The sequence below is a fragment of the Paenibacillus ihuae genome, from assembly GCF_001368795.1.
Classification (GTDB): Bacteria; Bacillota; Bacilli; order Paenibacillales; family Paenibacillaceae; genus Paenibacillus_AQ; species Paenibacillus_AQ ihuae.
Window position 1 is genome coordinate 238,515 of record NZ_LN831198.1, and the last position, 56,745, is coordinate 295,259.

At 52.6% G+C, this 56,745-nt stretch carries 57 protein-coding genes, 2 pseudogenes and 1 other annotated feature (1 of these 60 cut by a window edge); of the genes and pseudogenes, 47 read left to right on the forward strand and 12 right to left on the reverse strand.

The window, feature by feature from the left end; genetic code table 11:
- Window positions 1-511: methyl-accepting chemotaxis protein (locus tag AQR02_RS01020; RefSeq protein ID WP_245237024.1), on the forward strand; the 511-nt coding region annotated here is incomplete at its 5' end.
- Window positions 512-583: 72 nt separating this feature from the next.
- Here the strand turns inward: AQR02_RS01020 and AQR02_RS01025 are convergent.
- Window positions 584-1,540 carry a D-2-hydroxyacid dehydrogenase gene (locus tag AQR02_RS01025; protein ID WP_054939001.1) on the reverse strand — a complete coding sequence of 319 codons (957 nt, stop codon included), beginning with the start codon at window positions 1,538-1,540 and terminating at the stop codon, window positions 584-586.
- 90 nt (window positions 1,541-1,630) lie between these two features.
- Between AQR02_RS01025 and thpR the strand changes: the two genes are divergently transcribed.
- Both thpR and AQR02_RS01035 read left to right on the forward strand, forming a co-directional pair.
- A complete protein-coding gene (gene thpR / locus AQR02_RS01030) occupies window positions 1,631-2,230 on the forward strand; it encodes an RNA 2',3'-cyclic phosphodiesterase (protein WP_054939002.1) in 600 nt (199 codons plus the stop codon).
- Window positions 2,231-2,312: 82 nt separating this feature from the next.
- Window positions 2,313-3,200 (forward strand): cell wall hydrolase, encoded by an 888-nt coding sequence (locus tag AQR02_RS01035; RefSeq protein ID WP_054939003.1) that lies wholly within the window; start codon window positions 2,313-2,315, stop codon window positions 3,198-3,200.
- 68 nt (window positions 3,201-3,268) lie between these two features.
- Here the strand turns inward: AQR02_RS01035 and AQR02_RS01040 are convergent, their stop codons facing one another.
- Complete coding sequence (locus tag AQR02_RS01040; RefSeq protein ID WP_054939004.1) at window positions 3,269-4,459, reverse strand: MGDG synthase family glycosyltransferase; 1,191 nt, start codon at window positions 4,457-4,459, stop codon at window positions 3,269-3,271.
- A gap of 304 nt (window positions 4,460-4,763) precedes the next feature.
- Here AQR02_RS01040 and AQR02_RS01045 point away from each other — a divergent pair, with 304 nt between their 5' ends.
- The 5 genes and pseudogenes from AQR02_RS01045 to AQR02_RS01065 all read left to right on the forward strand — a co-directional run bounded on the left by AQR02_RS01045 (window position 4,764) and on the right by AQR02_RS01065 (window position 15,084).
- Window positions 4,764-5,354 (forward strand): TetR/AcrR family transcriptional regulator, encoded by a 591-nt coding sequence (locus AQR02_RS01045; protein WP_054939005.1) that lies wholly within the window; start codon window positions 4,764-4,766, stop codon window positions 5,352-5,354.
- 206 nt (window positions 5,355-5,560) lie between these two features.
- Window positions 5,561-7,915, forward strand: coding sequence for a YhgE/Pip family protein (locus AQR02_RS01050; protein ID WP_054939006.1), 2,355 nt, complete (start codon window positions 5,561-5,563; stop codon window positions 7,913-7,915).
- Window positions 7,916-8,390: 475 nt separating this feature from the next.
- Window positions 8,391-12,985: pseudogene (gene gltB / locus AQR02_RS01055) on the forward strand (glutamate synthase large subunit).
- A gap of 388 nt (window positions 12,986-13,373) precedes the next feature.
- Window positions 13,374-14,303, forward strand: coding sequence for an ABC transporter ATP-binding protein (locus AQR02_RS01060; RefSeq protein ID WP_054939007.1), 930 nt, complete (start codon window positions 13,374-13,376; stop codon window positions 14,301-14,303).
- Window positions 14,296-15,084, forward strand: a complete 789-nt coding sequence (locus tag AQR02_RS01065) for an ABC transporter permease (protein WP_054939008.1) — start codon at window positions 14,296-14,298, stop codon at window positions 15,082-15,084. Before AQR02_RS01060 ends, AQR02_RS01065 begins: the two co-directional genes overlap by 8 nt.
- A 74-nt stretch (window positions 15,085-15,158) precedes the next feature.
- Here AQR02_RS01065 and AQR02_RS01070 read toward each other — a convergent pair whose 3' ends face one another.
- From AQR02_RS01070 to AQR02_RS31755, 3 genes are read right to left on the reverse strand one after another with little or no spacing between them, the layout of a single operon-like run.
- Window positions 15,159-15,608 carry a bactofilin family protein gene (locus AQR02_RS01070; RefSeq protein ID WP_054939009.1) on the reverse strand — a complete coding sequence of 150 codons (450 nt, stop codon included), beginning with the start codon at window positions 15,606-15,608 and terminating at the stop codon, window positions 15,159-15,161.
- Window positions 15,609-15,659: 51 nt separating this feature from the next.
- Complete coding sequence (locus tag AQR02_RS31750) at window positions 15,660-16,019, reverse strand: M23 family metallopeptidase (RefSeq protein WP_054939010.1); 360 nt, start codon at window positions 16,017-16,019, stop codon at window positions 15,660-15,662.
- Window positions 16,016-16,861: a hypothetical protein gene (locus AQR02_RS31755; protein WP_054939011.1), complete on the reverse strand. Its 846-nt coding sequence runs from the start codon at window positions 16,859-16,861 to the stop codon at window positions 16,016-16,018. The genes AQR02_RS31750 and AQR02_RS31755 overlap by 4 nt, the downstream gene beginning before the upstream one ends.
- 250 nt (window positions 16,862-17,111) lie before the next feature.
- Between AQR02_RS31755 and cls the strand changes: the two genes are divergently transcribed.
- A complete protein-coding gene (gene cls, locus AQR02_RS01085) occupies window positions 17,112-18,539 on the forward strand; it encodes a cardiolipin synthase (RefSeq protein WP_054941942.1) in 1,428 nt (475 codons plus the stop codon).
- A gap of 251 nt (window positions 18,540-18,790) precedes the next feature.
- Window positions 18,791-19,621 (forward strand): YitT family protein, encoded by an 831-nt coding sequence (locus tag AQR02_RS01090; RefSeq protein ID WP_232381153.1) that lies wholly within the window; start codon window positions 18,791-18,793, stop codon window positions 19,619-19,621.
- A gap of 204 nt (window positions 19,622-19,825) precedes the next feature.
- Here the strand turns inward: AQR02_RS01090 and ligD are convergent, their stop codons facing one another.
- From ligD to ku, 3 genes are all read right to left on the reverse strand, one after another.
- Window positions 19,826-20,710, reverse strand: coding sequence for a non-homologous end-joining DNA ligase (gene ligD / locus AQR02_RS01095; protein ID WP_054939013.1), 885 nt, complete (start codon window positions 20,708-20,710; stop codon window positions 19,826-19,828).
- Window positions 20,711-20,781: 71 nt separating this feature from the next.
- Window positions 20,782-21,729, reverse strand: coding sequence for an ATP-dependent DNA ligase (locus AQR02_RS01100; protein WP_054939014.1), 948 nt, complete (start codon window positions 21,727-21,729; stop codon window positions 20,782-20,784).
- 35 nt (window positions 21,730-21,764) lie between these two features.
- Complete coding sequence (ku, locus tag AQR02_RS01105; RefSeq protein ID WP_054939015.1) at window positions 21,765-22,736, reverse strand: non-homologous end joining protein Ku; 972 nt, start codon at window positions 22,734-22,736, stop codon at window positions 21,765-21,767.
- A gap of 164 nt (window positions 22,737-22,900) precedes the next feature.
- Here ku and AQR02_RS32190 point away from each other — a divergent pair, with 164 nt between their 5' ends.
- The 8 genes from AQR02_RS32190 to AQR02_RS01145 all read left to right on the forward strand — a co-directional run bounded on the left by AQR02_RS32190 (window position 22,901) and on the right by AQR02_RS01145 (window position 30,137).
- On the forward strand, window positions 22,901-23,074 hold the full coding sequence (locus AQR02_RS32190) for a hypothetical protein (RefSeq protein ID WP_159067656.1): 174 nt from the start codon (window positions 22,901-22,903) through the stop codon (window positions 23,072-23,074).
- A gap of 253 nt (window positions 23,075-23,327) precedes the next feature.
- Entirely contained in the window at window positions 23,328-23,513 is a 186-nt protein-coding gene (locus AQR02_RS01110) for an H-type small acid-soluble spore protein (RefSeq protein ID WP_054939016.1), read from the forward strand.
- A gap of 204 nt (window positions 23,514-23,717) precedes the next feature.
- On the forward strand, window positions 23,718-24,731 hold the full coding sequence (locus AQR02_RS01115) for a DMT family transporter (protein ID WP_425339951.1): 1,014 nt from the start codon (window positions 23,718-23,720) through the stop codon (window positions 24,729-24,731).
- A gap of 82 nt (window positions 24,732-24,813) precedes the next feature.
- The gene (tsaE, locus tag AQR02_RS01120; protein ID WP_054939018.1) at window positions 24,814-25,305 is read left to right on the forward strand and encodes a tRNA (adenosine(37)-N6)-threonylcarbamoyltransferase complex ATPase subunit type 1 TsaE; all 492 of its coding nucleotides are present in this window, start codon (window positions 24,814-24,816) and stop codon (window positions 25,303-25,305) included.
- The gene (gene tsaB, locus AQR02_RS01125) at window positions 25,302-26,132 is read left to right on the forward strand and encodes a tRNA (adenosine(37)-N6)-threonylcarbamoyltransferase complex dimerization subunit type 1 TsaB (RefSeq protein WP_054939019.1); all 831 of its coding nucleotides are present in this window, start codon (window positions 25,302-25,304) and stop codon (window positions 26,130-26,132) included. Before tsaE ends, tsaB begins: the two co-directional genes overlap by 4 nt.
- Window positions 26,129-26,653, forward strand: a complete 525-nt coding sequence (gene rimI, locus AQR02_RS01130; protein WP_054939020.1) for a ribosomal protein S18-alanine N-acetyltransferase — start codon at window positions 26,129-26,131, stop codon at window positions 26,651-26,653. The genes tsaB and rimI overlap by 4 nt, the downstream gene beginning before the upstream one ends.
- Window positions 26,650-27,699 carry a tRNA (adenosine(37)-N6)-threonylcarbamoyltransferase complex transferase subunit TsaD gene (gene tsaD / locus AQR02_RS01135; protein WP_054939021.1) on the forward strand — a complete coding sequence of 350 codons (1,050 nt, stop codon included), beginning with the start codon at window positions 26,650-26,652 and terminating at the stop codon, window positions 27,697-27,699. Before rimI ends, tsaD begins: the two co-directional genes overlap by 4 nt.
- Window positions 27,700-28,123: 424 nt before the next feature.
- Window positions 28,124-28,421, forward strand: a binding site (T-box leader).
- 147 nt (window positions 28,422-28,568) lie between these two features.
- Window positions 28,569-30,137 carry a 2-isopropylmalate synthase gene (locus AQR02_RS01145; protein WP_054939023.1) on the forward strand — a complete coding sequence of 523 codons (1,569 nt, stop codon included), beginning with the start codon at window positions 28,569-28,571 and terminating at the stop codon, window positions 30,135-30,137.
- Between the two features lie 449 nt (window positions 30,138-30,586).
- Here AQR02_RS01145 and AQR02_RS01150 read toward each other — a convergent pair whose 3' ends face one another.
- Window positions 30,587-32,539, reverse strand: coding sequence for an ABC-F family ATP-binding cassette domain-containing protein (locus AQR02_RS01150; protein WP_054939024.1), 1,953 nt, complete (start codon window positions 32,537-32,539; stop codon window positions 30,587-30,589).
- Between the two features lie 310 nt (window positions 32,540-32,849).
- Between AQR02_RS01150 and AQR02_RS01155 the strand changes: the two genes are divergently transcribed.
- From AQR02_RS01155 to groL, 7 genes are all read left to right on the forward strand, one after another.
- On the forward strand, window positions 32,850-33,500 hold the full coding sequence (locus AQR02_RS01155; RefSeq protein WP_054939025.1) for a 5-formyltetrahydrofolate cyclo-ligase: 651 nt from the start codon (window positions 32,850-32,852) through the stop codon (window positions 33,498-33,500).
- A complete protein-coding gene (moaC, locus tag AQR02_RS01160) occupies window positions 33,481-33,954 on the forward strand; it encodes a cyclic pyranopterin monophosphate synthase MoaC (protein ID WP_054939026.1) in 474 nt (157 codons plus the stop codon). Before AQR02_RS01155 ends, moaC begins: the two co-directional genes overlap by 20 nt.
- 71 nt (window positions 33,955-34,025) lie before the next feature.
- Window positions 34,026-34,511, forward strand: a complete 486-nt coding sequence (locus AQR02_RS01165) for a MogA/MoaB family molybdenum cofactor biosynthesis protein (RefSeq protein WP_054939027.1) — start codon at window positions 34,026-34,028, stop codon at window positions 34,509-34,511.
- Window positions 34,512-34,643: 132 nt separating this feature from the next.
- Window positions 34,644-34,883, forward strand: a complete 240-nt coding sequence (gene tatA / locus AQR02_RS01170) for a twin-arginine translocase TatA/TatE family subunit (protein WP_082451926.1) — start codon at window positions 34,644-34,646, stop codon at window positions 34,881-34,883.
- Between the two features lie 108 nt (window positions 34,884-34,991).
- Complete coding sequence (gene tatC / locus AQR02_RS01175) at window positions 34,992-35,762, forward strand: twin-arginine translocase subunit TatC (protein ID WP_054939029.1); 771 nt, start codon at window positions 34,992-34,994, stop codon at window positions 35,760-35,762.
- 360 nt (window positions 35,763-36,122) lie between these two features.
- Complete coding sequence (groES, locus tag AQR02_RS01180; protein WP_054939030.1) at window positions 36,123-36,404, forward strand: co-chaperone GroES; 282 nt, start codon at window positions 36,123-36,125, stop codon at window positions 36,402-36,404.
- A 141-nt stretch (window positions 36,405-36,545) separates the two neighbouring features.
- Window positions 36,546-38,177, forward strand: coding sequence for a chaperonin GroEL (groL, locus tag AQR02_RS01185; protein WP_054939031.1), 1,632 nt, complete (start codon window positions 36,546-36,548; stop codon window positions 38,175-38,177).
- A gap of 79 nt (window positions 38,178-38,256) precedes the next feature.
- On the opposite strand, the gene AQR02_RS01190 is transcribed toward groL, so the two are convergent.
- From AQR02_RS01190 to AQR02_RS35395, 3 genes are all read right to left on the reverse strand, one after another.
- The gene (locus tag AQR02_RS01190; RefSeq protein ID WP_054939032.1) at window positions 38,257-39,474 is read right to left on the reverse strand and encodes a site-specific integrase; all 1,218 of its coding nucleotides are present in this window, start codon (window positions 39,472-39,474) and stop codon (window positions 38,257-38,259) included.
- A gap of 78 nt (window positions 39,475-39,552) precedes the next feature.
- Entirely contained in the window at window positions 39,553-40,011 is a 459-nt protein-coding gene (locus tag AQR02_RS01195) for an ImmA/IrrE family metallo-endopeptidase (protein WP_054939033.1), read from the reverse strand.
- Window positions 40,012-40,018: 7 nt separating this feature from the next.
- Entirely contained in the window at window positions 40,019-40,702 is a 684-nt protein-coding gene (locus AQR02_RS35395; RefSeq protein ID WP_054939034.1) for a helix-turn-helix domain-containing protein, read from the reverse strand.
- Window positions 40,703-40,971: 269 nt separating this feature from the next.
- Between AQR02_RS35395 and AQR02_RS01205 the strand changes: the two genes are divergently transcribed.
- The 22 genes and pseudogenes from AQR02_RS01205 to AQR02_RS01310 all read left to right on the forward strand — a co-directional run.
- Entirely contained in the window at window positions 40,972-41,163 is a 192-nt protein-coding gene (locus AQR02_RS01205) for a helix-turn-helix domain-containing protein (protein WP_054939035.1), read from the forward strand.
- Between the two features lie 238 nt (window positions 41,164-41,401).
- Entirely contained in the window at window positions 41,402-41,593 is a 192-nt protein-coding gene (locus AQR02_RS01215; protein WP_054939037.1) for a hypothetical protein, read from the forward strand.
- Between the two features lie 129 nt (window positions 41,594-41,722).
- On the forward strand, window positions 41,723-41,944 hold the full coding sequence (locus AQR02_RS01220) for a hypothetical protein (RefSeq protein ID WP_054939038.1): 222 nt from the start codon (window positions 41,723-41,725) through the stop codon (window positions 41,942-41,944).
- Between the two features lie 70 nt (window positions 41,945-42,014).
- Window positions 42,015-42,269 (forward strand): AbrB/MazE/SpoVT family DNA-binding domain-containing protein, encoded by a 255-nt coding sequence (locus AQR02_RS01225; protein WP_054939039.1) that lies wholly within the window; start codon window positions 42,015-42,017, stop codon window positions 42,267-42,269.
- Window positions 42,269-42,508 carry a DUF7667 family protein gene (locus AQR02_RS01230; RefSeq protein WP_054939040.1) on the forward strand — a complete coding sequence of 80 codons (240 nt, stop codon included), beginning with the start codon at window positions 42,269-42,271 and terminating at the stop codon, window positions 42,506-42,508. The genes AQR02_RS01225 and AQR02_RS01230 overlap by 1 nt, the downstream gene beginning before the upstream one ends.
- Window positions 42,509-42,646: 138 nt before the next feature.
- Entirely contained in the window at window positions 42,647-43,162 is a 516-nt protein-coding gene (locus tag AQR02_RS32950; RefSeq protein WP_054939041.1) for a hypothetical protein, read from the forward strand.
- Window positions 43,162-44,358, forward strand: coding sequence for a DUF2800 domain-containing protein (locus AQR02_RS01240; RefSeq protein ID WP_054939042.1), 1,197 nt, complete (start codon window positions 43,162-43,164; stop codon window positions 44,356-44,358). Before AQR02_RS32950 ends, AQR02_RS01240 begins: the two co-directional genes overlap by 1 nt.
- 25 nt (window positions 44,359-44,383) lie before the next feature.
- Window positions 44,384-45,214, forward strand: a complete 831-nt coding sequence (locus AQR02_RS01245) for a DUF2815 family protein (protein ID WP_054939043.1) — start codon at window positions 44,384-44,386, stop codon at window positions 45,212-45,214.
- Entirely contained in the window at window positions 45,202-47,169 is a 1,968-nt protein-coding gene (locus tag AQR02_RS01250; protein WP_054939044.1) for a DNA polymerase, read from the forward strand. The genes AQR02_RS01245 and AQR02_RS01250 overlap by 13 nt, the downstream gene beginning before the upstream one ends.
- A gap of 12 nt (window positions 47,170-47,181) precedes the next feature.
- Complete coding sequence (locus tag AQR02_RS01255) at window positions 47,182-47,487, forward strand: hypothetical protein (protein ID WP_054939045.1); 306 nt, start codon at window positions 47,182-47,184, stop codon at window positions 47,485-47,487.
- A 2-nt stretch (window positions 47,488-47,489) separates the two neighbouring features.
- On the forward strand, window positions 47,490-47,867 hold the full coding sequence (locus tag AQR02_RS01260) for a hypothetical protein (RefSeq protein ID WP_054939046.1): 378 nt from the start codon (window positions 47,490-47,492) through the stop codon (window positions 47,865-47,867).
- Between the two features lie 118 nt (window positions 47,868-47,985).
- Entirely contained in the window at window positions 47,986-48,516 is a 531-nt protein-coding gene (locus tag AQR02_RS01265) for a hypothetical protein (RefSeq protein ID WP_054939047.1), read from the forward strand.
- Window positions 48,517-48,542: 26 nt separating this feature from the next.
- A complete protein-coding gene (locus tag AQR02_RS01270; protein WP_054939048.1) occupies window positions 48,543-48,743 on the forward strand; it encodes a hypothetical protein in 201 nt (66 codons plus the stop codon).
- 50 nt (window positions 48,744-48,793) lie between these two features.
- The gene (locus AQR02_RS01275; protein ID WP_054939049.1) at window positions 48,794-51,217 is read left to right on the forward strand and encodes a virulence-associated E family protein; all 2,424 of its coding nucleotides are present in this window, start codon (window positions 48,794-48,796) and stop codon (window positions 51,215-51,217) included.
- Window positions 51,218-51,452: 235 nt separating this feature from the next.
- The gene (locus AQR02_RS01280; protein ID WP_054939050.1) at window positions 51,453-51,731 is read left to right on the forward strand and encodes a PDDEXK family nuclease; all 279 of its coding nucleotides are present in this window, start codon (window positions 51,453-51,455) and stop codon (window positions 51,729-51,731) included.
- Window positions 51,728-53,092, forward strand: coding sequence for a DEAD/DEAH box helicase (locus AQR02_RS01285; RefSeq protein WP_054939051.1), 1,365 nt, complete (start codon window positions 51,728-51,730; stop codon window positions 53,090-53,092). The genes AQR02_RS01280 and AQR02_RS01285 overlap by 4 nt, the downstream gene beginning before the upstream one ends.
- Window positions 53,093-53,266: pseudogene (locus AQR02_RS35400) on the forward strand (zinc-finger domain-containing protein); the annotation flags it as partial.
- A 60-nt stretch (window positions 53,267-53,326) separates the two neighbouring features.
- On the forward strand, window positions 53,327-53,962 hold the full coding sequence (locus tag AQR02_RS01290) for a helix-turn-helix domain-containing protein (protein WP_245237029.1): 636 nt from the start codon (window positions 53,327-53,329) through the stop codon (window positions 53,960-53,962).
- Window positions 53,963-53,983: 21 nt separating this feature from the next.
- Window positions 53,984-54,445: a sigma-70 family RNA polymerase sigma factor gene (locus AQR02_RS01295; RefSeq protein ID WP_159067657.1), complete on the forward strand. Its 462-nt coding sequence runs from the start codon at window positions 53,984-53,986 to the stop codon at window positions 54,443-54,445.
- Between the two features lie 128 nt (window positions 54,446-54,573).
- Window positions 54,574-54,780 carry an Acb2/Tad1 domain-containing protein gene (locus tag AQR02_RS01300; protein ID WP_425339952.1) on the forward strand — a complete coding sequence of 69 codons (207 nt, stop codon included), beginning with the start codon at window positions 54,574-54,576 and terminating at the stop codon, window positions 54,778-54,780.
- A gap of 76 nt (window positions 54,781-54,856) precedes the next feature.
- Window positions 54,857-55,582 (forward strand): phage terminase small subunit, encoded by a 726-nt coding sequence (terS, locus tag AQR02_RS01305; protein ID WP_054939055.1) that lies wholly within the window; start codon window positions 54,857-54,859, stop codon window positions 55,580-55,582.
- A protein-coding gene (locus AQR02_RS01310) for a phage terminase large subunit (RefSeq protein WP_245237031.1) crosses the window boundary here: on the forward strand, window positions 55,575-56,745 show its 5' portion. Its footprint extends 164 nt past the window's final position; only the first 1,171 of its 1,335 coding nucleotides appear in the window; its start codon is at window positions 55,575-55,577; the stop codon falls past the right edge of the window. Before terS ends, AQR02_RS01310 begins: the two co-directional genes overlap by 8 nt.

Sequence of the window (56,745 nt, forward strand, 5' to 3'; positions counted from 1 at the left end):
TTTGCTGGCCATCAATGCTGCGATTGAAGCCGCCAGGGCCGGAGACAGCGGACGCGGCTTTGCGGTAGTGGCGCAGGAGGTGCGCAAGCTCTCGGAGGATGTGCAGCAGACGGTAGCGGAAATTACCGGCATTACGCAGGGGATTCAGCTGGATTCGAGGGATATGGTAGAGAATTTACGCAAAGGTGTCCTGAAGACAGAGGAAGGCAGCCGGCAGATCGTAGAGACAGGCAACGCCCTGGCCGAGATCAATAGCTCGGTAAATGTTATGGCTGGAACCATTGAGAATATGGGCCATGATATTATGCATATGACTGGTGCCAGCGAAAAGATGAACGAATTCAGCCAGCATATCTCAGCCCTGGCGCAGGAATCGGCAGCCGGTGTAGAAGAAACCTCGGCTTCTGCCTATGAGCAGGTGAATGCAACCAGTGAGGTTGCGGCAGGAATCGGGCAGCTGAAAAGCCGCCTGATTGAGCTTGAGGAATCTGTAAAACGGTTTGTAGTATAAGGGAACAGCCCCCTTGGGGACATATACTCACAGAGAGTACATGTCTTTACAGGGGGCTGTTTTCGTCTGTAATCAGTATTGGCGATTATAATCAACAACGTTACGTGAAGGGGCGCCAGTCTTCAGATAAGCCTCCATATTGGCTGTGAAAATTTCGACCACCCGGTCGGCGTAGCGGTCCGTCGAACCCGCGCAGTGCGGGGTAATGACAACCTGCTCCATACCCCAGAGAGGGTGCTCCGAAGGCAGCGGCTCTGCCTCAAATACATCCAGACCGGCACCGGCAAGCCGGCCGCTGTTCAGCGCTGTCATCAGGTCTTCTGTATTTGTTGTAGCTCCGCGCCCGATGTTGATATAATAAGCGCCTGATTTGCAGGCGCCAAATACGTCTGCATTAAACAGATCCTGCGTTTCATCAGTAAGCGGGAGCGTGTTTATGATGAAATCAGCCTGGCTGGCAGCTTCTGTGAGCTGGCCGGTTGTGTAGACCTGGTCAAAGCTGGGAGCAGGCTCACCTGAACGGCTGATTCCGATCGTGTTCATCCTGAAGGCCTTGGCGATTCTTGCCGTTTCGCTGCCAATAGAGCCCGTACCGGCAATAACGGCTGTCTTGCCGGTCAGCTCACTCTCTGTACCGTCCGAATGCCAGTTGCGCTCGTGCTGATTGCGGATAGCGGTATGCAAATTCCTGGTGAAGATCAGCATGAAACCGAAGATAACGGCTGTAATCGGTTCTGCATGGACACCGCTGGCATTTGTCAGTATAATTCCCCGCTGCTCCAGGCGTTCCAGCGGCAGTTTTTCAACACCGGCTGACCAGGTCTGCAGCCACCGAAACGGAGAGTCTGGACGCAGCAGTGTGTCGCTGATGCCTTTGCCCCAGCCGATTACGATTTCCGCCTGGGCGAGCACCTCCAGATCCGGTTTTTTGGCATCTCCCAGTGTAAGGGTATAACCTGGGGCGGCGGCGAGGATGGATTCCTGCTGCCGGGATGTAAGGGGCTGTAAACAAACGATTGATTTAGTCATGAAGGTTCCCTCCCGGTATGCTTTTTAGTAAAAATGGCTGATCTTGTATAGAATAAGGATAACAAATCTGCCTGGAAAGGTGAAACGGATATGAAATCTGCTGCGAAAGAAACGGAGCGACTGTTTATAGCTGTGAAACTGCCTGCGGAAATAGGCAGAGTATTAGGGCAAGAATGCGCTGAGCTGTCTGAAAGGCTGAAGTTTGCCAAATGGACACATCCGCTAGACTATCATATTACCCTCCAATTTCTGGGTGACACACCAAAGGAACAGATTCCGGAGCTGCTTGAAGCACTGAAGGAACTTTCTGGCAAGCATGCTCCGTTTAAACTGCAGCTGAAGGAATGGGGAACCTTTGGTCCGGGAAGTGCGCCAAGAGTACTTTGGGCCGGGGTGTCAGGCGAGCTCGAGAAGCTTCAGGGGCTTCAGCGCGGTGTGGTTTCTGCAACGGCTCCCCTGGGTTTCAGGGCAGAGGAAAGACCGTATGCCCCCCATCTTACGCTGGCCCGCAAATACCGGGATGAGCTGCCTTTCAGCCTGTCACGGCTTGGGAATTTACGGGTCCAAAAGCCGGCCGGTGAGAACAATTGTTCGGAAAATGACTGGACGGTAGAAGGTTTTGTGGTGTATGCTACTAGGATGCATGCCATTCCTATGTATGAAATCATCGAAAATTTGACATTTTTCTAATGATAAATCGACAAGAAAGTTTTCAAAGCTTCCATTTTCGGTTACATACAATAGGAATGTGCCGTAAAATAGGAGGTAAAAAATGGAAATTTTTAAACAAAACCGCTATATTGCGCTGCTTGTTGGCGTTATTCTAGTGTGTTTCTCTGCTATAAGCTTGCTGAGCCCCGGTAGAATTAATGAGGGGCAAAATACATTGAAGATGGATAAATTTGGAGGGTCCGGTCATGCATCTGCAGCAGCCCTGTTACCTCGGACGGCGGTATCCCCTGAGAGGGTAAAAGGAACGGTTAAACCCATGCTCTACACCACAGCGGCAATTCCGGGCCATGTCTGGAACGGCAAACAAACGGTGGACTGGTTCACTCCCGCTAAGCTGAAGCTTAAGCCAACAGCCGGGACGCAGCCCGCCAAGCCGAAGACCGTTGTGGTGAAGGTGTCGCCGGAAGCGCAGCAAGCGCTGAAACAGGCGACAGCCAAGGGGAGTCATAGCGTAAACAAAGTAAAAACGGCATCTCAGCAACATCCCCCCACAAAATTGTTCTTCTCCCGGACCAAGCTACTAAGCCAGGAACAGCAAGCACAAGCAACCTGGAGCTACGCGGTATCCGAAGAAGACCTGCTACTGCTGCAAAAAATCGTTATGGCAGAAGCGGAAGGTGAACCGTACCAGGGCAAGGTGGCAGTCGCCAACGTTGTTCTGAACCGGCTGCGGTCAGCCAATTTTCCCGACACTATACATGAGGTAATCTATCAGAAAAGCCAGTTCAGTCCTGTGGCGAACGGGCGTCTTCAGCGCGTAAAGCCGAATGAAGACAGTATTAAAGCGGTCAATGCCGCGCTCTCCGGGGTGAAAGAGGTAGCTGATGATACTTATTTTTTCCTGTCTCTGAAGCTGGCACAGGATCTTACCGTGCATCATTCACGGACCTACGCCAAGACTATCGGCAATCATACATTTTATAAATAGTTACGAAACCTGAAAAAGCCTCCATATCCGTATTACTCCGGATTGGAGGCTTTTTTTGGGGTTCTTCATTAAGGTGTAACATAGACAGGCTCTTCCGTCCGGGCTTGTTGCGCCCGTGCAATCCGTGGTTCAGCTGATTCGTCTGCACTCTTGCCCAAGAGCTGCAGTACAGTGGAGGCGCAATTATGCGGCTGCTGCCGTTCCAGGGCCAGCCGGCGTTTCCGCTGCTCCTCAAGACCGGCATATTCCCGCAGCAACAGGGAGAACCATCTGTCCACTACATCCGAATTGAGCACCTCGGCGAGTCCTAACTCTACGAAATATTGGGCATTCTTCTCTTCCTGTCCCGGAATGGCACTGTAGAAGAGCATCGGTATGCCTTTGGCCTGACCTTCCGTACAGGTCATTCCGCCAGGCTTCGTAATCAGCAGATCAGATGCATCCATCAGCTTATTGATTTCGCTGCTGTATCCCAGGATCTTCACATTGGGATGATTCAGCAGGGGAGTGGCGCGCATTTTGGCCACAAGCTTATCGTTGCTGCCCATGCAGAAGACCAATTGAATGTCGTCCATCCGGGCGGTCAGGGAATCCATGACATCTTTGCCGAACATCAGACCCCATCCACCACCCATAATCAGTACGGTAGGGATATCGGCAAGCCCGAGCTCCTTGCGGAGCTGCTGCTTGCTGGAACGCTCCCAGAATTTCGGATGCACCGGAATACCAGTGACCGTCACCAGCTCAGGAGGAACGCCCCGTCCGGTCAGAATCGATTTGACCCTTGAGGTTGAGACCAAGTAGCGGTCTGCCTCTGGATTAACCCAGCTGCCGTGAGCATCATAATCGGTTATGAGTGTATACAGCGGTACGTCCAGCCCCTGCTGCTTCAGCCTGGAAATGACTGCAGCAGGAATCGGATGGGAGCAGATAATGAGATCAGGTTTCAGCTGCTCAATCACCTTTTGGGCATGTGTATAAAAAATCCGGTGAAGTGCCGCTCGGGTCAGCCGGTTCAGTGATTTATGATATTGGGTTTTATACATCATGCCGACCAGCTTAGGCTGGCTGCTGACTGTTTTGCGGTAAGCGGAAAGAATCCAAGGAGCAACCGTAGGATTCAGGAATCTCCCTAGCTCAATGACCCGGCACTGGACGTCCGGGTTAAGCAGTCTGATTCCTTCGGCCAGAGCATAGGCTGCTCCTGTATGGCCCGTGCCGAAGCCTTCCGAAAACAGCAGTACTCTTTTCTTTCGCATAAGTTCACCTGCTACTTTCCTTCATGGGTAGAATTGCGGGTTCTCTTCTTAGGGCGAATTGGAGATACCTCTTCAGTAAAACATTCTCTTATATTATACAAGGGAATTAGCTTCTTTTCTCACATTATACAAATAAGACGTAAATAGAAAGTTAAAACCCTGCAAAAAAATAAAAAAATATGGAGAGCTCAGGTGTTGCAAACAGATATAGAAAGTGATAAAGTGGTTAATGACCGAATGACCGGATTAGTAAAATGGTCAAAATGCGGTGGCAACGATTTTTCGAAGGAAAGGGTGTGTACGGGTGGCTGTGGTAGATCGAAGGCAGCTGGTGCTTCAGGCCGCGACGAAATGTTTTTCATTATTCGGATATAAGGCAACGACAATGGATCAGGTCGCAAAGATTGCGAATGTCGGAAAAGGAACGATCTATACCTTTTTTACGAATAAGGAGCAGCTGTTTGATGAGATCCTGCGTGATGTCATTATCGAGATGAAGAAAATCGCCGAGCGGGAAGTCAAACACGATAAGCCGTTTTTTGATAACCTGCACAGGGTTCTGGATGCGCTGCTTGAATTTCGAAGCGAACATGAGCTGTTCATCAAGCTTTCCCAGGAAAGTCGCGATTTCGGAACGCCGCAGGCTGGTGATGGGCTCGATAAGATCGAGCGTGTTGTGCTTGAATATTTGGAACGGGAGGTGGAGCAGGCGATACGTCAGGGGGAGATTAAGGATTGCGACCCTAAGATTGTGTCTGTAGTTATGTTTAGGCTTTATATCGTGCTGACAGCCGAGCTGAACAAGGTGCATGTGTCTTTAAGCAAAGAACAGATCAAGGATTATTTTCAGTTGTTTCTGTCCGAAGGCTTGGCACAGAAAGCTTTGCACTGCTGATAGGCTCCTGGCATAGGCCGTCCGCATGAATGCGGAGATGCGCGTTCCAACAAATTTTTTTTGCCTTTCACTGACCGATTGAGGAAAATGGTCAACCGGTGTTCCTGCAAACTTTCAGCGGACTAGCAATTTTCTGAAAACTGTTTTGATAGAGAGAGACTAATAGCTTCATAAAAAGAGCATATGATTATAAGGAGAGAACCAGAATGAAATCTTTATCCGTGTTTATTAAGGACCTTGGCGCGGCGCTTAAGAACCCTAAAGTGCTGATACCTATGTTCGTTGTCCTTTTCATTCCCGTGCTGTATAGCGGATTGTTCCTGAAAGCCTTCTGGGACCCGTACGGTAAAATGAACGAGCTGCCTGTCGCTGTTGTAAATGAAGATAAAGGTGCCGATTATGAAGGCTCGAAGCTGGCCGCCGGTAACGAGCTGGTAGAGGAACTCAAGAAGACCGACGGATTCAAATGGAACTTTGTGACCCGTGAGCAGGCAGAGGCCGGACTGGACGATAATACGTATTATATGGCGATCATCGTTCCTGAAGATTTCTCAGCCAAAGCAACTACCCTGCTGGATGCAGATCCGCAGCCGGCCAAAATTATTTACGAGCCTAATGAAGGCTACAACTTCCTTGCCGGGCAAATCGGCGGAACTGCAGTAAAAGATATCAAGACAAAGGTATCCGCCAAGATAACAGAAGCTTATACAGATTCCGTATTTGATAAAATTACTGAGATCGCCAGCGGCCTTGGTGATGCCGGAGACGGCGCTTCAAAGATTGCAGACGGCGCAACGAAGCTGGACGACGGAGCACTGAAGCTGAGAGATAATCTGCTTGTGCTGACCGAAGGTACCGGCAAGCTGGTTAATGGCGTAGCACCTCTTACAGAAGGTGTTACTGCTCTGAATACAGGTGCAGCGGCACTGGAAAATGGCAGCAGTACCCTGGCAGGCGGACTTGAGCAACTGTCTGCCGCCCATAAGAAGCTGCAGGCCGGCGTATCGCAGACTGCTGCCGGCAGCAAGCAGCTTAGCGATGGCCTGAAGAAGACTGAAGCCGGAGCGGCAGCGCTGCAAGCCGGAACACAGTCGGCTGTAGATGGAACTGCGAAGCTGCAGGCAGGAACGCAGTCAGTGGTTGACGGCAGCTCGAAGCTGGCGGCAGGCCTGACCTCATCCGCCGAAGGCAGCGCGAAGCTGGAAGCCGGTCTGAAGGCTTCCAAGGACGGCAGCGCTAAAGTAAGCGCTGGAGCCAAAGCAGTGGCGGATGGCCTGCAGCAGCTGGTTAAATCGAGTCCGCAGCTCGCTGCGAGCGCTGATGTGCAGAAGCTGCTGGCGGCAAGCGCCGCTGTAGCCGAAGGCACAGCGCAGCTGGATGCGAGCCAGCAGCAGCTGCTGGCAGGTGCGACCTCCCTGCACAGCGGTCAAGAGCAGCTGGTACAGGGCGCGAACCAGCTCCATGACGGTTCACAGCAGCTGGACGCAGGTGTCAGCCAGCTGCATGACGGAGCGCAGCAGCTGAATGCGGGCAGCACTCAGCTGCTGCAAGGACAACAGCAGCTGCTGGCAGGTGCTGCTAAGCTTGAAACAGGCGGCAATACCCTTTCCGCCGGTATGAAGCAATTCGGCGCGAAGCTGGATGAAGCGGCAGCAGGCGGTGCGAAGCTGGCTGATGGCGGCAAGGCGCTGGAGGCCGGAACATCCAAGCTGCTGGCTGGCACAGGCCAGCTCAGCAGCGGCCTCAGCTCGGTAGCTGATGGATCGAAGCAGCTCAGCGATGGAGCAGGCCAGCTTAAAGATGGCCTTGATGAACTGAAATCCGGATCAAGTGAGCTGGCTTCGAAGCTTGGAGAGGCTGCTTCGCAGACCAGCACGGTGAACAAAACGGATGCGCTGGTATCCATGTTTGCACAGCCGGTTGAGATTGAAGAGGTTAAAGTCAGTGCCGTACCGAACTATGGTACCGGGTTTGCCCCTTATTTCCTGTCCCTTGGCTTGTTCGTAGGTGCACTGATCTGCACACTCGTTATTCCGATGAGCAGCTCTGAAGTTATCGGCGCGAGCCGGTTCAACCGGTTTATGAGCCGCACGCTGACCTTCTCGCTGATGAGTGTGCTGCAGTCCCTGATGGCAGCAATGATTGTCCTTTACGGATTGGGACTTGAGGTACAGAGTGCACCGTTGTTCTATGCCTTCACCTTTATTACAAGTATTTCCTTCATGTGGATGATTCAAGCGATTGTAACCTGGCTGGATCAGCCTGGACGTTTCGTGGTCATTGTTATTCTCATCTTCCAATTGACTACAAGTGCGGGCACCTTCCCGCTGGAGCTGATTCCGAACTGGATGAAATTCTTCAATCCGCTGCTGCCGATGACTTACAGTGTCCGCGGCTTTAAAGCAGCCATTTCCACCGGAGATTTCAATGCCATGTGGAGTGATGCTGGACTCCTGGCCATTTACGGCATTGTGTTCCTGGCGTTTACATTCACCTATTTCATGACCCGAGAACAGGAAAATGAAGTTATGGTGAAAGGTGAACAAGTGTTGACTGTATAATCAGAATTTGAGGTATAGTCTAAAATTAACAAAGAACGCCCCGGACCGGGGCGTTCTTTGTTATTCTTTGCTAGATTGATCCAAAAACATGCTGAAAAAGTTACATCATATGGAAAGAAAACAAATGAAGCGTTTTCAGTGAATAAGGAGTTATTCGCTATTTGTGTATAAATATGCAACAGAAAGTTTTTTTACACTTTTACTCACTAAAGCTGTACCGTAAAAACATTTGTTAATCAAACTCATAAAAAACTTTAAATTGCACTCATGTCAGGTCGATGATAAACTTATATAACCAATCTGGCTTGAATAATTATTAAGATTTTTCTGAAAAATTTTCCTAAGATATAAGGTACTATACTCTTTCGGTCTTTTTATCTTATATTTTATGTGAAGCGGATGCCGCCTGATTTAAGGACGTGCAGCCGCTTCTTGTGAAGATAACGTCTACTTTATAATAGAAAGGTTGCGTATGATGAGACACACTGAACTGCCCGGCAAACAGGGCCTTTATGATCCCCAGTTCGAAAAAGATGCATGCGGCATGGGTTTTGTTGCCCATATTAAAGGAAAACCTTCCCATGATATCGTTAGTAACGCTTTGACTATGCTCTTTAATATGGAGCATCGGGGAGGACAGGGAAGCGAGCCGAACTCTGGTGACGGAGCGGGTATTATGCTGCAGATTCCTCACCGTTTCTTTGCCGGTGAAGCCAGTAAGCTTGGCTTTGAACTGCCGGAACAGGGCTTTTATGGCGTGGGTATGATCTTTTTGTCTCACAACGAGGAGATCCGCGCCCGTCACGAGGCTCTCTTAAATGAGATTATTGCCGAAGAAGGCCAGGCGTTGCTTGGATACCGTGATGTGCCTACCTTCGACGAAATGCTGGGCAAGACCGCTAAGGCAGCCAAGCCTTATGTCCGCCAGGTATTTATCAGCCGTGCGGAGGGCCTTGCCGATGAGCTGGCTTTTGAACGCAAGCTGTTTGTCATCCGCAAGCGTGCCGAGCTCGCCATCCGTTATGGCGGTGTGGAAGAGGCGGAATCCTTCTATATGCCAAGTATGTCCTGTCGCAAGATCGTATACAAAGGCATGTTGACAACCGAGCAGGTAGGCCAGTTTTACCTGGATCTGCAGAATGAAAAGCTGGAGTCGGCGATTGCGATGGTGCACTCCCGTTTCAGCACCAATACGTTCCCAAGCTGGGAGCGTGCCCACCCGTACCGCTTCATGATCCATAATGGTGAGATCAACACACTGCGGGGGAATGTGAACTGGATGCATGCCCGCCAGTCCTTGTTCAAGAGCGAAGTATACGGTGAAGACCTGGGCAAGATCAAACCGATCGTAAATCCGGACGGTTCTGACACTGCGATGTTCGACAACACCTTTGAGTTCCTGTATCTCAGCGGACGCTCCTTGCCGCATGTGGCGATGATGATGGTGCCGGAGCCTTGGAGCAATCATGAAAGTATGGGCGATGAGAAGAAGGCATTCTATGAATACCACAGCACCCTGATGGAGCCGTGGGACGGCCCCGCCGCGATGGGCTTTACCGATGGTGTGCAAATCGGTGCAATGCTTGACCGCAACGGCCTGCGCCCTGCACGCTATTATGTAACCAAAGACGATATGATTATCTTATCCTCTGAAGCTGGAGTGCTTGATATTCCGGCAGAGAATGTACTATATAAAGACCGCCTGAAACCAGGACGCATGCTGCTGGTGGATACGAAGCAGGGACGGATTATTTCCGATGAGGAAGTAAAGGCCGCCATCGCCTCCGAGCAGCCTTACCGCCAGTGGCTGGATGAGCATCTGATCGGCCTCGACCAGCTTCCGGAAGCTCCGGAGCTGCCAAATCCGAAGCATGACAATGTGCAGCAGCTGCAGCAGTCATTCGGCTACACGTTTGAGGATCTGCGCAAGGTATTGGAGCCTATGGCTTCCACCGGTGCCGAAGCCGTTGCATCCATGGGCTACGATGCCCCGCTGGCCGTGCTCTCGGACCGCCCGCAGCGTCTCTACAACTACTTTAAACAAATGTTCGCGCAGGTAACCAATCCGCCGATCGATGCGATCCGTGAGGAGCTGGTTACTTCTACAGCCACCACGATCGGGCCGGAACGCAACCTGCTGAAGCCGGAACCGGAGAGCTGCCGGCAGATATCGCTGGAATCGCCGATTCTCTCCAACGAGGATTTCGCGAAGATCCGCCATGTTCGCCGTGCCGGCTTCAAGTCGATGTCGATTCCGATTCTGTTCCCGGCTGAGCTTGGAGCGGAAGGAATGCGTATTGCCCTGGAACGCATGAATGAAGCGGCTGACCGTGTAATGGCTAAAGGACATAATATTCTTATTCTGTCTGACCGCGGTGTAGACCGTGAGAATGCTGCAATCCCGGCGCTGCTGGCTGTATCCAGCCTGCATCACCACTTGATCCGCTCCGGGACACGGACAAAGGTCAGCATTCTGCTGGAGTCCGGCGAACCGCGTGAAGTGCATCACTACGCGCTTCTCCTCGGTTACGGCGTGAGTGCGGTCAATCCGTATCTTGCTTTTGAAAGCTTGGATGACATGATCGGCCAGGGTCTGCTGCGCGGAATATCGCATGAGAAGGCTGTGAAGAATTACATTAAGGCTGCGACTAAGAGCGTAGTTAAAATATTGTCCAAGATGGGGATCTCCACGATCCAATCGTACCGCGGCGCACAGATTTTTGAAGCTGTCGGCCTGAATTCGGAGTTTGTAGACCGTTACTTTACCTGGACCCCTTCCCGTATCGGCGGCATCGGTCTTGAGGAAGTAGCTGCTGAAGCACTGGTTCATCATAACCGTGCGTTCACCGACAAGGACGGCAACGACAAGGTGCTTGATTCCGGCGGTGAATATCAATGGCGCAGTGACGGGGAAGTGCATTTGTTCAACCCGCAGACGATTCATCTGCTTCAGCATTCCGTGCGGAGCGGTGACTACGGTCTGTACAAAAAGTATGCGGCGCTCGTTCAGGGTGAGAGCAAGAAGCACCAGACCATCCGCTCCATGCTGGAATTCAAATCCACAACCAGCCGGTTCCACTTGATGAGGTAGAGCCTGCAGAATCGATTATGAAACGCTTCAAGACCGGAGCAATGTCGTTCGGTTCCATCAGTAAGGAAGCTCATGAGACGCTGGCGATTGCGATGAACCGCATCGGCGGCAAGAGCAACACCGGTGAAGGCGGGGAGGATCCGGCGCGCTTTATTCCGGACGCTAACGGCGATTCCCGCCGCAGTGCGATCAAGCAGGTGGCATCGGGCCGCTTCGGGGTAACCTCGAATTATCTGGTGAACGCTGATGAGATCCAGATCAAGATGGCACAAGGGGCTAAGCCTGGTGAAGGCGGACAGCTTCCGGGCCGCAAGGTATATCCTTGGGTAGCCGAAGTTCGCGGTTCCACAGCGGGTGTGGGCCTGATTTCACCGCCGCCGCATCATGATATTTATTCCATCGAGGATTTGGCCGAACTGATTTATGATCTGAAGAATGCCAATCCGCGGGCGAGCATTAATGTGAAGCTCGTCTCCGAGGTGGGTGTCGGAACGATCGCTGCCGGCGTAGCCAAGGGCCGTGCCGATATTATTCTGATTAGCGGATATGACGGCGGTACAGGGGCATCCCCGCTGAACTCCATCCGTCATGCCGGTCTGCCGTGGGAGCTTGGACTCGCGGAGACACATCAGACGCTTATGCTGAACAACCTGCGTGACCGTGTTGTACTGGAAACCGACGGTAAAATGCTCAGTGGACGCGACCTTGCGGTAGCCGTACTGCTGGGAGCAGAAGAGTACGGATTTGCTACTGCGCCGCTTGTAGCGGTAGGCTGCATCATGATGCGTGTATGCCAGATGGATACTTGTCCGGTTGGTGTTGCAACACAGAATCCGGAACTGCGCAAGAACTTTACCGGCGACCCGCAGCATGTCGTGAACTTTATGACCTTTGTGGCTCAGGACCTGCGAGAAATCATGGCAGAGCTCGGCTTCCGCACCATTGAAGAGATGGTCGGACGCACGGATTGTCTCGATGCTGTGCGTGCGTCGAGTCACTGGAAGAAGAAAGGCGTAGATCTGAGCAGTCTGCTGCATACTCCGGCACTACCTGAAGGCAGCACCCGCTTCCGCAGCAAATTCCAGAACCACGGCCTGGAAGAAACTATTGATGTATCGAAATTGCTGGATCTGGCAGCACCGGCACTGGAATCCGGCCAGACGGTTGAAGCCTCGCTGCCGATTACGAACGTCAACCGCGCAGTGGGCACGATTCTGGGCAGTGAGCTTACCCGCAAATATGGGGCGGCAGGTCTGCCGGATGATACGATCCGTCTGCACTTCACCGGCTCTGCCGGACAAAGTCTGGGCGCTTTCGTACCGAAGGGTATTACCATTACGGTCGAAGGCGATTCCAATGACTATGTGGGCAAAGGGTTGTCCGGAGGCAAGCTGATTATTAAGCCGTCCCCTAAGGCTACCTTTGCCGCTGAGGACAACATCATTATCGGGAATACGGCGCTTTACGGAGCGACCAGCGGTGAGGCGTATATCAGCGGCATCGCCGGTGAACGGTTCGCGGTGCGTAACTCCGGTGCGAAGGTAGTTGTTGAAGGCGTGGGCGACCACGGCTGTGAATATATGACCGGCGGCCGTGTAGCCGTGCTTGGTCCAACCGGCCGCAACTTTGCGGCAGGGATGTCTGGCGGTATTGCGTACGTCTATGATCCGGACAATACCTTCATCAAGCGCTGCAACCTGGAAATGGTGCTTCTGGAGCGTGTAGAAGAAGCGGATGAAGCTGCTGAGCTGCACAGCCTGATTGTCCGTCATGCAGAGCTCACAGGTAGTGCTGCTGCAAGCCGGATTCTGGACAGCTGGGAAGCTTCGCTGCCGAAATTCGTCCGTGTTATTCCGAAGGATTACAAACGGATGCTGGAGCAGATCCGCAAGGTAGAACAGACCGGGTTAACCGGCGAAGCTGCCCTGATGGCTGCCTTCGAAGCCAATATGCGTGAACTTGCGCGTGTTGGAGGCTAAATGTACATTGCCGTGTCCACCTGAGCGGCTGCTGTAATAAAGAGTAAAAGGCTGTATCCTTCCGTTTATAGAAGGATACAGCCTTTTTTTACTATTACTGCCTTTTTTCCTGCTTTTCAGGAAAAAGGCAGTTTGTGGTAATATGGAAAATATATAAAATGAAATGGTTAGATATATAAGCAAGGCGGAAGTAACGAAGGGGAAGTTTGGGACTGTAGGAGCGATAGCGTTCGCCTTTGTTCACAGATTTCAACCGCAGGGCGGTTCAAATCAAGAAATCTGTGAACAACAGCGACCGGAAGTCCAAACATTCCCCGCAGTTACGCCTCACGCCTTACTTAGAATCTAGGACAGCTTCATTTTATAAACAAAGAAAGGAAGTGAAATTATGCCAGTTACGGCAGAAGTAGCGACTAAGCCGGTTGCCAGCCTGATAGGGGTAACCAAAAAAATGGGTTCCAAGACGCTGGTCAGTGATCTGACGCTGGATATTCCGCCCGGACAAATTTTCGGGTTCCTTGGCCCGAACGGTGCCGGTAAAACGACAACGATCCGTATGATGGTGGGACTGATTTCCATCAGCCGCGGTGATATTCTGATCTGCGGACGCAGCATCAAGGATCATTTTGAGGAAGCTGTAGCCAACATCGGAGCGATCGTGGAAAATCCGGAGATGTATAAGTTCTTAAGCGGTTATCAGAATCTGCGGCAGTATGCCCGAATGGTCAAGGGTGTTACTAAGCAGCGGATCGATGAAGTTGTAGAGCTGGTCGGGCTTGGCCAGAGAATTCATGACAAAGTGAAAACGTACTCGCTGGGTATGCGCCAGCGGCTGGGGGTCGCCCAGGCACTGCTGCACCGGCCAAAGCTGCTGATTCTGGACGAGCCGACCAACGGGCTGGATCCACAGGGGATTCGTGAGCTGCGGGATTATTTGCGGCGCCTGTGCCAGGAGGAAGGAACGACGGTTTTTGTCTCCAGCCATCTGTTGTCGGAGATGGAGCTGATGTGTGACAGTGTAGCCATTATCCAGAATGGGCGTCTGGTTGATGTCAAACAGCTGAAGACGGTAGGAGATGCGGTGCTGCCGGTCCAGGAAACGCTGTTTGAGGTCAATGATCCGGAAGCTGCACTGGCGCTGATCGGCCGCGGAGCAGTGAAGAACGGCGGGGTTTCTATCGAGGCAGGACGCGAGGAAATTGCCGAACTGAATGCACGGCTGGTGGCTGCCGGCTTCAAGGTGTACAGCATCAGGGCGCTGGCACGCTCACTGGAAGATCAATTCTTGGAAATTACCGGAGGTGAAGGCATTGGGTGAGTTCGCAGCTCTCATACATAATGAGAATATCAAGATTTACAGCCGTGTCCGTACATGGATTATGCTGTTTATTCTGGCACTCATGAGTGCGCTGTTTCCTGCACTGGTCTACTATACGAGCAGAGGAGATTCATCGGGAACCGGATTATGGGACAACTTTCAGATGGCGGTGACGATCGCTTTTTTCCTGAATACAATCTTTACGGTGGTGGTGGCTTCTGATGCTGTAGCGGGCGAATTCTCCTGGGGAACAATTAAGCTGCTGCTGATCCGCCCGTGGAGCCGATCCAAAATTCTGCTCTCCAAATACATTTCCATGGTTTTGTTCAGCTTGCTTAGTACAGCCGTGCTGATTGTTTTCGCCTATGGTTCATCACTGATTTTCTCCTCTTCCGAGGGGGGCGGAGTAACGAATCAGATGTCCTGGAGTCCGGCGGAATACTCCTTCCTAGATGTGTTCTGCGGTTATATCGAGCTGTTTTTGACCGCAGCACTGGCTTTTATGGTCTCCAGCGTTTTCCGGGCAAGCGGCCTCGCAATCGGGCTGTCGCTGTTCATTATGTTTACCAAAAATATTTTCGTCAGCATCTTCAATCCCGAACGGTTCGAGTGGGCCAAATATCTGATCTTTACACATATGGATCTGCGGGGATATCTGCTGACAGATAACGGTCCGGGAGGGGTTACCCTCGGATTCTCCATAGCGGTACTGGCTGTTTACTACCTGCTGTTCCTGGGAGTTTCCTGGTGGGTTTTCAGCAAAAGGGATGTCGCCGCATAAGGAGACAAAGCTATTCCTAAATGTATTTAAAGTGAACCCGGCCGAACGAAGCGGGCTAAGCGGGCTTAGCCCGCTTAGCCCGCTTCGAGCTTATTCTGCTGCTTGGAGGCGCGTTTGCCTGCCTTGTCAGCCTTCTTGGCTTCGTTGTGCCCGCCTGCCTCTTCAATGGCGGGCTGTTCGGCTGTGATGACAGAGCCGTTTAGTACGCTGCCTTCCATGATGCTCAGCGTGCCTGCTTGGATATTACCGTGCAGCTGTCCGGTTCCCGTCATGGTGAGCCGCTGATCGGCAGTAACATCACCATATACTTTTCCGGCGATAATGATCTCCTTGGCTGTTATCGTGGAGAGCACCGTACTTTGTTCGCCGATGGTTACAGTCCCCTGGCATTGGATTTCCCCGCTGAAATTACCCTCAATCCGTAAATTGGTGTCACATTGCACCTTGCCCTCCAGATTGCTTCCATGTCCAATCAGCGAGTCGGTAGACCTGAACAGCGCTGATTGCTTGCTTCTATTCCACATGCTTTATACCCTCCTAAACATTGTATGAGCTTAATAGTTGAAGCCTTAGCCTTACGGCTTCACATATCCTAAGGGATTGACCGCTTTGTTCTGTTTCACTACCTGAAAATGGAGATGAGGGCCTGTGCTCCGTCCGGTATTGCCAAGTGTGCCGATTTGCTGGCCTTTATTCACCTTATCACCCACAGTGACAGTCATCCCGTTCAAATGCATGTACCAGGTTTCCAGACCGTTCGTATGCTTGATAATAATGTATTTGCCTCTTGCTCCCATTTGCTCAGACGCAGTGACCTCGCCGTCCATTGCCGCGTAGACCGGATCCCCGATGCTGCCGGCGATATCAATGCCTGAATGATAGGCGGAGGAGCCTTCAAAGGGATCGGAGCGGTAGCCAAAGCTGGAAGTGATCATTTTGGAGTGGGTAGGCCAGATGACGGCCGGCGCCAGGCGTTTTTTTCTGCTAGGGCTTTTTTAGCCTGCAGCTGAGCCTCTGCGCTCTTGGCCTCCCTGGCCTCTGTGATCGTTGTGGTAATGCTGGTTACCATCTCTTCCAGCAGGCTGCGGATTTCTGCGTAGTCATCTCTGGTTTCCTGCACCAGCTCCATGGGGTCATCCTGATAGACCGCGATATACTCCCCGCCAACCTGTGGCGCTACAGTGCTGTTGAATGCCGAAGTGATAGCTCCAAGACGGAAGCTGACGGCAGACAGGGAAGAGGAAGCAGCAGCTGGCTCAGGTTCAGCGGCGAAGGCAACTCCATATTTCCGGGCGGATGACGCCGCTGTGTCTGCAGCCGGGAGGGTTCCAGAGAGAGTACCGGGGGTGGACATAGATGTGGAAACCGGATCGGTCTCTGAGTCTGTGTCCCGGCCGGTATGGCCATCCGGATTAATCAGGTATTGCAGCTGCGCTTCAAGCTCATCCACGCTTTTCAACTTATCTCGGATGTTCTCGGCTTCCTCTGACAGCTCTGTCACCTGGCTGCGGAGCTGCTGCAGGGTCTGTTCCTTATCGGCAACCTTCATTTCCATCCGTAAATTGGTCAGCGACAGTGAAGCGGCCTCGGCCTCCAGCTCGGCAATGGAGCGTGAGGCATGAAAATGCATCGAGGTGACCAGACTGGAAATGGAGAGGGCAGCTGCGGCCGGAATGGCCAGGGCGAGCGGCTTGGATAACTGGAGCTGTCTGACCGGACGTCCGGCCTCACGGACGACGAGCAGGGTAATCCGGTTCTGATCTGGCTGAGTTTTCATAGCTTCTCCTTTCTGCGGCTTAGGAAGCCGCCTTGTGTTCACTGGGGGTCCAGCACGTTGTAATCAATTGGGCTCATCCGATTCGTCCTACTACTCTATGTATTCCAGCTCTTTGGTGAACATGACAACGGTTTGCTTGAATAAAGAAGGAGAGTTACGGCAAAACCTGTAGTGAATTAGCCTGTCAGGGCAAGAAGTATCAGGTCTGGCGGATCTGGCAGCCGAGATTTAAGGAGGTGACGGCTTGAAAATAATTGTACTCTTACTCAGTCTTTTTGTGCTGCAGATTGCCATCATAGTGCTGCTGGAATACCGCCGTCCGCAGAGGGCTTTGGCCTGGGTGTTCCTTAGTTTCTGCTGCCCTCCGCTGGGTCTGCTGCTCTATTATTTCCTGGGGCGGGATTATTGGCAGAGCCGCAAGATAGACAAGCGGTGCACACCGGTAAGGCGTAGTGAAATCCATGCCCGTGTTGCCGGGAAGATTAAAATTGTCAAAAAGCCGGAGGAATGCGGAAACCCGGCGTTCGCCGGTCATGAGGAGCTGCTCTATCTGTTCTCCAGGCTGTCCGGCCGGAATATTACAGGCCGCAATCGCAGCCGGATACTGCCAAAGGCTCAGGACGCCTATGCTGCCATACTGGAGGCGATGGAAGCCGCGCGGGAACATATCCATTTGGAATTTTATATTTTTCGTGATGATGAGATCGGTATACACTTCCAGGAGGTGATGGTCCGCAAGGCACGTCAGGGAGTCAAGGTGCGTATGCTGTGCGACGGGCTCGGCAGCCATAGTCTGAGCAGCAGATTTATCGGTACGCTAAAAAAAGCGGGGGTCGAGGTTCACTTTTTTTTGCCGCCGCTTAACTCGCTCCTGGAGCGCAGGTTCAATTACCGGAATCACCGTAAAATTATGGTTATCGACGGTCTGATAGGTTTTACTGGCGGGATGAATGTCGGGGATGATTATTTGGGCAAAGACCCTAAAATGGGCTATTGGCGCGATACCCATCTGCGGCTGGAGGGTGATGCGGTATATGATCTGCAGGCTACATTCCTGAAGGACTGGAAGCTGGCGGCCGGGGACTGGCTGAGCCATCCGCGGTTTTTTCCCGCCCATAGCTGTACTGAACAGGAAGCTGTGCTGGTTGTGGCCAGCGGGCCGGATGGAGCGATCGATGCGTCACAGGAGATGTATTTTGCCGCGCTTTGTTCGGCCAGAAGGCGTATTTGGATTACCTCGCCTTATTTCATTCCCGATCCGACCATCTGCCGGGCGCTCAAGAATGCTGTGCTCAGCGGGGTGGATGTAAGAATCATTATTCCTGCCAAACCGGACAACAAGCTTGTTTACTCGGCTTCATTGTCCTATCTGGAGAACCTGCAGGATGCAGGAGTGAAGTTTTACCGCTACACTAGAGGTTTCATGCATGCCAAGGTCATGATTATTGACGACCTGCTGGCCACCATCGGGAGTGCCAATCTGGACATGCGCAGCTTCTATTCCAATTTTGAGCTGACGGCCGTTCTGCTCCATCCGGAGAGCATTGCTGAGCTGGCCTTGGACTTTGAAAAGGATTTGAAGCACAGCCCATTTATTGACCCTGAAAAATTTAAAGATCGAGCCTGGAATGTCAAGTTGATTCAAAGCCTTTGTCAGCTGTTATCCCCGCTTTTATGACCGAAAAGAGGACAAAAACATCGATTTTCGAAGGCTGAAACATGTTCCATTCCTTATTTGGCCCTCTTTTGTGATATAATGAAGGTATAAGAAGAAATATAAGAGAGTATCTCTTGAAATGATGCTTTCGATAATTCTTTAAAATACTTTTTTATAGGGGGAGTTCTATGAATGTAAGCCAGCAAATCTTTACGAATGAGGATCAGAAAAAACCTCAAAAATCCGGGTCTGTGAGGACAGCCAGACTTAAGATGGCTCAACGGATTGTTATGATGGTGCTGGGCGCGGCAATGATGTCCGTTGCACTTGAAATTTTTCTTGTTCCCAATGAGTTGATTGACGGCGGAATAACCGGTATTTCCATTATGCTATCCCATATTTTCAATATTCCTCTCGGCATTTTGCTGACACTGCTCAACCTGCCGTTTCTGGTTATCGGGTATAAGCAGATCGGCAAAACCTTTGCCTTATCCACCTTATTTGCCGTAATTCTGATGTCTATAGGCACACAGTTGCTGCATCCGGTCAAGCCGATTACGGTTGAACCCCTGCTGGCAGCCGTGTTCGGGGGCGTTATTCTCGGGGTTGGCGTAGGACTCGTTGTAAGATACGGGGGATCGCTTGACGGTACGGAGATTGTGGCCATTCTGGTTGCTAAGAAGCTGCCGTTTTCTGTCGGCGAAGTAGTCATGTTCTTCAACTTCTTTATTCTTTCCGTAGCGGGTTTTGTATTTGGCTGGAATAATGCCATGTTCTCCTTGATTGCTTATTACATTGCCTTTAAGATGATTGATGTTACCCTTGAGGGGCTGGATCAGTCGAAATCGGTCTGGATTATCAGCGATAAATTCCGCGATATCGGGGAAGCGCTGACGGAGCGCCTGGGACGCGGTGTTACGTATCTCGATGGCGAAGGCGGATTTTCCGGTGAGAACAAGAAAGTAATCTTTGTAGTCATTACACGACTGGAAGAAGCGAAGCTTAAATCGATTGTTGAAGATTGGGATTCTGACGCCTTTGTTGCGATCGGTAATATCCATGATGTAAAAGGCGGCCGTTTTAAGAAAAAATCAATCCATTAGCGTTTGTCCGGAATAACGGACACGCTGCCCTGAAGGAAGGTATATTTACGAAAGTCAGAGCAATCAATCCGGCGCCCGCAGCAAGCTACGCCGTATTCTCATATAGAATACCTTCCGTCCTAAAGCTGGACACCTGATAAGCCCGCAGCCTGTTATAGGCATCTGCGGGCTTATTGCTGCCTGTGGAAGGATTTGGAGGCTGATTCATGGCAGCTTCGAGACAATATCACTGACCGGCTGCGGCGGTACCTTGGCAATAAGATCTCCCATGCGGACCAGCCGCTCCTCAATATTCAGCAGATGGTAATCAGCAGGAGAGACATTGCGGGCGACCTCCTCCCACAGGAGCGGGGTGGATACAGTAGCCAGCGGCCGGGCGCGCGGTGTATAGGGAGCGGCTAAGGTTTTGCCGCCGTAATGCTGCAGATAGTCGAAATAAATCTTGTCGCCGCGGTGTTTCTTCAACCGCTCCAATGTGAACAGGTCCGGGCGCTTCTCGGTGACATAACGCCCGACGAAATGGCCGATTCTGCGCAGCTCATCAAAGGAAATCCCCGGATTCACCGGGATAATAATCTGCACTCCCGTTGCCCCGGAGGTTTTGGGAACCGAAGCCAGTCCCAGTGATTTCAACACATCGCCGACCATTGCAGCCGCCTCCATAATGCGCGGCTCCACTTCAAGAGAAGGATCGAGATCAATCATCCACTCACAGGGCAGGCTGCTTCCTGCATAATGCAGCGAAGGGTGAAATTCCAGCGCGGCCAGATTGCCAAGCCAGATCAGTTCGGGCAAGCCCTGCAGGACGATATATTCAATCCCGTCCTGCAGGGCTGTCTTCACAAAACCGGGCAGCGGCTGGGGGGCATTCTTCTGATAAAAGGACATCCCCGGCACACCGTGCGGATAGCGGATAACCGTTAACAGCCGGTCTTTGCAGTAACGCAGCAGGTAAGGGGAGAGTGCAGCCAGCTTCTGCAGGTAAATCCGCTTGGTGATTCCAACCTCCGGCCAGAGGGGCTTGTCGGGGTTCGTAACTGTGATTTCTTGTCCGTCTACGGTGATGGAGCCTTTAAGCACGGCCGGCATAGGGTATCCTCCTTTACTTAAGTCTCAGTACAGCGGGTAAGCTCTGCCTCTAATCGGCATGGAAGCAGAGCTTATCCTCTTTGCCCGATCCGGCAGTCCTCCGGAGGCAGGTCAACCTGTGCCTGAATCACCGGCTGGCGCAGTGTGCCTGAGCTGTTCCATTCCAGAAAATGCAGCTTGAATACGAGGCTGGGTTTGATCCAGACGGCGCCCTTACTGCGCTGTGGAAGGGACGCGAAAGGCATTTCGGGAATGGTCAGGTTATGTGCCTGTGCGGTTAGATTCCGCCAATCCATGGCAGTCATCCGTCCCGCCCCCGCATGTCCGATATAATGCAGCTTGCCGGCATCGTCATAGAGCCCGAACAGCAGGGCATTTACAATGCCGTCGCGGAAGGTGACGCCGCCGGCAACTGCGGTCACATCAGAGATGATCTTGCGCTTCTGCCAGCGTTTATCTTTCCCGCCGGGGGCATAGGTGCTGCCTATGTCCTTGCAGACAATCCCCTCCAGTCTTCCGTTCAGATCTGCGGAGAATAGCTCTGCCGGATCCGCGTAGCTGGGCACACTCTGCACATGGGGATGCGGCAGCAGCATCTCACTGAGCATCTGCTGCCGCCGGGATAAGGGCTGATCCAGCAGCCACATCCCGTTACAGTAGAGCATATCAAATACCATATACAGGACCGGTACCTGAGGTGTCACAGCCCGGATGACTGTTTCGCTTTTCAGACTGTCACGGCGCATCACTTCATGGAAGGACGGCTTGCCGCCGCTGAGCGCGATGACCTCGCCGTCCAGGATGAAGGAGTCTGCGCGGCAGTAGCTGCCGGGCACCGTCAGCTCAGGATATTGCAATGTGCGCCGGTTGCCCCGGCGGTTGATCAGCTCTATATGGTTCCCTTCATAATAAGAGAGCATACGGACCCCGTCCCATTTGATCTGGGCGATCCACTGGCTGCCGGACGGGAGCTGCGCAGCGAGTACAGGTTCGAAAGGAGTAACCGGCTGCATTTCCATGGCGCACCTCCTGACTATTTTGTATACACGAAGGTTCAGGAAACGGTCTCTTTGCTTTTTGGGCTGCGCCGCTTCGTTTTAGGAGCTATGACCGGAATCGGCCCGGTTGCTTCGTTAACTACGGCAGTTCCCGGCGCCGCTTCAGCTGTTTTGGCTTTGGCTGTTTTTTTCTTTGCCGCGGCTGCAGTTTTTGGCTTGGTGGCTGAGCCGGCCAGAGAAGGGCCGGGATCGGCCGGGATGTGCTGGACAGCTTCGATACTGGCCTGCAGTGCAGCCATCAGGTCGATGACATTGCTCTCCTGGCGCGACGGTGCGATATGGAATTCCTCCCCGGAAACTTTATGGGAGATCAAGTCCAGCATCCGCTGACGGTAGTCGTCCGTATATTTCTCCGGCTCAAACGGTGTGGACAGCTGAGAGATCAGCAGCTTGGCCATATCCAGCTCTTTATCGCTCACCATGCCTGCTTCCGGCAATCCGGGAACCTGGGAGACCGGCCGCACCTCATCAGGATAAAAGATGGTCTCAATTGCCAGGCAGTCCTCCAGCACACGGATGGCGGCCAGGCTGCTTTTGGAGCGGATGGAAATCTTGGCAATCCCGATCTTACCTGTCTGGCGCATCGCCTCCATCAGCAGCCGGTAAGCATTGGTGCCCGCCTGGTCAGGAGACAGATAGTAGGTCTTTTGAAAATAAATCGGATCGATCTCCGTCAAATCCACAAAATCAAGGATCGTGATATTTTTGCTGCTTTCTTCGGTCAGCTGATCCAGCTCCTCTTTGTCGAACAGGACAAACTTTCCTTTTTCGTACTCGTACCCCTTGCCGATTTCCTCCCAGCCCACTTCCTTCTCACAGACCGGGCATTTGCGTACATAGGACAGCGGACTGCCGCATTCCTTGTGGATGTACCGCAGTGAGATGTCTTTATCCTCCGTGGCGGAGAACATTTTGACCGGTACATGCACAAGTCCGAAGCTGATGGCTCCTTTCCAAACGGTATGCATCGATATCGCCTCCTGATAATAAGTGCTATGGCTTAGTATGAGGCGATGCCGTATTTTCTAGCCTGATGCATTTTTTGCGAACCTTGGGAAAAAATAAAGCCAGGCCCCTGAAGGAGAGCCGCGTCAAGCGGTATGCATTACAGTGAAGAAAAGTGGAGGAACCTATGGACAGAGGACGGAATGAGTGGAGTGACGCGCTGCCTCGGCAGGATATTCCGGCAGAGGTCGTGGATTGGGCGAATATTATCGCGGATCCGGATGATGAGCTGAATATAGACGCCGCCGGGTATCTGGATGCAGATGCAACGATCGGCGAACCTGAAGCGGATGAGGACTAAGAGTGATTACAGCTGCCGGATGACGTAGTGGCTGATTGTATTTTCCGAGGTTTGAAAAGGTCCGGATAACAGTTTCAAAGAGGCTTATGCTATTACAAAACTAAGCGTAAGCTTCCGAAGCGAGTTTTGTACGAACCTGATACAGTGAAGCTTATGCTATTACAAAACTAAGCGTATGCTTTCGAAGCGAGTTTTGTACGAACCTGATACAGTGAAGCTTATGCTATTACAAAACTTTTAAGGAGACCAAAAAATGGACGTTAAGCGGGCGAAGGATATTTATGCTTCCAAGGAAATGATCTCTGTACATTTGGACGGGGAACCGGTATGGATCGAGCGTGTAGATGAAGCAAACGGCATGGCTACCGTGCAGGTGGGTTCACGTCCGACAAATACGCATACAGTGGGTGTGGAACGGCTGGAGGAACAGGGAAATTAGGCGTCTCCCTAAAGTTGTGGCTGTTTACACAGAACTAGAATTTATAACGGAATATAAGCAGAGCAGCGATCCTTCAGTTATGGGTATTCGCTGCTCTGCTTTTTTGGCATTCCCGGCTTACTGCATTTGCATGATAGCTGACACAAAGGTTGACGCTAACTGCCGCTACCGCCTATATTTGGGATGTGAATTTGATGAAAAGAGATGATTACTTTGCGTCCTATTATATTAGGCGTCTTTTCGGCGCTGTTCTTTGCAGTAACTTTTGTGCTTAACCGGCGGATGGAGCTGTCAGGGGGGAGCTGGGCATGGAGTGCCTCGCTGCGCTACTTGTTTACACTGCCGTTTCTGGTGGCGATTGTGGCCGGTCGGGGCCGGCTGAAGCCGCTGCTGTCAGCAATGAAGGAGCGCCCGGCGGCATGGCTGCTCTGGGGAACGGTCGGCTTTGGCCTGTTCTACGCTCCGATCTGCTTCGCGGCTGCATATGCTCCAGGCTGGCTGACAGCCGGAACCTGGCAGTTAACGATTATTTCCGGCTCGCTGCTCGCCCCGTTCTTCGGCCGATGGGTGAGCGGACCAGACGGGCTCCTCTATGAGCGCGGCCGAATCCCGCTTCGCGGCCTCGGATTGTCGCTGATTATTCTGGCCGGAGTAGTGCTGCTCCAGGCTGAACAGGCCCGCGAGCTGGCAGTATCTCAGGTATTGCTGGGCATCGTGCCGGTCCTGATTGCTTCCTTCGCCTATCCGCTCGGCAACCGCAAGATGATGGAGCTGTGCGGAGACCGGCTGGATGTCTTTCAGCGCATTCTTGGCATGACGCTGGCCAGTCTGCCTTTTTGGCTGGTCCTGGCGCTCGTCGGTTATGCAGATGCCGGGCTGCCTTCAGGCTCCCAAGCAGGACAATCGTTGATTGTTGCCCTCTCTTCAGGAGTAATCGCTACCGTGCTGTTCTTCCGGGCTACGGATATGGTGCGCAGCAGCATGAGCGGGCTCGCGGCAGTGGAGGCCACCCAGTCGCTTGAGGTATTATTCGCCCTGGCCGGTGAGATGCTGATTCTGTCCTCACCGCTGCCTTCACTGCTGTCCTGGATAGGTATTGCTGTAATTATCATTGGAATGGCTCTCCACAGTATGTTCTCCCAGCGCTCCCTAAGCAGGACGCCGCGGGCAAGAAGCCGTAAGCTCCCTCCGCCCGTGGCTGCGGGCAGCGAGGAGTAGAGGTTGTTGCGGTACCAGGAGCATACCGATATAATTAAAAGTATTGCGGTGTTGGTACTATTTTAAAAGGTGGAGTTGCAGCTTGGACAATAACGATGAAACGGTGTTCACTTACCGTTCGTACAGCCTCCAGGATACGGAGCTGCTGGCAGCTGCGATAGCCGCCGCAGCCACAGCCGGTATGGTGATCGGCCTCGACGGGGATCTGGGTGCGGGGAAGACGGCGTTCTCGCAAGGTTTTGCGCGCCATTTGGGCGTGCAGGGGATTGTTAACAGTCCTACTTTTACTATAATCAAAGAGTATGATGGGCGTCTGCCGCTGTATCATATGGATGTATACCGGATTTCGCTGCAGGAAGCGGACGAGCTTGGACTGGACGAATATTTCTACGGGCAGGGAGTATGCCTGGTGGAATGGAGCAGTATCATCACAGACTTGATGCCGCCGCGGCATCTGCATATATACATGGAAACAGCCGGACCGGAGGAACGTTTCATTACGGTAACCGGTACCGGGGAGCCTTATGGTGAATTGTGCCGGGCGCTGATCCAGAAGTGGGGTAAACAAGGATGATGAACGAAAATAAAGGGCCGCGCAAGCGGCTTTTGGCGCTGGATACATCAACGGCTGTCCTGGGAGTAGCTGTAACTGAAGAAGGCAAACTATTACATGAGATTAATGCATCCGGTGAGCGGAACCATTCTGTGCACCTGCTGCCGATTATTGAGCAGGCCTTGCAGGCCAGCGGTACGGATGCCTCGATGCTTGGCGGAGTGGCTGTCGGCCTGGGTCCGGGATCATACACGGGCACCCGGATTGCGGTGACTGCGGCCAAGACGCTGGCCTGGGCCTGGAAGGTGCCGGTCGTCGGAATTTCCAGCCTGCATGCCCTGGCTTGGGGCGGGTATGCTGCTATACAGAAGAAGCGTGCGGCTGAACAAGCTACACAGACGGAGGGATTTGGTCCGGACTGGATTATTCCTCTGCTCGATGCACGGCGGGGACAAGTCTACACAGGGTTATTCACATCATGCGGGCTCCGTGCTCCGCAGCGTCTCGAACCGGATGCTATCCGCCTTATGGTTGACTGGGTGATGTATTTGTCAGACAGGCTAAAACAGGCGGAGGCGGAGGGCAGTAAACCCCGCGTCGTCTGGTTTGTCGGAGAGACTGCGCTGCATGGCAGCGGGGACAGTCTTAGTCCCCTGCTGGGAGCAGCGGAAGTACATGCGGAGCCTTACGAGCTGGAAGGGCGCTGGGCAGCGCTCCTTGGTGAGGAACGCCTGCTGGAGGGCAGCAGCGGTGACGATATCCACGGGTTAATCCCGAATTATACCCAGCTTACTGAAGCGGAAGCCAATCTGCGCCGGAGCGGTGAAGGGAGCGCGAGCAAAGTATGACGGAACGTACGCGGGCGGGAGAACAGGAGAGCGGTCCTGTATTTCGCCTGATGAAGCTTGAGGATATTCCAGAGATTCTCGTGATCGAACGGGAAGCTTTTACGATGCCCTGGACGGAGGAAGCGTTCCGTAATGAGCTGACGCATAATCACTTTGCCAAATATATGGTGATGGAGCTGAACGGCCATATCATCGGCTATGCCGGGATGTGGGCGATTGTCGACGAGGCCCATGTGACGAACATTGCGCTGCTCGAAGCTTACCGGGGACGCAAATGGGGCGACCGGCTGCTGGAGGAGCTGATGAAGACGGCGAGCTTTTTGGGAATGAAGTCTATTACGCTAGAGGTACGGGTCTCGAATGAGGTAGCCCAGAATTTATACCGCAAAAAAGGTTTCCGGCCGGCCGGTACCCGCAAGGGGTATTATTCGGACAACCGTGAGGATGCGCTGATTATGTGGGCGGATCTGCCGGAGTATGGAGAGCAAGGGTTGACGGAAGGAAGCGTGGATCTAAAATGAATACTGAAACAGGCGCTATTGAGCCTGTACTTATATTGGCTATTGAGACGAGCTGTGATGAAACCTCAGTAGCAGTCATCAAAAACGGCCACGAGGTGCTGGCGAATATTATTTCCAGCCAGATTGAAACTCACCGCGCCTTCGGCGGCGTAGTGCCGGAGGTTGCCTCACGCAAGCATGTCGAGGTGATCACCCTGGTGATCGAGGAGGCGCTGGCAGCCGCGGGGGTACAGCCCGGGGAGCTTACGGCTGTTGCGGTTACGCAAGGACCGGGACTTGTCGGCGCGTTGCTGGTGGGTGTTGTTGCGGCCAAAAGCCTGGCGCTGGCCTGGGGCAAGCCGCTAATCGGCACGCATCATATTGCCGGGCACATTTATGCCAACCGGCTGGTGAAGGAGCTGCAGTACCCGTGTATGACTCTCGTTGTATCCGGGGGACATACGGAGCTGGTCAATATGGAGCGCGAAGGGGAGTTCCGGATTATCGGGCGCACCCGCGATGATGCGGTCGGCGAAGCCTACGACAAAGTCGCCCGCGCACTTGGCTTTCCGTATCCGGGCGGTCCTCATGTAGACCGTCTGGCCCGTGAAGCGGCAGAAGCGGTAGCCTTGCCGCGTGTCTGGCTGGAGCCGGATTCCTATGATTTCAGCTTCAGCGGTCTGAAGTCGGCGGTGTTGAATGTGGTGAATCAGAGCAAGATGAAGGGACTGACACCGGATGTGGCCGGCATCGCCCGCGGTTTCCAGGAATCTGTGGTCGAGGTGCTGGTGGAGAAGGCTGTCCGGGCTGTAAAAGCCTGTGAGGCTAAGCAGCTTCTGCTCTGCGGCGGGGTTGCCGCTAACAAAGGGCTGCGTGAAGCACTGGTATCCCGCTGCGAGGCGGAGGACATTGAGCTGATCATTCCACCGCCGGTGTACTGCACGGATAATGCTGCCATGATCGGTGCTGCAGCCTATGTGAAATGGCGGCACGACGGCAGCACCCCGCTGGATATGGTTGCCGATCCGGGCTTATCACTGGAAAAGTGGTCTGTGTCTGCCTATTGACATCATTTGAACGGGAAGAGTATAATCAACCCAATTAAACGATGCAAACGCGATGAAGGGAAGCAGTAGGGTTACTCCGGGATAAGAGAACTGCGGGAAGGTGCGACGCAGCCGAAGGAGACCTGAACTCGTCCGGGAGCGGAGCGGTGGAAGCGGGATGTCCTTTCTAGAGGGACATTAAACGGCATGCAGATTGTGCTGGACCTTTCGTACACCGTCTACGGGTAACCTCCGTGAGAGGGTGGTCAAGGCAGTGGAGGCGGGTGCTGAAGCAACCGCATGAACTTGCCTGACTGTTGAGTGGATATTCTGAGGGCAGCGTAATAGGGCTGAACCGGAATATCAACAAGAGTGGTACCGCGAAGGTTAACAGCCTGTCGTCTCTTGAATAGAGGCGGCAGGCTTTTTTGTGTACTTATAGGGATTACACGCAATGAACGGGAGCAGTAGATGACGAAGGTGTACAGAGAGCTGCGGGGTGGTGCGACGCAGACGCCTATGAAGCATTGAATCTCGCCCGGGAGCGGAGCGGCGGAAAATACAGATGTACGCCGCGACGGATGTCTCCGTTACCAGACACTCATCCTTGGCTGACCTGTGCCTTAAATGGACGCCCGGCCAAGGATGGGAAGGAGCTGGACGCAGCTTGCGGTTTGCTATGAATAGGAACCGGATGCGTCAAAAAGAGTGGTACCGCGGAGGGGTAACCCGCCGTCTCTTTATTGAGACGGCGGGTTTTTGCGTTCTGATAAAAGCGGTTGAGATGCTGCCGGCAGCAGTGGGCGGGAACAGCAGGGGACAAGTCGACGTGTGCCCTGCGCAACATCCAGTGAACAGTGTATGCTAACTAAACTTTAGGAGGGTTTTCCATGATTATACCGGTGAAAAAACGGATTCAAATTTTTGATACAACGCTGCGTGACGGCGAGCAGGCTCCCGGTGCTAGCCTGACGCCTGAACAAAAGATCGTACTCGCATATAAGCTGGCCGAGCTGGGTGTGGATGTGCTGGAGCCGGGCTTTCCGATTTCGAGCCCGGGGGATTTTGCCGCTGTGGAGACGATTTCCCGCAAGGTGCAGGGCGTGGAAATCTGCGGATTTGCCCGGGCAGTCCGGGGGGACATCGATGCGGCCGTCCGGGCGACCCGGGATGCAGAGCGGCGGCGGATTCACCTGTTCATCTCGTCTTCCGACATTCACCTGCGCCACCAGCTGCGTAAAAGCCGCCCTGAGGTCGTCGCAGCCGCACGTGAAATGACAGCCTATGCCCGGCAGTTCTGCGAGGTGGTGGAGTTCACTGCGATGGATGCTGCCCGGACCGGAATCGATGACCTGATCGAGATGGTTGAGGCAGTCATTGAAGAAGGGGCCAGTATCATCAACCTGCCGGATACCGTCGGCTATGCCTTGCCGCACGAATACGGGGAGATGTTCCGGCGGGTGCGGCTTGGTGCCAGAGGCGGGCAGAAGGTAAGCTACAGTGCCCATTGCCATAACGACCTGGGCCTTGCCGTAGCGAACAGCCTGGCAGCCATTGCCGGCGGGGCAACCCAAATCGAGGTTACAGTCAACGGCGTCGGCGAACGTACCGGGAACTGTGCGCTGGAAGAGCTGGTCATGGCACTGGAGACCCGGGGGGATGCCCTTGGCGCGGAAACGGGAATCGTGCTGGATAAGCTGTATGATACCTCACGGATGATCAGCGGGGCGATGCATTTCCCGATTGCCTACAACAAGCCGGTCGTCGGCAGAAATGCCTTCCAGCATGAGTCCGGCATTCATCAGGACGGCTTGCTGAAGGATCGCAGCACTTATGAGATTATGGACCCTGAGCGGCTGGGGATTCCGCGCAGCATGATCATTCTGGGCAAGCACTCCGGCAGACACGCACTCAAGGACCGCGCGGCGAAGTATGGGATTGCCCTGGATGCGGCAGAGCTGGATGCCCTCTACGAATCCTTCAAAGAGACAGCCGACCGGCAGAAAGCGGTCAGTGATGACGAGCTGCTGCGGATGGTCAGCACGGCTACCGGACAGCAGGCCCAGGTCTACGAGCTGGGCGATGTTCAGGTGCTGGCCGGCAGCGCCCCGCGGAGGGTGGCCGCAGTGACGGTCCGCCACCTGCAAAACGGCACAGAAGAAGCGTACACCAGCACCGGTAGCGGCCCTTTGGAGGCAGTCATTGCTGCAATCAGCCAGGGAATCGCCGAGCATATCAGCTTTGCGGGACTGGATCTGCATTCACTGGGCAGCGGGGAGAACGCCCAGGCTGAAGCTGCGGTTATGGTGGAATGGGAAGGCTGTAAGTTCCGGGGGACAGCGATCCATCAGGATATTGTGATGGCAGCAGGGATAGCTTATATTGCCGCCTGCAATGCGGCACTGCTCTCCGCCCGGGTGGAGCAGGTCCGGGAGGCAGTTTTTCCGGTAGTGGAATAGGCAGGGGTTACAGACCCTCATCTTGGTGCATACAAGCCAGGAAGAGGGTTTGTTTTTTACGTTGAGCCGGGCATCTGTACGGCTTCCTTCAATGAGTTGTAGGATGAAAATTAAGCACATGCGGCTTTTGTCAAGATGTGGACAACGTTATCCACATATTCTGCAATAGTTGTGTAAAAACCGTGTAAAATCAGCAATAACGCCTATTTTCTGAATCGCTGAAATGTGGAGTTTTCCTGTGTGAGGTTTTTGTGGAAACTGTGGATAATGTGGATAATTCGGTGGATAAAAAGTCCTTGACAAACAAAATAGCGATTTATCGCGTAAAAAAAGGCCCCGGAGGGCTTTTTTTACGGAGAGTTATGCACGAAAACTGTGGATGGGTATGTGGATAATTTTTTATGAACAAATCGGTAACAGTTTAAAAATATTTATTTAACCTGATTACATTATTCGTCAGCCAGCTGCTCCCATTCGTCAAACCGTTCACTGAGCTGCGTTTTTTTGTCCTTAAGGTCATTCTCATGCTCCTGAAGCGCCATGTAATCCTGATAAACCTCCGGTTTGGTCATTTCATGCTCAATTCCGGCGATCTCTTCCTCCAGGCGGGCGATGGTTTCTTCCAGCTCTGAAATCCGCCGCTGCCGGTTCCGCTCCTCCCGTTTGGCCGCTTTGTCCGCTTCATAAGAGGAGGCACTGCCTTTATCTGCTGCAGCATCAAGATCGGCATTGCGCGAGGCTTTGGCCGCCGTAAGTTCGGCTTCCTCCAGGGCGATGGCTTCCAGTTCTTTTTTCTTCTCAACATAATCATCATAGTTGCCAAGATACTGGTCGATGCCGCCGGGATGCAGCTCCAATACACGCTCAGCCATTTTGTTGAGGAAATAACGGTCATGGGAGATGAATAACAGGGTTCCTTCAAAATCGATCAGGGCGGACTCCAGCACCTCACGGCTGACCAAATCCAAATGGTTGGTAGGCTCATCGAGAATAAGCATGTTTGCGCCGCGCAGCATCAGCTTAGATAGTGCCACGCGTGCTTTTTCACCGCCGCTGAGCGCTGCGACCCGCTTCAGGACATCCTCCCCGCTGAACAGGAAGTTGCCGAGTATGGTACGGATCCGCGCCTCTTCCAGCATCGGATACTCGCTCCACAGTTCTTCCAGCACCGTATTACGCTGGTTAAGCCGTGTCTGTTCCTGATCGTAATAGGCGATCTTTACTTTGGCTCCCCAGTTTACGGTTCCCGCGGAAGGCTCCCGGGTACCGGTCATGCATTGCAGCAGTGTTGATTTGCCGATCCCGTTCGGGCCGATCAGGGCTGCTGTTTCGCCGCGCCGCAGTTCAAAGGACGCGTTACGGAAGAGTGGCGCTGCTTCTTCGCTGAACGATACGGCAACGTCACGTACCTGCAGCACCTCTTTACCGGACATGAAGTCAGGCTCGAAGGAGAAGCTGGCTTTCTTCAGGTCGCCGAGCGGCTTATCGATGCGGTCCATTTTTTCCAGTGCCTTACGCCGGCTCTGGGCACGTTTGGTTGTGGAAGCACGCACGATGTTGCGCTGCACGAAATCCTCCATCCGGGAGATCTCGTCCTGCTGCTTCTCGTACTGCTTCATGCGGATCTCATATTCCGCAGCCTTCAGCTCCATATAACGGCTATAGTTGCCTGTATACCGCCGGGACTGATGCCGCTCAATTTCAACGATCGTGGTTACCAGCCTGTCGAGGAAATACCGGTCATGGGAGACGACCAGAATTCCGCCGGCATAGCTGCGCAAATAATCCTCCAGCCATGTCAGCGTCTCGATGTCCAGGTGGTTCGTAGGCTCATCGAGCATGAGCAGATCCGGGGCCTGAAGCAGGATACGGGCCAGTGCGAGCCGTGTCTTCTGTCCGCCGCTTAAGGTGGCAATCGGCGTATCCGGTGCGAATTCTCCGAAGCCCATCCCGTGCAGCACGCTGCGGATGCGTGTGTTCATCTCATAACCGCCGTGGTCTTTGAACCAGTCCGACCGTTTAGCGTACCGTTCCAGCAAATCCTCATACCGTTTCGGGTCATCGGCAAGCTTAGGATCAGCGATACTCGCCTCCATCTGCCGCAGCTCGGCTTCCGCCTCAATCAGGGGAGCGAACACAGCGAGCATCTCCTCCTGAATCGTTTTGTCCGACTGCAGTCCGCTGTTCTGGGCCAGATAGCCGATAGTTGTTTCTTTGGATTTATGAATTTGCCCGCTGTCAAAGGACATCTCACCCGCGAGGATCTGCAGGAAGGTGGATTTGCCGGCGCCGTTAACGCCTACCAGTCCAACCCGCTCCTTCTCATTCACCTGCAGGCTGATGCCGTCCAGCACGCTTTGTATACCATATGATTTCGAAATTCCTGTCGCTTGAAGAAGCATACTGATGAAACCTCCGCCCTTGCATATTTCGCCTTGGCACTGACGCCCGGCCGTGTAACTTGCTTATTCTATAGTTTACATGAAAAGCGCCAGCGGCGCGAGGGGGCAGGAACTTTGCGGCAGGGTGCGGAAAGCTGGGAGGATAGGGGGGCGCAGCGTGTTTTTTGACAGCAGGATAGAAGGAGAACAGCTTGAATGATTCGCATAACAGAGCAAATGATACAACCTTGGCGAACCGGGGAGAAGAGTGGTAAACTGAGTTTACAAACTATGATAAGCTAGTCACATGAACAGGAGGAGGCGGCTGCAGATGACAGGCCAGGGCGCCTTGCTCGCCGAATTAAAGCGGGAACTGCGCGCGGAGAGAGCCGCTGTCCGCGACAAGCTGCCGGCAGACCAGAGAGAGGCATTATCTGTTCTGGTCTGCGGTTATGCAGCGGAGTGGCTTGCATGGGAAGGTGCAGAGACGCTGCTTGCCTACGTGCCGTTCCGTTCGGAGCTGGACACACGTCCGCTGATCGACGGTGCTTGGGCAGCGGGCCGTAAGGTGCTGCTGCCCCGTGTGATCCAATCCACAGGAAAAATGAGCCTGCATCCGGTAAACTCATGGAAAGAGCTTGCAGTTGGAGCCTATGGTATCCAAGAGCCTATTTCCGCCCCGGCTTGTGAACCCGGCGGGCAGTACCGTCCGGATGCTGTATTCGTGCCCGGACTGGCTTTTGACCGCCGCGGTGGAAGGCTCGGTTACGGACGCGGCTATTATGACCGTCTGCGGGCAGTCTGGGAAGCGGAGCTTCCGGCATCCGCAGGTGCTCCGCTGTGGATCGGTCTGGCATTCGGTCAGCAGGTGGTACCGGAGGTACCTATGGATTACCATGATGCCTATATGGACATGTTGATTACAGAAGACGGTATCATGGATTTCCGGAAGGAGAAACAGCATGGAACTAAGTCATTTTAATGAGCAGGGCCGGACACGCATGGTGGATGTCAGCGACAAGGAGATCACCAAGCGCTCAGCTGCTGCGAGAAGCAAGGTAAAGATGGACCCGGGGACGCTTGATGCCATCAAGGCCGGCAGGATCGGTAAAGGGGATGTGCTGGCTGTCGCGCAGGTCGCTGGAATCATGGCCGCCAAAAAAACAGCCGACTGGATCCCGATGTGCCATCCGCTGCCGCTGACCGGCATTGACATCCGCTTCTCGGATAACAGCAAAGATGAACTTTATATAGAAGCAACTGTCAAGACAACCGGGATGACCGGTGTGGAGATGGAGGCGCTGACGGCCGTTTCTGCGGCAGCGCTGACAGTGTACGACATGTGCAAGGCGCTGCAGAAGGACATGATTATCGGACCGACGATGCTGGTGTCAAAGAGCGGCGGGAAAAACGGGGATTATGCGCTGGAGGTTTAAACACAGCACGGCTAAAGCGCGAGAAGTCTGCAGCCGTCCATACATAGTACATAGAGAGGGAGGGACAACCTATGGCGTGGAAAACAGCAATCCTGACGGCCAGCGATAAAGGGTCCAGGGGCGAACGGGAAGACACTAGCGCCCAGGTTATTCGGGAGCTGGTGGAAGAAGAGCTTGGCGGTGAGATCATTGAGGTCAGGATCGTGCCGGACGAGCAGGATGAGATTATTGCCGCATTGATTGAGCTTACGGATTATTTTAAGGCCGACCTGGTGCTGACTACAGGAGGAACCGACCTGGCAATCCGTGATGTTACACCGGAAGCCACACGACGTGTGATTGAACGGGAGGTGCCGGGTCTTTCGGAAGCGATGCGGAGTACAGTTATGCAAAAGAACCGCGCGGTGATGCTTTTCCGCGGCATTTGCGGAATCCGCGGAAGAACGCTGATTGTCAATCTCCCGGGTACTCCGAAAGGTGTACATGAGAATCTGGCAGCGATTATGGATCAGCTGCCGGAAGCACTGCTGATGGTCACCGGCCAGTACCGTCAATAGTCTCTGCGGCCTCTGTCTGTCCCGTCCAATCTGCTGAAAAGCCGGTTGGATGTGTGACAAAAGTTATGGTATTATTAAATTAGTGTTTAAGATATCATGAACGGACAGAGTGACGAGGAGGAATAACAAATGCTGAATGGTATTGGTGCTCCCGGAATTATTTTACTGGTTATCCTGGCACTGCTGCTCTTTGGTCCGAACAAGCTTCCTGAGCTTGGGCGTGCAGTCGGACGCACCTTCCGTGAGTTCAAGGACGGGGCGCGTGAGATTATCAGCGAGCCGGAACCGGCAAAGCGCAGTGAAGCGCCTGTTCCGCCGGCCCCGCAGAAATTAGCTGCAGAACTTCCGCAGGACCGGCGTCTTCCGGAATAATACGATTTAACTACGCGGGGGCGTTCCTCTCAGGTCTGGTTAAGACTGGGCGGCGCCTCCTTTTTTTTACGGGGAATTCTACATAAGTCATTTGGGTGGTGCCATATCATGTCTCTGGAAGCGGAAGAAATGTCAGTGGTTGATCATCTTACCGAACTGCGCAGACGGATTATCTATGTGCTGATTGTGTTTGTGGCCGGTCTTATCGGCGGACTATTCGTCGCCAAACCGATTTATCTGTATCTGATCCATGCCGATCAGGCTGAGGGCTTTGTTCTGCATGCATTTTCCTTCTGGGACGGTATCGGCATGTATATGAAGATTGCCATGGCGGTCTCGCTGGCGGTCTCACTGCCGTTCATTGTCTATCAGCTGTGGGCGTTCATCAGCCCCGGGCTGCGGCCTTTGGAGCGTAGTGCGGCGCTGCGGTATGTGCCCTATGTGTTTGTGCTGTTTATACTGGGAATAGCGTTTGCCTATTACATCGTGTTTCCTATGGCTCTTTCATTCACGATCTCCATTACCCGCAGCATGGGCCTGGAGGAGACGTACGGGATTGCCGAATATTTCAGCTTCATGTTCAGCCTGTGCATTCCGCTGGCGCTGCTGTTTGAGCTGCCGCTGATTGTCATGTTCCTGACTAAGCTGAGAATTCTCAATCCGCTGCGCCTGCGCCGGATGCGGCGGTATGCCTATTTCGCGCTTGTCTTTATCGCCGTGGTAATAACGCCGCCCGATTTCATCTCGGACTTTCTTGTAACCCTTCCGCTGATCGTGCTCTATGAGTTCAGCGTATTTCTCTCAGCCTTTGTCTACCGCAAGCAGCTGGCGGAGGATGCCGGACGGGAAGCACGTTATGTTAAACAAGAGGAGCTCTGACATTGACCCTCTGGCTTTGAATCTTGAGTTTTGAAGCCGGGACGGGCATACTTTGCCTTCTGGTGGATAGAATGTAAGAGAGTGTGTGCCGGACAACCGTGCAAACCATATTTTTCCGTAAAACAATGCGATTTTACGTAAAAGGACTTGAAATCCGTCTTCAAGTTGAGTATCATAAAAATTGTTGTTAGCACTACAGATGGTTGAGTGCTAACGGAGCTGAACAATATGGGATTAGCCGGCAGAGGCCGCGCCAAGACGATATTTTCACAAGCAGCCGTATGAATCCTTTTTGATTCTCCGGCATCCCAATCTATGTTCTCAATGTAAATAACATAATTTCAAAGGAGGCTATTTTTCATGATCAAACCACTAGGTGAACGCGTATTGGTAGAACCAAGCGAGCAACAGGAAACCACTTCTTTCGGTATCGTGCTTCCGGACTCTTCCAAAGAGAAGCCGCAGGAAGGCAAAATTATTGCAGTCGGCAGCGGAGCTCTTAAAGACGGAGTGCGTGTACCGCTGGAAGTTAAAGAAGGCGACCGCGTGATCTTCTCGAAATATGCCGGAACCGAAATCAAATACGAAGGCAAAGAATATCTGATTATGAAGGAAAGCGACATTCACGCGATTCTTGACTAAGAAGAACGTTTATAAGTTTAGCCGTAACCATACTTAAGCTTCAACGCACGTAACACAAACCAGGTTTACGCTTTTCGAAGTAAGTTTGTTCGAAGTGTAGCCATGAAGTAATGCTCACAAACTTTTAGGAGGTTAACACTAATGGCAAAAGAAATTAAATTCAGTGAAGACGCCCGCCGCTCGATGCTTCGCGGGGTTGATGCTTTGGCAAACGCAGTAAAAGTTACACTGGGTCCTAAAGGCCGCAACGTGGTGCTCGAGAAGAAATTCGGCAGCCCGCTGATCACTAACGACGGTGTTACCATCGCCAAAGAAATCGAACTCGAAGATGCATTCGAGAACATGGGCGCACAGCTCGTTAAAGAAGTAGCTACTAAGACTAACGATGTAGCCGGTGACGGTACTACAACTGCAACGGTTCTGGCACAGGCCATGATCCGCGAAGGTCTGAAGAACGTAACTGCAGGCGCTAACCCAATGGTCATCCGTAAAGGGATCGACAAGGCGGTTAAAGCGGCTGTTGCTGAACTGCAAAAGATTGCTAAGCCAATCGAAGATTCCCAGGCTATCGCTCAAGTAGCAGCGATCTCCGCGGCTGACGATGAAGTGGGACAACTGATTGCAGAAGCTATGGAAAAAGTCGGCAAAGACGGTGTTATCACTGTTGAAGAATCCCGCGGATTCCTGACTGAGCTTGAAGTGGTTGAAGGTATGCAGTTTGACCGCGGCTACATTTCCCCGTACATGATTACTGACACGGACAAAATGGAAGCTGTTCTGGACAACCCGTACATCCTGATCACTGACAAGAAGATCAGCAGCACGCAGGAAATTCTTCCGCTGCTTGAGAAGATTGTACAGCAGGCCCGTCCGCTCGTGATCATCGCTGAAGATATCGAAGGCGAAGCACAAGCAATGCTGATCGTGAACAAACTGCGCGGAACCTTCAACGCTGTTGCTGTTAAAGCCCCTGGCTTTGGCGACCGCCGCGAAGCAATGCTGCAGGACATCGCTGCTCTGACAGGCGGCCAGGTGATCACTGAGAAGCTGGGTCTTGACCTGAAGAGCACTTCCATCGAACAACTGGGTAACGCCCGCCAAGTGCGCGTAACCAAAGAAAACACTACTATCGTAGACGGCAGCGGCGACAAAGCGGACATCAATGCACGCGTAAGCCAAATCCGTTCCCAGCTGGAAGAAACCACTTCCGAGTTCGACAAAGAAAAACTGCAGGAGCGTCTGGCTAAACTGGCTGGCGGCGTAGCCGTTGTCAAAGTCGGCGCAGCAACTGAAACAGAATTGAAAGAGCGCAAACTGCGCATCGAAGACGCCCTGAACGCAACCCGTGCTGCGGTTGAAGAAGGTATCGTATCCGGTGGGGGTACAGCTCTTGTGAACGTATATAACGCTGTAGCAGCTGTAGATGTAACCGGCGACGAAAGAACTGGTGTCAACATCGTGCTGCGCGCACTGGAAGAGCCGATCCGCACGATTGCTGCGAATGCTGGTGAAGAAGGTTCCGTTATCGTGGACCGCTTGAAGAAAGAAACTGTTGGTGTAGGTTACAACGCGGCAACCGGCGAATGGGTGAACATGTTCGAAGCGGGGATCGTTGACCCTGCCAAGGTAACACGTTCCGCGCTGCAAAATGCAGCTTCCGTAGCGGCAATGTTCCTGACCACCGAAGCTGTCATCGCTGACAAGCCTGAGCCTGAAAAAGGCGGCGGCATGCCGGATATGGGCGGCATGGGCGGTATGGGCGGCATGATGTAATAAGGGTGACAAACCCTTATGCATCAAGGTTTATCGGGGTGGATATGAGCGCTTGCCCATAATTTGCCCATAAAAATATTTATGAGTCGAGGCTTTCCATGAGGTTACTAAACCTCTGGGAGGCCTCTTTCTTTTTGGGCTTGGTCACATGAGTGTACACATAGCGTGTCGTATCATCGTCTCTGTGTCCGAGACGATCCATAATCTCTTGTAGCTCGGCTCCAGCTTCTGTCAGTAGGGATACGTGGGTATGCCTCAAACTGTGAGGGGTCAGAGATTCGTTTAATCCTGCAAGTTTTAATAATCTGGCCATCCGATTCTCAATTGTTTTGATGTACTCTGGGTAGCCTGCATTTTTCTTTGTTTTGGCAAACACAAAACCCTCATCGTAATATTCTGGATTTTGTGACTTTTGATGTTCTTGAAGCTGCTTGTACTCTGCGAGCTCTGTCATTAGTTTCTGATCCAGTTCAATGCGTCTTACCGCGCTCTTGGTTTTAGGCGTGAGCAAATGATAGCCGGTTATTATATTGCTCGGGTTGTAGTAGGTTTTCGTGATGTTTATCGTGTGCTGATCAAAGTTAACATCCCGCCATTTTAAGGCGCATAACTCCCCGGCTCTTATACCGCTATATGCCAGAGTCTTAAATATGAGATAGTCCCGATCCAAGCCGTAGTCTCTTGCCGTTTGAATAAATTGTGCTAACTCTTCCTTTTCAAGATATTTGACAACTACTTCTGAGCTCTCCAATTCTTCAACGGTTTTTTGCGTTTTTGGAACCTGGGCGTATTGAGTCGGATCGGTTTTAATCACATCTAGTTCAACTGCCTTCTTAAATATCATCCTGCCAGTTCGATGGATGCCATCCAGTGTATTGTCTGCAAAGGATTCCTTCAGGCTGATTAGCGCATCCTGATAACGCTGCTTTGATATGTCGCGCATTCTGAGCTTTGCGAAGTAGGGTGTTAACCTACCTACTTCGTGTTTTCTGACCCGGACAGTGCTGATCTTGACTTTCCCTGTGCTCTCATAAAGTTTAAGCCATTGCTGTGAGAACTCTTCAAAAGTAATGTTTGATTCTCTTACGTAGGTGCCTTCTTTTATTTGTGTGTATACTTTAGCCGCAGCTAACTCTGCCTCCTTTTTTGTCTTAAATCCGTGACCTTCTTCATAATCATATTTTCCGGTAACTGGATTTTTGCCGGCGCTAATCCGGAATGACCATGTCGCTCCACATGTGCACTTCTTTCGCTCAGAGGGGCAGGTGCACCCTCTTTGTCTAAATGATCCCGGCATACCAATCCCTCCTTTTTCGAAACATATGTTCTGTTGATGGGTATATGTAAACAGCCTTCCGACTGGAATTCACGAAGGTTAAATGTTAACTTCAACTACACTTAATGGGTCAAAATAAATTATATAATTATCGATTGTCGCAAGAATACCAAATCTCTCTTTGTACCGATCAACAGAAGACTGCAGAAAGTTCTCCGTAACATTTAAAAATTCGGCAATCTCATAGCGTCCTTTAGCCCCTGATTCGTGGGCTTGTACAATAATAGATAATGGAATAATCCTTTGATAGGCCCACTGTCTTGCTCTTAATTCCTGCTTGCGGTTTCGGATATCAGACTGGTCGAGAATATCTCCCGTCGTCGTCTCATAGTGACCGATTTCTTCCGCAAGGATACAGTGCTTCTCCACATCGGACAGGGACTTGTCCAGCCAAATGATCTGATCTTTATATAGGCCTTTCAACTTGCCACGTAAGGTTACTTCATATACTTCAATGCCTCTTAAATCCGCATCTCTAAGAAGAATTTGATAGCTCAATCCGGCATCACTCCTCAGTACGAGGTCCTCTCTTCATTCTTACAAATTCCTTGAATCGTTCGATTTCCTCCAGCTCTTCTTCAGTCCATTGTTCACCTTCATGGTGGGCAGCAATAGTCTCGATCTGGTCAACAGGGATGGGCGGAGGTGTTTTGCCAAATCTGATGTCAGAGTCAACTTCATTACGTAGGTTTTTCAAGCTATCCAAAACTTCTTTTGTAAGCTGCCTGTTTAATTCGGCTTTGCAGATCTCAAGGATACTATCGGGGGTACTTCTGAATTCAATTTTATACTTTTGATTCAATTTATTTAATTCGGTATCAATACGTAATTGATACTGGGGCAGAAACCTGAAATCTTTGCCCTCATGGAGATATGACATATTTCGAATCATTAAATCATGGAGCATCACAGTGTAATCTCTATTATTGTATCGATCGTCAATCAGGTTAAGTGTTTCTCTGGTATTGTCTGAGAATGAATTTGATCTTTCGCTATCATCTGAGGTAGGAAGGATGCTGTCTAACGGTACAGAGAAATAATCTGCAACCTTTTTGACTTTATCAATTGCGGGAGAGCTTCTGTCCCAGTTATAGATAGATCCTTTACTAAACCCCATTTCCTTCTCTAACTTTGGAATAGAGATCCCAATGCTATCACACAACGACTTGATATTTTCAACTAAGGTCACTCTAGGTTCCTCCCGAAACAAAATGATTTAACTGAATATTTTCGACTAAACAATTGACGATTCAAAAATATTCAGTTAATATGTATTCAACAGCTTAATTAAAGGCAAAAAAGGCAACAAAAAACCTGCGGATTACCATCCGTTATAAAAAATCGTTCCCCAACGACCCTTATTTGGTTTTGCCTTCTTTAATGATATTAGAATATTTTCGGTTAGGTGTCAACAATTAAGCTGTAAATTTTACAAACATTAGGAGGGAGGTATCCCAAATGTCGTTTTATACCGAGTTTGGAGCTGAGGCCAGAAAGATCATGTTCCAAAAAAACATAAAGATGAAAGATGTAGCCCAGGAGCTCGGAGTTTCTGTCACATACGTTTCTGAAATATTCAAAGGAACCCGTCCTGGAGAAAAACAGAAGCCGCGCATTGCTGAAATGCTCGGTTTGGAATGCGAGGTATAGGGATGTCAGTTACAGGAATACACCTTCCGCCTTATCTTACGGCTAAGCAGATTTCCGAATTCACCAGCTTGTCAAAACGAAAAGTATACGTCTTGATGAGTACGAATCCAGAAATCGGCGGCATTCCGAGTTTTAAAGTTGGCCCGAAGTCGGTGTTAGTTGACAAAGATGAATTCATAAAGTGGTGGGAGAAAACCAAACGCGAAGGGCAGACATTCCCGACGAAAGGAGCTAACCAATGAAAATCAACATCCAAGCCGAACTGGCCGCTGCTCAGAAACACCTAGAGCGCGCTATCGAGGGCATGCTGCAGCAGCGTGACATCAAGCATGTGACCGGCTTAGGCCGGGCTAAGCACACGGTGCAGGAAACACTTACTCAGATCCAGCGTGAGGAGGCCGGCCATGTTAGCCACTTCAAAGTCTGTTGAGCTCACTCGGAGACGGTTGGATCTTCGCCGCAGACGGTGGCAAATCCAGAATGGTCTCCTGATCGTCGCAGAGCCAGAAGCAGCTATCTGGTGGCTGGATAAAGAAATAGCTGAAATGGAGGCAGGTCAGTGAGTAAAGTAACCAGTCCGCTTGAAGTCATCGATTATTGCGCTAATCCGAAATGTCAGGCTGAAATCTTTTTTGGTCAAAGAGTCGTGAAGTTTGGCAAGGATCTCTACTGCGGCAATAACTGTTTGTGTGACGGTATCGGCGCTGTTGTGATCAAAGCAGATGACAACCTTGAAAGGGGTGATGCCACGTTAAACGAAAAAGACGACCTTCCGGGGTAGGAGCCGGTGGCCGTCTGCAATAACACTACATTATGAGGTCAGTGTAACACTGACCGAGAGGAGAAGCAAGATGAAATCAACAGGAATTGTTCGTCAATTGGATGGTCTTGGCCGTGTTGTCATCCCTATGGAGCTGCGCCGTACGATGAATATCGCGGAAGGTGATGGGCTGGAGATCTTTGTAGATGGCGAGAAGATCATTTTGCGGAAGTATGCACCAGGATGCACACTCTGCGGAAACCTGGAAGAAATCAAGTACCTGTCAGGCAAGCCGATCTGCAGTACCTGTGTTGCAAGTATTGTCAAGCTGCAAGGTAATCAGTAATGCTGGCCATTCATCCGGTTCATCGTCGTATGGCGGAGTTGACTACTATTTCCAGATCCAGACCGCTCAAGGTTGCCGAACAGTTGGAGCTGTTCCAATGCCTAAACGTCAACGCCAAGATCGTCAGTGAGCTCGACAAGCTTAAGCAGCTCGCTTTCATGGCTCACGAAATGGGCGATATGGAATGGCAGATGGATTTATGCGCGAGGATTGAAGAGCTCGAAGCTCGGATGGTTTGATCATGCTTGTTAAACTGTCTCAAGTTGTCCGCTGTGAGGTCTGTGGCCACATCGTAAATATCCACTTTATCCGTAACTGGAATGACCGCAAGGTCTGTACTCATTGTATTACATCCCTATTATCCGAGGAGGATCATCATGCCCGTTCAAATTAACATCACTGGCGATAACGCCCAGCAAGCCGTCACCGAATTGGTTTCATTTCATTCCCTACTTTCTGGTTCCACACCTGTCGAGGTAGTTACTCCTGCCCAGCAATCCCCGTCACAGCCTCAACAATCCAGCACCCCTGATTATGGCGGTTTTGGTCAGTCTCCGCAGCAAGGGCAACAGTGGCAGGGACAGCAGGGGGGCGTGCCTGTTCAGCAGGGTTTCGGCCAGCAGCCTCAGGCTCCACAGCAATATGGCCAACAGCCACAACAGACGTTCGGCCAGACACCGCAGCAGCCTGCAGGCGGATCCGTTCCAACATCCACACCAGGTTATACACTGGATCAGCTTGGTGTCGCTGCGCAGCCTATCCTGGATGCCGGACGTCAGGGAGAGCTGTTTGCTTGGCTCCAGCAGCACGGCGCACAAGCATTGACCCAGCTTAACCCGCAGCACTATGGCGAGTTTGCAACGTACTTGCGGTCCCTGGGAGCCAAGATCTAATGGTGGCGGGGGAGATTGCACACGGGGAGCGGGCACATGCCCTGCTCTCGGCCAGCGGGGCACACCGCTGGCTGCACTGCCCTCCGAGTGCCCGCCTGGAGTCAACGCTGCCTGATACAGAGAGCGAAGCAGCTAAGCGCGGGACGCTGGCTCATGAGATCAGCGAGCTGAAGCTGCAAAAAGCCTTCTTTGGGCTAAAGGCTGCAAAGTTCAATTCTGAGCTAAAGAAGAAACAGAAGCATGAACTGTATGAACCTGTCATTGAAGAGCACACGAATGCTTACCTGGATTACATTCAAAGCCTGGTCCACTCCTTCCCGACACCGCCGCACATTGCTGTGGAGCGGAAGCTGGATCTGACCGAATACATCCCGGAGGGTTTCGGTACCTCTGACTGCATTGTCATCGGCGCTGGCAGGCTTCACATTATCGACTACAAGAACGGATCCGGCGTGCCGGTACCTGCAGAGGACAATCCACAGATGAAACTGTACGCCTTGGGAGCTTACAAAGCTTTCGCGATGTGGTTCCCGATTCAGGAGATCCATATCGCTATCGTGCAACCGAAAGTATGGAATAATCCGTCTGAGTGGTCGCTGCCGGTAGAGGATCTGCTTGCTTGGGGCGAGAGTATCAAGCCGATTGCACAGCAGGCATTTGCTGGTGAGGGCGCTTATAGTGTCGGCAGCCACTGCGGCTTCTGCCGGGCAAAGGCGACCTGCAGGGCGAGAGTAGAGCATTTACTGGAGGCAGGCACGGCGGCACCGAAGAAGCCGCCGCTGATCGGCTGGGACGAAGTGGGCGAGGTACTAAAGAAGGCTGATGGTATCGTCAGCTGGTACAACGATTTGAAGAAACTCGCTCTGGCCGAAGCGCTGAAGGGCGGAGACGTACCTGGCTGGAAAGTCGTCGAGGGCCGTGGTGGACGCGAGTATGTCGATCTGGATAAAGCTTTTGCCTATCTCAAAGAGCAGGGCATTGATGATTCCATTTTATTTAAGCGGCAGCCACTGACTTTGCCCCAGCTTGAGGATGCCTTGACAAAGAAGGTCTATAAAGAGCTGCTGGTGGAACCGGGGCATGTAGTATCCCGGCCAGGCGCTCCCGCGCTCGCGCAAATCGAAGATAAGCGCCCAGCGTATAACCCACAGGTTAAACCGGAAGACGTGTTCAGCACTGCTCCGGAGCAATCATAAAACATCGTAGAGGAGAACTGACAAAATGGAGAATACAACTGCAGTGACAACAGGTGAAGTGAGATTGAGCTTTGTAAACCTCTTTACCCCGCGGGCCAATCAACCGGGGCAAGAGCCGAAATATAGCACAACTATTCTGATTCCAAAGACCGACTATGCTACCATGCAGCGGATTAACGCTGCTATAGAAGCGGCTGCGCAAAAGGGTGCTACGAGCATCTGGAACGGGGCACGACCTCCTCAATTGGCAACTCCCATTCATGATGGTGACGGCCTTCGCCCCAACGGTGAAGCATTCGGGCCTGAGTGCAAAGGGCATTGGGTGCTGACGGCAAGTAGCAAACAGCAGCAGGCCGTAGTCGCTTCTGACATGAGCCCTATGATCGATCAGACCCGGGTTTACTCCGGAGTGTATGGCCGCGTGAATATCAACTTTTTCCCGTATCTCAACAGCGGCAAGAAGGGCGTGGGTGCTGGTCTCGGTCCTGTGCAGATCCTCCGGGATGGTGAACCTCTTGGCGGCCGTATCTCTGCAGAGCAGGCTTTCGGTGGCAACGGCGGTGGCGTAGGATATACTCCTGCACCGGGCCCTCAGGGTTGGGAGCAGGCGGCACCACCACAGCAGCAGTATGGCCAACAACCGCAGCAGGGTTACGGTCAGGCTCCTCAGCAGGGCTATGGTCAGCCAGCACCACAATATGGACAGCAACCACAACAGGGATACAGCCAGCAACCTCCGACACAGCAAGGATATGGCCAAGCGCCACAGCAGTACAGCCAGCAACCTCCAGCACAGCAGCAAATTGATCCTATTACCGGCAGACCGATGCCAGGTGGCCCTGTATGGGGGATCTAATTCATCACCTCTCGATTGATATCGAGACCTTCAGCGATATAGACATCAAGAAAGCGGGATTGTACAGATATGTACAGTCCCCTGCTTTTCAAATCCTCCTATTTGCTTATTCCTTTAACGGTGGCTCTGTTCAAATCGTAGACATGGCCCAGGGAGAGCAGATTCCACAGCTTGTTATAACTGCCTTAAGCGATCCAAACGTCATCAAACACGCATACAACGCAGCATTTGAATGGTATTGCCTTAATAAGTTTTGGTCATCACCAGTAGAACAGTGGCGCTGCACCCAGATCCACGGGCTGTACTGCGGCTACCCTGCGGGCTTGGGCAAAGTCGGGGAAGCACTGGGACTGCCGCAAGATAAGAAGAAAATGGGCGTTGGTGGCTCGCTGATCCGGACATTCTGTGTGCCCACTAAGCCGACAAAGGCTAACGGGCAAAGGCTCAGGACGCTACCCCACCATGAGCCGGAAAAGTGGGAGACCTTCAAGCAATACTGTATCGGTGACGTTGTAGCCGAAATGGAAATCTTGCGCCGGCTATCAGTATTCCCGGTTCCTGATATGGAGTGGCAGCTGTGGCAGCTGGACCAGCGAATTAACGCCCGCGGTATTGCCTGCGACCTTCATCTGGTTGAGGGAGCCCTGGCCGTAGACGAACAGATTACAGCTGAGCTCATGAAAGAAGCCGTACAGCTTAGCGGCCTTGATAACCCGAAGTCAGTGCAGCAGCTCAAGAAGTGGCTGACTGAGGAAATTGGCGAAGAGGTTGAGGATCTGAAAAAAGACACGGTATCCGGACTGATTGAATCAGTGGAGGAAGGCAAGGCCAAACGTGTCCTGGAGATCCGCAGGGAGCTAAGTAAGACCAGCACCAAAAAGTACGTGGCCATGAAGACTGTCGCTTGCGAGGATGGCCGGGTGCGTGGGCTGTTGCAGTTCTATGGTGCTAACCGGACGGGACGCTGGGCAGGCCGATTGGTGCAGGTGCATAACCTTCCCCGAAACAAGATGGAGACTCTAGCCTATGCCCGGCAGCTAGTAGCAGATCGAAATATCAACATGCTCAAGTTCATGTATGGCAATGTGCCGGATACCCTTTCCCAGCTGATCCGGACTGCATTTGTAGCCTCAAGCGGTAAGCAACTGCTGGTGGCAGACTTTAGCGCTATCGAGGCTCGAGTTATAGCCTGGTTGGCCGGAGAACAGTGGCGGCTGGACGTGTTCGCCACACACGGGAAGATATATGAGGCGTCAGCATCCCAAATGTTCGGTATTCCCCTTGAGGAGATCACGAAAGACTTGCGAAGCAAAGGAAAGGTTTCTGAGCTCGCGCTGGGCTATCAAGGTGCTTCTGGCGCACTGATCCAGATGGGTGCCTTGGACATGGGGCTTTCAGAGGAGGAGCTACCTGAGATCGTAAACCGGTGGCGAAATGCGAATCGCCGAATCGTTGATCTGTGGTACGCCTTCGAGCGGGCAGCCGTTGAGGTCATGCAGACAGGAATGCCAGTAGGCGTTCGCGGCATTGTCTTCGCCCGAGAGAGCCATCACGGCAATAATCTGGACTTCTTCACCGTGCAGCTACCGAGTGGCCGCAAGCTCTATTATGTAGCGCCGCGATTGGCGCAGAATGATTTCGGCAAGCAGGCACTTCACTATATGGGGCCGGACCAGAAGACAGGAAAGTGGACGCTGATATCCACATACGGGGGCAAGCTTGTGGAAAACATCGTCCAGGCGATTGCCCGGGACTGCTTGGCCGTCACTCTGGTTAAAGCCGAGCAGGCCGGATTCGACACCGTACTGCATGTGCATGATGAGCTCGGCATCGAATCGGATCGCCCAGAGGATCTGGATAAGGTCTTAGCGCTGATGAGTGACCCGGTAGATTGGGCTCCAGGCCTTCCGCTCAAGGGTGCGGGCTTCGTGACTGAGTTTTATATGAAGGATTAGTGGGGTGATTTTATGGGTCAGCGATTTATACGCGGGGCGCTGGCTCCGCATCCGGATGATGTTCTTGACGGCATCACATATGACAGCGGCGGAAGAATGGAGTATCACCCGGAATTCCATTTCAGCCACGGCGAGCCATGGAGTTTCGAAGATCTGGAGTACCTATGCACGTTCTATGGGACAGACGATGCACGGACTTTAGCATTTGCGCTCGGGAAGACGGAACACACATGCCGGGTGAAGTACTACAAGCTGAAACTAGACGGGCGTGTTGACTATTATCGAGATTGCTACAGACGGAAACTGGAGGCGAACTAACGTTGAAGCGGAAAACAAAAGCCCAGGTTGAACAGGAGCGCCTTGAGAAGCAGCGGATCCAACTGGTGCGCTGGGAGGCTCAGCAGGCCGCGGCAAAAGCGCGGGAAGCGAAAGCCAAGGAGCAGAAGCGTATTCGTGAGCTGAACGCTCTTCTGAAGAAGCAGCGTTCCATCAAACGCATGGAAATTCCTTCGCAATATGCAAGTGAATCCATTTTTGTTCACAAACGGATCTATGAAGGGTTTATGAAAGACAAAACAATTTTCATTCAGCGCATGTACCCGGTCGGGGGATCTGGCGGCAAGCTTGTCATCGAATTCAAATCGAGAGCCGGCAAGCTCGGAGAATTGGAACTGCAAGATCTGGGGCCAATGCCATGAGGACGGATCCATTCTTTCAAGAGATACCCTGGGACATTATCACAGACGATAGCGGCAAAGTGATCGGCGAGGTGTATTGCCTTCTGCCAGCACCGCCGCCAAGGAGGCGACAACGGAAATGGGGTACGAATTCTACATTTCACCCGAAGACTATGCCCGTGCCGAAGCCAACGGTGTCAGCCAGACGCGGTTAGAATACCGTATCCGATCATGGGGTTGGGAAAAAGAGCGTGCGATCACAAAGCCGCCGCGCCCCATGCAGGATCGTTCCGAGTGGAGGAAAGTGGCGGAGGCGAACGGGATTCCTCGTAAGCTATTCTATCAACGGGTTCTTAAATATGGCTGGTCAGAGGAACGGGCAGCGACTCAGCCGATAGCTACGGATGAAGATCGAGCCAGGAATGCACGTGTCGGCATGGAGGCGATGCGAGTCCATCCAGCTGAGTATATCGAGCTCGCCCGTAAGAACGGAATTCCGTACAAGCGCTTCCGCTGGCGTGTTGCGCATGGATGGAGCTACGAACAGGCAGCCACTGCTGCGAAAGTGTCGCCCGAGGAGGCCGGCCGCCGTGGAAAGAGCCGGACTGAGCAGCTTCATGGCGACGTCAACGCCCTTATTTTTCAGAAGAGACAAATAGAGTCACATTAGACGCATATAGCGAAGGAGAAATAATTATGGATAGACCATTAAATGGTGGGTTCATTTGTGCCAAGCATAATATTGGATATAAAATCCAATGCCCTTCATGCCTTTTTATTTCACAGAAAGAAAAGGAACTACGTCAATTATTGCATAACACTGTTGATGTAATGACTTTTGAACAACTACAGAAGGTTGCTGAATTACTGAATCTAGGCAGTGAGCTTAATGAATAGTTCGAAGATTAAACCTATTAGATGATTAATGACCAAAGGCGGTATGCCCTGTGAATTATAACAGATCGATAACCATATCAGCGGCTGGCAGCCGCCGTGCTACACACTGGCCAGCTCAGATCCTTCTGTGGTCTGAGCTGGTCGAACGGCTGCGGGTGTCTACACGCGGAACGGAGACACTGGCGCAATACCTGAGTTACCCTAAGAGTCAGCAGGATGACCTGAAAGACGTGGGCGGCTTTGTTGCCGGTACGCTTGACGGCGGCCGCCGCAAAGCTGCTGCGGTGCTGAGCCGGGATGTGCTGACGCTTGACCTGGACAGCATTCCGCCAGGCGGCACGATGGACGTGCTGCGCCGGCTGGATGCCCTGGGCTGCGCTTATGCGGTTTACTCTACCCGGAAGCATGAGGAGGGGCGGCCGCGGCTGCGCGTGCTAGTGCCTACAGACCGGACGGTCTCCGTTGATGAATACGAGCCATTAGCGCGGAAGCTTGGCCAGATCATCGGCATTGAGCTCTGTGACCCGACGACCTTTGAGGCTTCGCGGCTGATGTACTGGCCGAGCTGCAGCGCAGATAGTCAGTATGTGTTCACCTACGGCGATAAGCAGTTTCTCTTTGCAGATGGACTGCTCGGCCTATACACCAACTGGCGCAACATCCAGGAGTGGCCACAAGTACCAGGAGCCAGTGAGGCGCATGTCCGGCTGGCTGCAAAGCAAGGGGATCCATCGGCTAAGAGCGGAGTCGTTGGCGCGTTCTGTCGGACTTATGACATTCATCAGGCCATAGCGGCGTTCCTCCCTGGGGCTTACCTGGAGACCGATGACGGGACAGGCAGATTAACCTTCGCCGGCGGATCTACGGTGGGTGGAGCTGTGGTGTACGACGATGGCCAGTTCCTGTACTCCCATCATGCCACGGATCCGACCAGCGGCCGGCTGGTGAACAGCTTTGACCTGGTGCGGCTGCACCGGTTCGGCTCAGCGGACGATGAGGCCAAGGCCGGTACGCCGACGAATAAGCTTCCGTCTTATGTGGCCATGACGGCTTTCGCGCTGGAGCTGGAGCCTGTTGCCGGGCTGCTGAAGCAGGAGCGCTACGAGAAGGCTGTTAGTGAGTTCAGTGTCGTGGATTCGGCGCTTCCTGTGGATCCGGAAGACCTGGAGTGGATGAAGAAACTCAAGATTAACAGCAACGGGATCTATTTACGGCTGACGGAGAATGTGCAGCTGGTACTGCAGTACGATGTACGGCTGCGCGGCCGGATCTACCGGGATACCTTTACGGATCGGCTGACAGGCGTTGCACCGTTGCCGTGGCCGCCGCGGGATCGGACAGCTGGAGCATTTCAGTGGACTGATGCCGATGACGCCGGACTGCGCACTTATATAGAAAGAACGCTTGGCTTCCGGACAGAAGCCATGATCCGGGATGCATTTGTCTTGTGTGCAGAGAAGCATGCGATTAATCCGGTAGCGGCTTATTTGGAGTCCCTGCAATGGGATGGGGTGCCGCGGCTGGATACGCTGTATGTGGATTACCTGGGAGCAGAGGATAGCACGTACATGCGAACGATAACCCGCAAGGCGCTTGTGGCTGCTGTTGCCAGGGCAATGGTCGAGGGTGTGAAGTTCGATTATATGACAGTAATCTGCGGGCTGCAGGGGATCGGAAAGAGTACTCTGTTCCGGAAGCTTGGCCGGGATTGGTTCAGTGACAGCTTAAAAACCTTTGAGGGCAAAGAGGCGGAGGAGCTGATCCAGGGCAAGTGGATCGTTGAGATTGCTGAGCTTCAGGCGTTTAACCGAGCAGACGTTAACCGGATCAAGCAGTTCCTGAGCAAGATGGATGATCAATACCGGGAAGCATATGCTCGCAACGTAAAGAACCAGGTCCGGCGTTCGATCTTTTTTGGAACGACGAATGACCATGAGTACCTACATGACCCAACGGGGAACCGCCGATTCTGGCCGGTGGACGCGCGACCAGGCTTTGCATCAAAATCCGTATTCCGTGACTTGGACGAGATAGAGGTAGGCCAGATCTGGGCAGAGGCCATGATGCGCTGGCGCTTTGGGGAGCCCTTGTATCTGTCTAATGAAATGGAAGAGGATGCAGAACAGCGCCGGCAGGAGCATCTGGTGCGAGATCCACTGGAGGGTATTATTGAAGACTTCCTGGAGCGTCCGGTTCCGGAGGATTGGCTGCGATGGCCGCCTGAGAAGCGCCTGATGTATTGGGGCGGAGGGATGACGTACGACGGTCCCCTGCGGCAAAGGGACAGGGTGTGTGCAGCAGAGATCTACCGGGAGTGCCTGGGCGAGCGTCGCGCAATTCCTAAGACGGATGCTATACGGATTAATGCCGTACTGACGAAACTTACCGGGTGGGAACGCGCCAGCGCTATGCATTCCGGGGCAGATTACGGCAAGCAGAAGGGCTTTAAAAGATGTCTACCGGACGTCAACTAAACGTCAACCAGTCAACCATGCCATTTTCTGGGAAAGTTGACGTGGTTGACAGCCCAATCGCTGAAACCCTTGCTATGACTGGATTTGTTATATGTCTACTATGTCAACTACTACTATTAATGAAGATACAAATAGATATATTAGACACACACGTAAGAACACGTAACGCCTAATACGCCTATACGCATTACGTCATATACGCGTATAGGGACATGGTTGCTGAGGAGGAATCAACTTGAGAGAGCGAGACATTGAGACTTATCTCCGGAAGCAGGTCAAGGCTGCAGGGGGCCTTGCCTATAAGTGGACCAGCCCGGGGAATGCAGGTGTGCCTGATCGGATCGTTGTCCTGCCGTTTAACCGGGTGCACTTCGTGGAGCTTAAAGCACCTGGCCAGAAGCCAACACCGCTGCAGCTGGCACAGCACAGGGAATTAACAGCACGCGGCTGCAGTGTTTGGGTGATTGACAGTAAAGAGGGCGTTGACGCTTTCCTACAGGAGGCAAGGTCATGACGAGGCAGCAGTTCAAGCCCTGGGATTACCAGCGGTACTGCATTAACCGGCTGCTGACTGATGATGCACTTGGGCTGTTTCTCGGTCTGGGACTAGGAAAGACAGTTATCACCCTGACTGCCGTGAATGACTTGAAATATAACCGGTTCGCAGTGCGGCGCTGCCTGGTGATCGCACCGAAGAAGGTCGCGGAATTGACCTGGACAACAGAGGCAGCGAAGTGGGACCACCTGAAGCACCTACGGATCATACCGGTGCTGGGGAGCTCGCAGAAGCGGATCCGGTCACTAAACACGCCGGGAGATATCTGGGTTATCAACCGGGAAAATGTGAAATGGCTGGCCGAGTATTACCGGAATGCCTGGCCGTTTGACATGGTAGTCATCGACGAGCTGTCGAGCTTCAAGAGTCATCAGGCGCAGCGCTTCAAGGCGCTGACCTGGATCCGGCCGCATGTGAAGCGGATTGTCGGGCTGACGGGTACACCGGCACCGAATGGACTTCATGACCTGTGGGCGCAGGTGTTCCTGCTGGATCAGGGCAAGCGGCTGGAGAAGAACATCACCGGATACCGGGAGGTTTACTTTAGCCGGAATTATGACGGGCATGGTTACACAGCCAAACCCGGGGCAGACGATATCATACACCGCAAGATTGCAGACCTGTGTATCTCGATGAAGGCCGAGGATTACCTGGATCTGCCTGACTGCATCACGAACGTGATACCCGTGGCGCTGGATGCCAAGGCTGCCGAGCAGTACAAGCGGATGGAGAAGGATCTGCTGCTTGAGATTGAGGATACCGAGATCAGCGTTACGAGCGCTGCGGCGCTGACGGGCAAGCTGCTGCAGATGTGTAACGGGGCGCTGTATGATGCCGATCGCGGCGTCCATGAGCTTCACGACTGCAAGCTGGAGGCTTTCAGTGAGCTGGTAGAGCAGCTGAACGGGGCCCGGGCGCTAGTATTCTATAGCTTCCAGCACGACTTAACCCGGCTGCATAAAGTTTTGGCCACAACGGGCCTGCGGATCCGCGAGCTGCGGACACCACAGGATCAACTGGACTGGAATGCCGGCCAGGTCGATATCCTGCTTGCCCATCCGGCTTCAGCAGCCTACGGACTTAACCTTCAGGATGGCGGGAATCACGTCGTGTGGTTTGGCCTTACTTGGAGCCTAGAGCTGTATCAGCAGGCTAATGGCCGTCTGCACCGCCAGGGTCAGAAGCAGAAGGTTATTTTGCACCATCTGGTAGTGAAAGGTGGCGTTGATGAGGACGTGATGGCAGCGCTGGAGGCAAAGGCTACCACCCAGGACCGGCTGCTGACTGCACTTAAGGCCAGAGTGGAAAGGGTGAGGTAAATGGGCTCTAATCGGACAGCAACTGTCCGCAAGATTGATGACATCCTGGATGGACACTGTAAAACATGTGAGGTAAGAGCTGAATTCAACAAGAAATATGGCAGCCGGTCCGCGCATTTAGATAAGCACTGTAAAAGCAGCTGTCCGGTAGGGTTCCAGCTAGTAGAGTTGGGACAAGAGCTTATGGGCACCGTGAGACCGCGAAAACAAATTAAACTGGAGGTTGAGGAAGTTATGGCCAAAACCAAATTCAACATGTCAGCTGAGGAATACTTCGCCGAGCGTCAAGCCGGCAAATCCATCGCGCAGATCGCGAAGGAGCAGGACGTTTCCGAGGCGACAATCTATAATTACATGAACAAATGGGCAGAAGTGGACAAGGTTTCCGGATCTGTGGAGGATTCACCTAAGATGCTTCGCGAGAAGGATACAGCACCGGCTACGGAGTTGAAACAACTGGAGAAAGCGGTGCAGGAGATCGAACGCCTGACAGCCGAGGTTGAAAGGTGGAAGGGCCAAACTACCGAAGCAGTTGCACTTGCCGGCAAGGCTGCTGACGAGTTCATGACTAAAATGGAACTGTCGAGGGCGAGAGCAGACGGCGCGGTTGCTGCACGGGAAGCGGCTGAACGTGATCTGGTTCAGATGGTCGAGGAGAATGATCGTCTTCGAGATGAGATTAACCGAATGATCACAGAGCGCGATGAACTGATGGCAGAGAATGACCGGTTGGAGAATCAGATGGTCGCTTCCCGGGTAGAACCGCAGCTTGCGGATAAGCCAAACGAAGTGCAACTACTTGACCGGAGCATTGCGGATTTGACCCGGGCTCGCTGGATCCTGAACCGGCTTACTGCATCTGGAGAATAAACAGAAATGGGGTCAGACATCATGATAACCACAAAAGCGACCTGGATCGAAACCCTGATTAGTCAATACGCAGCTGAGACTCATACCCTTGAGCGCTACCGTGACACACTAGACCTAAAGGATCCGGCAGCAGCCGAGGAAGCTGAGACGGTCTCCGGCATGCTGGCAGACATGAGATATGCGTTAACCTGGATGCGCCGCGGCAGACGGCCAGGGAGCCGCAGAGGAGCTGAGCGGACGGACGTATACCGGCAGCGTGAAATCTATATCAAACTATCGGCACAGGAGATCACTGAGGCTGAGCGGCTAAGGCTGGTAGATGCCCTGCTTAGCCTAAGTGATCGGGAGCGAACATGTTTTCTGCTTCATATGGCGCAGGGCTTGACATTGCAGGAGATTTCACATAAGCTGGGAGTATCAAGAGCTTCGGTTCAAGACTATGTGAGCCGAGCTAAATGCAAGATTAAGCAAGATTTTTTGTAGGCTTGCCATACAGGCTGCCCTACACTGAGCCATACAACCTACAGTGCTATAAATCTGTCTATCAACGGGCTCTCCATCGCGGAGGGCTCTTTTTTGCGTTTAAAAACAATTTTGAGAGGATGATTTTTGTGTCAAATCCGCAAATTGAGAATAATTTCAAATACCATACGCCGAAGCCTGGTCAGCCTGAAATCTACACTGAGATCCGCGAGAAGGCGAAAGAGCTCGCTGAGCTGATCGATGCGAAGGTGCCGAACAGCCGTGAGAAGTCGCTGGCGATGACGAACCTAGAGCAAGCGGTTATGTGGGCCAATGCGGCCGTAGCAAGGAGCTAGGGAAAAACGGAGAAGGCCGGGCTTCCTGGACGGGCATACGAAACAAACACAACGCCGGGGGTGGTGAAAATGTAGCATGGCTGAAACTTCCAAATTAGCCGAGCAGGATTATATAGCCGGCATGAAATATAAGGCAATCGCTGATAAATATGGCGTCTCCCTCAACACGGTGAAGTCCTGGAAGAAGCGTCACGGCTGGAGCCGGGAAAAGGGTGCACCCTCAGCTGATAAGGTGCACCCTAACCGTGGAGGCGCACCGCCAGGCAACCAGAACGCTGTCGGCAACAAAGGCGGCTCGGCTCCTAAGCGAAACAAGAATGCCGAGAAGCACGGGCTCTTCGCTAAGTATCTACCGGCTGAGTCGCTGGAGATCCTGGAGCAGCTGAAGACACGAGCTCCGCTGGATATCCTCTGGGACAACATCATGATCCAGTATGCGGCCATCATCAGGGCCCAGCAGATCATGTACGTTAAGGACCATGACGACAGCACGACCACACAGATTGGCTTCACGAACGGCGATAAGTCGTACAGTGAGAAGTGGGAAGTGCAGCAGGCATGGGATAAGCAGGCGACCTTCCTGACAGCTCAGAGCCGGGCCATGACGACCCTGCAGGGGCTGATCAAGCAGTATGATGAACTGCTGAAGACGGATCTGGCCACAGAGGAACAGAAAGCTCGTATTGAGGTGCTGAAGTCCAAGGTGCCGAACAAGGACGGCGCTGATCCAAACGCCCAGATCACGGCTTTGGCGGATCTGATTAACCATCCCGTAGCTGAGCGGGTGATTGACGATGAGTGAAGCAGCCATGATCCCATATGCGCCGCTGACAGCCAAGCAGGCGGACTATATCGCTAAATCCCTTGATAGCTGGCTTAACGTGGCTGAGGGCGGTAAGCGGGCAGGCAAGAACATCATAGACCTGATTGCTTATGCGATGTGCCTTGAGGTGCATCCGGATAAGCTCCACCTGGTCGCAGGAGTAAGCCTAGCAGCCGCCAAGATGAACGCCATAGACTCCAACGGATTCGGGCTCCAGTGGCTGTTTGCCGGCCGTTGCCGTGAAGGTGAGTATAAGAACCGGGATGCGCTGTACATCCAGACCAAGACTGGCGAGAAGGTTGTCATTATCGCAGGCGGCGGTAAGGCTAATGACGCAGCGCGGATCAAGGGTAACTCCTACGGCACGGTGTATATCACTGAGGTTAATGAGTGCCATCAGAGCTTTGTACAGGAAGCCATTGACCGTACAGTCGCCAGCAGCAAACGGCAGCTCTTCTTTGATCTTAACCCGAAGCCGCCGGCACATTGGTTTTATCGCGATTTCCTGGATTTTCAGGACAAGGAGAAGAAGGAAGGCCGCAACCCAGGTTACAATTACGCACATTTCACCGTATTTGATAACTTATCTATTTCAGATGAGCAGCTGCGGATCGTTCTTGCCACGTATGACAAGGACAGCCTATGGTACAAGGCGGATATCAAGGGGATGCGCACGGCGGCCACAGGCCGGATCTATACGGGTTACACAGTTAAGGACGTCATGGTTACCCGCAAGGATATCGAAGCTGCCAGGTTTATTGAGTTCAGCATTGGAGTGGATATCGGCGGAACAGACGCCACGGTGGCCACGCTGACCGGATTCACGGCCAGGTATAATGATGTTGTGCTGCTGGATGGCTATTATCATAAGCAAGGCAAGTCAACCGGCTACACGCATGACCGGTACGCCAAAGAGATTGTCGATAAGATTGAGGAGTGGGGACAAACGTACCCTGCTTTTTTTGCGTGTGCTCATATCTTCGCGGAGTCCGCGGATAAGCTGTTCCGGCAGGCGCTTCTCAATGAGCTGCAGCGCCGGAAGATATTCATCACGGTGACGCCGTCATACAAGAAAGAGGGCATCGTAGACCGGATCCGGCTGACCAACATCCTGATCAACCAAGGGCGCTACAAGGTCATGA

What these genes read in the sequence shown, in the direction of transcription:
- AQR02_RS01150 (WP_054939024.1), bottom strand. Translation starts at nt 32,539, where the DNA reads ATGCTTCTTCAAGCGACAGGAATTTCGAAATCATATGGTATACAAAGC.
- AQR02_RS01090 (WP_232381153.1), top strand. Translation starts at nt 18,791, where the DNA reads ATGGCTCAACGGATTGTTATGATGGTGCTGGGCGCGGCAATGATGTCC.
- AQR02_RS01060 (WP_054939007.1), top strand. Translation starts at nt 13,374, where the DNA reads ATGCCAGTTACGGCAGAAGTAGCGACTAAGCCGGTTGCCAGCCTGATA.
- AQR02_RS01295 (WP_159067657.1), top strand. Translation starts at nt 53,984, where the DNA reads ATGATAACCACAAAAGCGACCTGGATCGAAACCCTGATTAGTCAATAC.
- AQR02_RS01035 (WP_054939003.1), top strand. Translation starts at nt 2,313, where the DNA reads ATGGAAATTTTTAAACAAAACCGCTATATTGCGCTGCTTGTTGGCGTT.
- AQR02_RS01040 (WP_054939004.1), bottom strand. Translation starts at nt 4,459, where the DNA reads ATGCGAAAGAAAAGAGTACTGCTGTTTTCGGAAGGCTTCGGCACGGGC.
- AQR02_RS31755 (WP_054939011.1), bottom strand. Translation starts at nt 16,861, where the DNA reads ATGAAAACTCAGCCAGATCAGAACCGGATTACCCTGCTCGTCGTCCGT.
- tsaD (WP_054939021.1), top strand. Translation starts at nt 26,650, where the DNA reads ATGAATACTGAAACAGGCGCTATTGAGCCTGTACTTATATTGGCTATT.
- thpR (WP_054939002.1), top strand. Translation starts at nt 1,631, where the DNA reads ATGAAATCTGCTGCGAAAGAAACGGAGCGACTGTTTATAGCTGTGAAA.
- rimI (WP_054939020.1), top strand. Translation starts at nt 26,129, where the DNA reads ATGACGGAACGTACGCGGGCGGGAGAACAGGAGAGCGGTCCTGTATTT.
- AQR02_RS01270 (WP_054939048.1), top strand. Translation starts at nt 48,543, where the DNA reads ATGGATAGACCATTAAATGGTGGGTTCATTTGTGCCAAGCATAATATT.
- AQR02_RS01110 (WP_054939016.1), top strand. Translation starts at nt 23,328, where the DNA reads ATGGACGTTAAGCGGGCGAAGGATATTTATGCTTCCAAGGAAATGATC.
- AQR02_RS01265 (WP_054939047.1), top strand. Translation starts at nt 47,986, where the DNA reads ATGGGGTACGAATTCTACATTTCACCCGAAGACTATGCCCGTGCCGAA.
- AQR02_RS32190 (WP_159067656.1), top strand. Translation starts at nt 22,901, where the DNA reads ATGGACAGAGGACGGAATGAGTGGAGTGACGCGCTGCCTCGGCAGGAT.
- AQR02_RS01215 (WP_054939037.1), top strand. Translation starts at nt 41,402, where the DNA reads ATGAAAATCAACATCCAAGCCGAACTGGCCGCTGCTCAGAAACACCTA.
- AQR02_RS01145 (WP_054939023.1), top strand. Translation starts at nt 28,569, where the DNA reads ATGATTATACCGGTGAAAAAACGGATTCAAATTTTTGATACAACGCTG.
- AQR02_RS01240 (WP_054939042.1), top strand. Translation starts at nt 43,162, where the DNA reads ATGGTGGCGGGGGAGATTGCACACGGGGAGCGGGCACATGCCCTGCTC.
- AQR02_RS01250 (WP_054939044.1), top strand. Translation starts at nt 45,202, where the DNA reads ATGGGGGATCTAATTCATCACCTCTCGATTGATATCGAGACCTTCAGC.
- AQR02_RS31750 (WP_054939010.1), bottom strand. Translation starts at nt 16,019, where the DNA reads ATGATCACTTCCAGCTTTGGCTACCGCTCCGATCCCTTTGAAGGCTCC.
- AQR02_RS01245 (WP_054939043.1), top strand. Translation starts at nt 44,384, where the DNA reads ATGGAGAATACAACTGCAGTGACAACAGGTGAAGTGAGATTGAGCTTT.
- AQR02_RS01025 (WP_054939001.1), bottom strand. Translation starts at nt 1,540, where the DNA reads ATGACTAAATCAATCGTTTGTTTACAGCCCCTTACATCCCGGCAGCAG.
- AQR02_RS01050 (WP_054939006.1), top strand. Translation starts at nt 5,561, where the DNA reads ATGAAATCTTTATCCGTGTTTATTAAGGACCTTGGCGCGGCGCTTAAG.
- AQR02_RS01290 (WP_245237029.1), top strand. Translation starts at nt 53,327, where the DNA reads ATGGCCAAAACCAAATTCAACATGTCAGCTGAGGAATACTTCGCCGAG.
- AQR02_RS01205 (WP_054939035.1), top strand. Translation starts at nt 40,972, where the DNA reads ATGTCGTTTTATACCGAGTTTGGAGCTGAGGCCAGAAAGATCATGTTC.
- terS (WP_054939055.1), top strand. Translation starts at nt 54,857, where the DNA reads ATGGCTGAAACTTCCAAATTAGCCGAGCAGGATTATATAGCCGGCATG.
- AQR02_RS01070 (WP_054939009.1), bottom strand. Translation starts at nt 15,608, where the DNA reads ATGTGGAATAGAAGCAAGCAATCAGCGCTGTTCAGGTCTACCGACTCG.
- AQR02_RS32950 (WP_054939041.1), top strand. Translation starts at nt 42,647, where the DNA reads ATGCCCGTTCAAATTAACATCACTGGCGATAACGCCCAGCAAGCCGTC.
- groL (WP_054939031.1), top strand. Translation starts at nt 36,546, where the DNA reads ATGGCAAAAGAAATTAAATTCAGTGAAGACGCCCGCCGCTCGATGCTT.
- AQR02_RS01100 (WP_054939014.1), bottom strand. Translation starts at nt 21,729, where the DNA reads ATGGAAATGCAGCCGGTTACTCCTTTCGAACCTGTACTCGCTGCGCAG.
- ligD (WP_054939013.1), bottom strand. Translation starts at nt 20,710, where the DNA reads ATGCCGGCCGTGCTTAAAGGCTCCATCACCGTAGACGGACAAGAAATC.
- ku (WP_054939015.1), bottom strand. Translation starts at nt 22,736, where the DNA reads ATGCATACCGTTTGGAAAGGAGCCATCAGCTTCGGACTTGTGCATGTA.
- tatC (WP_054939029.1), top strand. Translation starts at nt 34,992, where the DNA reads ATGTCTCTGGAAGCGGAAGAAATGTCAGTGGTTGATCATCTTACCGAA.
- AQR02_RS01190 (WP_054939032.1), bottom strand. Translation starts at nt 39,474, where the DNA reads ATGCCGGGATCATTTAGACAAAGAGGGTGCACCTGCCCCTCTGAGCGA.
- AQR02_RS01115 (WP_425339951.1), top strand. Translation starts at nt 23,718, where the DNA reads ATGATTACTTTGCGTCCTATTATATTAGGCGTCTTTTCGGCGCTGTTC.
- AQR02_RS01255 (WP_054939045.1), top strand. Translation starts at nt 47,182, where the DNA reads ATGGGTCAGCGATTTATACGCGGGGCGCTGGCTCCGCATCCGGATGAT.
- groES (WP_054939030.1), top strand. Translation starts at nt 36,123, where the DNA reads ATGATCAAACCACTAGGTGAACGCGTATTGGTAGAACCAAGCGAGCAA.
- AQR02_RS01285 (WP_054939051.1), top strand. Translation starts at nt 51,728, where the DNA reads ATGACGAGGCAGCAGTTCAAGCCCTGGGATTACCAGCGGTACTGCATT.
- AQR02_RS01165 (WP_054939027.1), top strand. Translation starts at nt 34,026, where the DNA reads ATGGCGTGGAAAACAGCAATCCTGACGGCCAGCGATAAAGGGTCCAGG.
- AQR02_RS01230 (WP_054939040.1), top strand. Translation starts at nt 42,269, where the DNA reads ATGCTGGCCATTCATCCGGTTCATCGTCGTATGGCGGAGTTGACTACT.
- tsaB (WP_054939019.1), top strand. Translation starts at nt 25,302, where the DNA reads ATGATGAACGAAAATAAAGGGCCGCGCAAGCGGCTTTTGGCGCTGGAT.
- AQR02_RS01155 (WP_054939025.1), top strand. Translation starts at nt 32,850, where the DNA reads ATGACAGGCCAGGGCGCCTTGCTCGCCGAATTAAAGCGGGAACTGCGC.
- AQR02_RS01225 (WP_054939039.1), top strand. Translation starts at nt 42,015, where the DNA reads ATGAAATCAACAGGAATTGTTCGTCAATTGGATGGTCTTGGCCGTGTT.
- moaC (WP_054939026.1), top strand. Translation starts at nt 33,481, where the DNA reads ATGGAACTAAGTCATTTTAATGAGCAGGGCCGGACACGCATGGTGGAT.